We start from the raw sequence: 57,671 nt of genomic DNA on the forward strand, positions 1-57,671 counted from the left end.
CTGGACAGCGCCTACCGCGCCATCCACTGGCCCACCCTGATCCTCATCGTCGGCATGCTGCCCTTCGCCCACGCCCTGCAGCAGACCGGCGGCATCGGCCTCGCCGTGCAGGGCCTGGTGGCGTTGCTGGGCGATGCCACGCCGCGCCTGGTCATCGCCGCGCTGTTCGTGCTCACCGCGGTGATCGGCCTGTTCATCTCCAACACCGCCACCGCCGTGCTCATGGCCCCGGTGGCCATCGCCACCGCCCAGCAGCTTGGCGTCTCGCCGCAGCCCTTCGCCATGACCGTGGCCCTGGCCGCCTCGGCCGCCTTCATGACGCCCATCTCCTCACCGGTGAACACCCTGGTGCTCGGCCCCGGCCAGTACCGCTTCGGCGACTTCGTCAAGGTCGGCGTGCCCTTCACCCTGCTGGTAATGATCGTCACCGTGCTGCTGGTGCCCTGGCTCCTGCCCTTCTGACCGGCCGCCCGACGGCGGCTGGACAAACCCGGCGGGTTGTGAATAATGCGCGCCTACCCTTCGTTCCCGGACCTCGCCATGCCCAGCAAACCGCCCAGCAAGACCGCACCGGCCAAGCCGTCCGAGGGGAGCAAGGCGCCGCTGCACCCGCGCAACCGCCACCAGGGCCGCTACGACTTCCCCGCGCTGATCGCAGGCAACCCGGAGCTGGCCGCGTTCGTCATCCTCAACCCCTACGGCAAGCAGAGCATCGACTTCGCCAACCCCGAGGCGGTCAAGGTCTTCAACCGCGCGCTGCTGCAGCAGTTCTACGGCATCCGCCAGTGGGACATCCCCGCCGGCTACCTGTGCCCGCCCATCCCCGGTCGCGCCGACTACCTGCACCATCTGGCCGACCTGCTGGGCGCCGCCCATGACGGCGTGATCCCCAAGGGCTCCGGCCTGCGCGGGCTGGACATCGGCGTCGGGGCCAACTGCATCTACCCGCTGATCGGCCACCATGACTACGGCTGGCGCTTCGTCGGCGCCGACATCGACGGGCAGTCCCTGGACTCCGCCGCCGCCATCCTCACCGCCAACCCGCAATACCGCGACGCCATCGAGCTGCGCCGCCAGGAGCACCCGCAGCACATCTTCCAGGGCCTGCTGCAGGCCGACGAACGCTTCGACTTCACCCTGTGCAACCCGCCCTTCCACGCCTCCCTGGACGAAGCCCGCAGCGGCAGCCGGCGCAAGTGGAAGAACCTCGGCAAGCAGGACCCGAGCCGCACATTGCCGGTGCTCAACTTCGGCGGCCAGTCCAACGAGCTGCATTGCGAAGGCGGCGAAGCGGCCTTCATCGCTCGCATGGCCGACGAAAGCGCCGCCTTCGGCCAGCAGGTGTTCTGGTTCAGCACCCTGGTGTCCAAGGCCGGCAACGTCGCTCCCCTGCAGGACCGCCTCAAGGCCCTCGGCGCCACCGACGTCCGCGTGGTGCACATGGCCCAGGGCCAGAAGCAAAGCCGCTTCGTCGCCTGGACCTACCTGGAAAAAAACCAGCGCCGCGCCTGGCGCAAGGAACGCTGGCTCGCCTGATCCGCTCCTTCCCTGTGGGAGCGAATTCATTCGCGATGCTCTTGTAGGCGTTACCGGCCACACCGACGGTGGACCGATGAAGCGTGGTCCACCCTACGCACAGCTACGCCTCACAAGGCACCTCTCCCGCTGCCTCCGGCTCATGGGTGCGCACCCTGCCCAGCAGCGCGAACACCAGCACCGCCGTCAGTCCGGTCACCGCCGCCAGCACCTGCAGCAGGGTACGGAACGCCGCGTCATAGCCCGGCAGCAGCGCCGCCCGGTCCACCCTCAGCATCGTCGCGGCCTGGGCCAGGTCGCCCAGGGCCGCATGGCTGGCGGCGGCGACCAGTAGCGGCGGCGCCACCGCTGAAACCGGCAACGCCGCCAGCACCAGCGCCGACAGCAGCGCACCGACCAGGGCGATGGCCACGCCGTCGCCGGACACCCGCACGGTGTTGAAGATGCCGGTGGCCATGCCCGCCCGCTCCTTCTCCACCACGCTCACCGCCAGCCCGTCCATCAAGCCCCAGGGCAAGCCGATGCCCACGCCCACCAGCAGCATCGGCAGCACCAGTGCCTGCGGCCCGGCCACCAGCGCCTCGCTCATCCACAACAGCCCCAGCGCGTTCAGCACCAGGCCCAGGGCCGACAGCACACCGGCGGTGAACCAGCGCGACAGCCAGGCCGCCAACATCGGCACCACCAGCAACGGCGCCGACAAGGCGATCATCAGTTGCCCGGTCTGCACGGCGCTGAGGCCATCCACACCGATGAAACGCCCCGGCAGCAGCACGATCAGCACCACGAAGGCGAAGGCGGGCGACGCCCCCAGCAACTGAACACCGGCGAACTGCGCACGACGGAACAGGCCCAGCTCCAGCATCGGCCGTGGGCTGCGCCGTTCGATCAGCACGAAGGCCACCAGCAACGCCAGGCTGCCCCACAGCGAGCCCTGCACCAGCGGGTGCGACCAGCCGTGCTCCGGCGCCAGCAGCGTGCCGCAGGTGAACAGGGTGAGCATCGCGGTAAAGCTGAACGCCCCCGGCCAATCCAGCCCCTGGGCATTGGGGTCGCGGCTCTCGCGGGCGCAAACGGCCACCAGCAGCGCGCCGGCGATGCCGAACAGCGCCGGCAGCAAGAACACCATGCGCCAGCCCAGGCCGTCGCTCAGCAGGCCGGCCAGCAACGGGCCGAACGCCAGCCCCAGGCCGAAGGTGGTGCCCAACAGGCTGAACACCCGGGTGCGGATCGGGCCATGGAACTCCTGGGCCAGCGCCGCCATGGCCCCGGCGAAGGCGGCGGAACCACCCAAACCCTGGAGCACGCGCAACAGGTCGAACCACAGCACCGTGGGGGAGAAGGGAATCACCAGGGTCACCGCCGCGAACAGCGCCAGGCCCACCAGCCACACGCGCTTGCGCCCGTGGATGTCGGCCAGGCTGCCAGCGGCCATCATCGCGCTGCCGTAGGCGAGGATGTAGCCATTGGTGATCCAGCTCAGCTCCACCGCCGAGCCACCCAGGGCCTGGCTGATGGCCGGCAGCACCACCGCCGGGCCGGTGAAACACAGCGGGATCAGCACCGCCGTCAGGCAGGCGGCCAGCAGCAGCCAGCGGCGAGCGCCGTCGGAGAGGGATGAATCAGTCATTTCGAAAGCTCCGCAAGGAAAGTCGGAGCAGGTTATGGCGGCGGTAATTGCGGAAAAACAGGCTAATATTCCGCACTTAACGGAAGCCTGAGTCCTCAATCGGAAGCACCATGGAAAGCCTCAACCGCCTCGCCCTCTTCGTCCAGGTCACCGAAAGCCAGAGCTTCGTCGCCGCCGGCCGCGTCCTGGGCATCTCCGCCTCGGCGGTGGGCAAGGGCATCGCCCGCCTGGAGCAGCACCTCGGCGTGCGCCTGTTCCACCGCAACACCCGCAGCATCAACCTCACGGTGGAAGGCACGCTGTTCCTCGAACGCTGCCGGCGCATCCTCGGCGAGCTGGAGGCGGCCGAGCACGAGCTGTCGCAGAACACCCAGGAGCCCAGCGGCCGCCTGCGGGTCAGCCTGCCCCTGGTGCTCGGCCTGTTCCCCGTGGTGCTGCCGGCCTTCATGCGCAGCTACCCTGGCATCGAGCTGGACCTGGACTTCAGCGACCGCCTGGTGGACGTGATCGAGGAGGGCTTCGACGTGGTGGTGCGCAGCGGTATCCCCGAGGACTCGCGCCTGCGCGCCCGCCAGCTCGGCGCCTTCCACCTGCAGCTGGTGGGCTCGCCCGACTACCTGGCCGCCCGGGGCATGCCACGGGTGCCGGCCGACCTGGAGCAGCACGCCTGCCTGCACTACAAGTTCCCCAGCACCGGCAAGCTGCAGAAATGGCCCCTGCGCCTGGACGCGGGGGAAAGCGAACCGCAGTTGCCCACCACCCTGGTGTGCAACCACGCCGATACCCTGATCCGCGTCGCCAGCGAAGGCATGGGCATCACCTGCCTGCCCGACTTCGCCGTGCGCGACGCCCTCGCCAGCGGCCAGTTGCAGGCCGTGCTCGAAGACCGCAACCAGCATTCCGCCCACTTCCGCGCCCTCTGGCCCTGCTACAAGCAGATGCCCGCCAAGCTGCGGGTGTTCGTCGACTTCCTCGCCGAGCACCTGTTCCTCGACCAGAGCCAGGTGTGAACGCAGGCCTCTGCTACCTGTAGGGGCGACTTCAGTCGCCAAGGAGCGCGCAGCGGTCCCATCACAGCATGGGTTTCGCTGCGCTCTACCCATCCTACGAACTACAAACACCTCAGCGCCGAAGTCCGAGTTATGGGACGGCGAAGCGCGCCTCCAGGCGGCTGTAGCCCATGCCCACGCCCTTGTGCACCTTGAGCTGCACCGGGATGCGCTCCTTGAGCGCTTCGACGTGGCTGATCACGCCGATCATCTTGCCGCTGGCATTGAGCGCATCCAGGGCGTCGAGGGCCACTTCCAGGGTTTCGCCGTCGAGGGTGCCGAAGCCCTCGTCGAGGAACAGCGAGTCGATGCTGGTCTTGTGGCTGACCAGGTCGGAAAGCGCCAGGGCCAGCGCCAGGCTGACCAGGAAGCTCTCGCCGCCGGACAGGGTGCGACAGTCCCGGGCGACATCGGCCTGCCAGGTGTCCACCACTTCCAGCTCCAGCTCGCCCAGGGCACGACGGCGCAGCTGGTAGCGGCCGTGCAGCCGCTCCAGCTGCTGGTTGGCCAGGTGGATCAGGTGATCCAGGGTCAGCCCCTGGGCGAAGCGGCGGTACTTGGCGCCGTCGGCCGAGCCGATCAGGCCGTTGAGGCGCTGCCAGAGATCACAGGCGCCTTCCTGGGCGGCGATTTCGGCGAACAGCGCCTGCTGGTTCTGCCGGCGCTGCTCGTCGCCGCTCAGTTGCCCGCGCAGCTCGCCCTGGCGCTGGGCCAGTTCGCGTCGTTGCAGTTGCAGCGCCTGCAGCTGCTCGTCCAGCTCTACCAGGGCCAGCTCGGTCTGTGGCGTCGCCTGCAATTCCGCCAGGCTCTGCCGGGCCGAGGCTTCCAGGGCCTGGGCTTCGGTCCAGGCCTTCTCCAGGTGGGCCTTGAGGGCCAGCAACTGGTTGCGCGCGTCCTCGTCCAGCAGCGCGGCGAGGTACTGCGCCTCGTCGGCGAAGGGGCTCTGCGCCAGCGCCTGTTCCCAGGCGGCCCGTTGCCCGTCGAGCGTGGCGCGGGCGGTGTCCAGCCGTTCGGCCAGGGTCTGCTCGCGCCCGATCAGCGCCTGGCTGCGTTCCTGGGCCAGCGCCAGGCACTGCTCGGCCTGCTCCAGGGCGGCGGTGGGGTTATCCACAGGGGCCAGGGCTTCAACATCGGGCTGCGCCAGCTCGCCCCAACGCTGCTGCCAGCGCGTGGCGGCACCTTCGGCGGTTTGCAGCTCGGCCAGCAGCAGCTGCTCGTCACGCTCCAGGCGCTGCTGCAGGGCCTGGGCATCACGCCAGGTGCGCCACTCGGCGTCGCGCGCGTCCAGCCAACGCTCGTTGTCTTCCGGCAGGGCGTAACCGAGCTCGCCCAAGGCCGCGCCCAGCTCCGACTCCTGGCGAACCTGCTGCGCCTGGAGCTGGCCCAATTGCTCGGTGTTCTCCGCTTCGCGGCGGCGCAAGGCGCCTTGTTCCTGCACCGCCAGCGCATGCTGCTGCATGGCGTCCTGCTGGTGCTTCTGGGCTTGCTCGCGCTGCCCACGGGCGGCGTCCACGGCCTGCTTGAGGCCGTCCAGCTCACCCAGGCTGCGTTGCAGGGCGGCGAGGTCCGTCTGCTGCTGCGCCTGGGCCGCCGCCACCGCCGGGCCATCGACCAGTGGCTGGCCCAGGGCGGTGCAGTGCTGCTGCCACTGCGCCTGCAGCTGTTGCAATTCATCCTGCAGGCGCTGCTCGTCCTGCTGGCGCTGGCGCAGGTGCGCGTCCAGCGCGGCCAGCTCGGTGTTCAGGGCCGCCCCCCGTTCGCGCACCTGGTCCTGCTCGGCGCGCTTGGCCTGCAACGCGGCCTGGGTCTCCGAGACATCCAGCGCGCCATAGGCCGCGATGGCCGGGTGTTCGTGGGAACCGCACAGCGGGCAGGCCTCGCCGGGCTGCAAGGCGGCGCGATGGGCCTCCAGCTTGAGGATGCGCTGCTCCTGCTCCAGCAGCTTTTCCTTGTCCTGGATCTGTTGCTTGAGGTCGGTGAACTGCAGGCGCAGGGCGTCTCGCGTCGCGATCTTCTGCGCCTGTGCCTGGCTGTCGGCCTCGATTCCGCCCTGCGCAGCGGCCAGCTGCCGCTCCAGGCGCGTGCGGTTTTCCGCCAGCTGCTGCAGGCGGGCGAGTTGGTGGCCCTGGTCGCTGAGGCGCTGCCAGCGCTCGCGCAGGGCGGTTTCGGAATCACCGGCCAGCAGTGTGGCCAAGGCAGCCTGGCGCAGGGCTTCGGCGGCACGGGCCTGCTCCAGGTGCTGATCGCTTTCCACCAATGCCGCCTGGAAGCCGGCGATGCGCTGCGCCAGCTGCTCGGCGTCCTGCCGTTCCTGCTGCTGGCGGGCCAGAGACTGGGCGATGGCCTGCGCCAGGTGTCGGCGCGCACCGAGCTGTTCCCGCCAGGCGCCCAGGCGCTCGCCCAGCAGGCCGTGTTGCGGGTTGGCCGCCAGCAGCGCCTCAATCTGGCCCCGTTGCTCGGCCAGCCCATCGCGGCGGGCGGCGAGTGCCGCCAGCCGCTGCTGGCTGTAGCCCCGCGCCTGCCACAGGCCATCGGCCACCTCGCGGGCGGCCTGGGCCTTCTGTTCACGCACCTGGGCCAGGGCCTCGGCCGCTTCGGTAGCGGCCTGCCCGGCGCGCTGCCAGTCACGGTGCGGCGGGCGCAGGCGCTCGGCCGGCTCACTCTCGGCCAGGCGCTGCAGCTGCGGCCCGGCCTGCTCCAGCGCCTGCCGGGCGTCCTGCCCCTGCAGCACGGCAGCGAGCTGGCGCGCCTCAGCGCCGGCCAGGGCCTCACGCCATTGGCGCTGGCGCTGCAGGCTCTCCTGCTGGCCGTGCAGGCTGCCTTCACGGCCATTGAGTTCGGCGAGTTCGTTTTGCAGTTGCTGGCGCTGCTCCGCGTTGAGCAGCTCCACGCCCTCGGCCCGTGCACGCAGTTGGCCCAGGCTGGCCTCGGCCTCCTTGGTGCGCTGGTAGACGCGCTCGGAAATCAGCCCGTACACCTCGGTGCCGGTCAGCTCCTCCAGCAGCTCAGCACGCTGGTTGGCGCTGGCTTCGAGGAAGGCGGCGAACCCGCCCTGGGCCAGCAGCATGGATTTGGTGAAGCGCTCGAAATCCAGCCCGGTGAGGCTTTCGGTCTGCTTGAGCTTGTCGTTGATCTTGTCGGTGAGAATCTCGCCGTCGGCGATGCGCGCCAGCTCCACCTTGGGCGCCTGCAGAACGCCATCGACCTTGTCGCGGGCGCGGCGCTGGCTCCAGAAGGCACGGTAGCCCACGCCCTTCACCTCGAATTCCACCTCGGCCAGGCAGTCGGCGGTGTGGCGGGTCATCAGCTCGTTGACCGTGGCCGAGACGCTGCTCATGCGCGGGGTGCGGTGGTAGAGGGCCAGGCAGATGGCGTCCAGCAGCGTGGTCTTGCCGGCACCGGTTGGGCCGGTGATGGCGAACAGGCCGTTGCCGGCGAAGGGCTCGCCGGTGAAGTCGATCTTCCACTCGCCCTTGAGGGAGTTGAGGTTCTTCAGGCGCAGGCTGAGGATTTTCATGCAGAAGCCGTCGGGGGATGGGAGCGGCATTCTGGCATTCTCCGCCCGCCCGTGCAGGTCCGGCGGCGATAGCGGCGATCTGCCCCGGCCTCAGCTGCGCTCGCTGCGGACCTCTTCCAGCACGCCACGGTGCAGGTCCCGCAGGCGTCGGGCCTGGTCCTCGTCCAGTTGCTCCAGCTCCAGGCGGCGCGCGAACACGTCCTCGGCACTCAGTTCATCCAGGGTCTCCCGGGCCTCCCCCACCAGGCCGGGCGCGAGGCCGGCGCGTTCGCGGCGCAGGCGCAGCACCTCCACGGGCAAGCCTTCGCACAGGGCGGCGACGCGGCCCTGCAGATCGCTCAGGTAGTCGTCGGTGCCTACCTGCACTTCCAGCCATACGGGGCGCTCGGGCGTGCCTCGGCGGGCCTGCTCGGCAATGGCGCCGCCCAGTTCGCCCAGGGAGCCACGCACGCTGGCCAGGGGCTGGAAACAGGGCACAGGCAAGGGCGTGACGCTGCGCAGGCCCTCCCCGTCCAGCTCCACCAGCAGCACTTCCTTGGCCTGGCCGGCTTCGTCGAAGGACAGCGGGATGGGCGAGCCGCTGTAGCGGATGTGCTCCAGGCCACCGACCTTCTGCGGCCTGTGGATATGCCCCAGGGCGATGTAGGCGGCAGGCGGGAAGGCGCTGGTGGGGAAGGCCTCCAGCGCGCCGACGTAGATTTCCCGCACCGACTCGCTGGCACTGGCACCGACCGTGGTCAGGTGACCGGTGGCGATTATCGGCAGCCCGCCGCCCAGTTCGTCCCGGCGCCGCTCGGCCAGTTCGAACAACTGCGCGTAATGGGCCTGGATGGCCTGCTGCAGGGACAGCTGCTTGTCCGCCGCGCTTTGCCCGGCCTGGCTCTGCAGCACGTCGCGGGCCCGCACGAAGGGGATGGCGCAAAGCACCGCGCCCGGCTCGCCATCAGGGCCGCGCAGCACCAGCACCTGGTCCTGCGGCTCGGCGGCGACGCCCGGCACCACACGGGTGCCCAGGGCCGCCAGCAGGCCCTGGCTCTCGCCGAGCATGGCGGGCGAATCATGGTTGCCGCCCAGCACCACCAGTTGCGCACCGGCGTCGCGCAGCTCGATGACGAAGCGGTTGTACTGCTCGCGGGCGTAGCTCGGCGGCGCGCCGGTGTCGAACACATCGCCCGCCACCAGCACCGCGTCCACCCGGTGTTCCTGCACCCGTTCCAGCAGCCAGGCGCAGAAGGCCTGGTGTTCGGCCTGGCGGGTCTTGCCCATGAAGTGCTGGCCGAGATGCCAGTCGGAGCTGTGCAGGATGCGCATGGGGGTCTGTCACTTGTCGCGGGGAACGGGAAGGCGGCCACCTTGTCATTTACCGGCACCGGGAGGCAACCGCCGCTGCGTCAGTGGCTATCCTTCCCCTCAACTCCAAGCCCCAAGGACTCCCATGCCAAGGTTCCTGAAAGACCTGAAGATCATGCTGCTGGCCAACCTCTGGACCGTGCCCGTGGTCGCCGCGCTGGTGGGCGCGGTGTTCTATTTCGTCGCCCCGCCGCCGCCCATGCACGCCACCCTGGCCACCGGCGGTGCCAATGGCGGTTATGCCCTGTTCGGCGAAAAGCTCAAGGAGGAACTGGCGCGCCAGGGCTTCACCCTGGAGCTGGTGCCCAGCGCCGGCTCCCTGGACAACCTCGGCAAACTGCAACGCGGCGAGGTGCAGATGGCCCTGGTGCAGAGCGGCCAGGAGCTGACCCTGGAGCCGCGCGAACGCAAGCGCCTGCATGGGCTCGGGGTGATGTACCAGGAGCCGCTGTGGCTGTTCAAACGCAAGGACGTGGACATCGACAGCATGGGCGACCTGCTGCAGCTGCGGGTGGCCATCGGCACGCCCAACAGCGGCACCCGTGCCATCGCCTCGGCGCTGCTGCAGGCCAACCAGATCGGCCCGGAGCAGTACCCGCAGAACTGGCAGGAGTTCAGCGGCACCCGGGGGGCCGATGCGCTGATCGCCGGCGAGCTAGATGCCGCCTTCTTCGTCGGCCCGGCGGAGAACGCCGTGGTGCAGCGCCTGGCCACGCGCAGCGAGCTGGACCTGGTCAGCCTGCGCCGCAGCGCCGCCTACCGCGCGCGCCTGCCCTACCTGACAAAACTTGAAGTGGGCGAAGGCCTGCTCAACCTCGCCAGCAACAGCCCCTCGCGGGACATCCTCACCCTGGGCCCGGTGGCGACCCTGGTGGCCAACGACGAATTCCACCCCTCGCTGACCCCGCTGATCCTCGAAGCCGCCCGCGAGGTGATGAAGAACGGCAGCCTGCTCGACCCCGCCGGGCGTTACCCCGCCGCCCAGCCGATGACCCTGTCGACGCTGGACGAGGCCGCCTACTACTACAAGAACGGCCTGCCGATCCTGCAGCGCTACCTGCCCTTCCGCATCGCCTCCCTGGCCGACCGCTACATCATCCTGCTGATCCCGCTGCTGGTGGTGATGTTCCCGCTGTTCAAGGCGGTGGGCCCGGTGTACCGCTGGCGCATCCGTGCGCGCATCTACCGCTGGTACAAGTACCTGCGCGAGATCGACCGCAAGCTGGACGCCGGCACCCTGCGCGCGGAGCTGGACAGCGAGATCGGCAAGCTGGAGCAACTGGAGGACCAGCTGGCCAAGGTGGACGTGCCGCTCTCCTACTCCAACGAGCTGTATGAGCTGCACGTGCACCTGCGCTACGTGATCGAGCGGCTCCAGGCGCTGAAGGCCAGGAGCCGCGAAAGCGAGGCCTGAACGGGCCTCAGAAGCGCAGTTGCAGGTAGCGCAGCGGCGCCAGCCAGCGCGGCGTCGTCGGGCCGAAGGCCAGGGCCTTGGCCAGGTGCCGGCGCAGGCGCCAATAGGAGCCGTGCTCGCTGCCCTTGGCCACGGCGCGGGCGGTGCGGAAGTGCGCCACCGCGACCTGGCTGTCGCCGGCGTGAGCCGCGGCGGCGACGCCTTCCAGCAGGTGCTGCATGCAACGGAAGAAGGGCCGCGGCTCCGCCCCCTGCAAGCGCTCCAGCCAGGCATCCAGGGCATCCATGTCGCCGGCCATGGCGGCATCGAAGCCCAGCCAGACCATCGCATCGTGGTTCTGCGGGTCGCGCTCCAGGGACAGCCGCGACACTGCCGCCGCACGCGCGTCCAGCTTGCGTGCACGCATGCCCAGCGCCAGGTTGTCCAGGCCCCAGGCCGGCGCCTCCGGGTGCTGCTCCCAGTCGGCGAGCCAGTCGAACATCATTTCGTAGCGATCCTGGTTGACCATCGCGTAGCTGGCCATGCCCCAGATCACGCCATCGCTGCGGATCGTCTCGCGACAGGCTTCGAGGGCATCCACCAGCAGCCGGTTGGCGTTCTTGCGGTTGGCCAGCAGTTCCAGCATGGCGTGCTTGCCGGCGTGCTGCGGGTCGTTTTCCAGCAGGCGCAGGAAGCCCTTCCACAGCGAGCCGGGCATCCAGCGGGCATCCTCGCGGCGCAGCCATTGCAGCGCGGCGCCATGGTGCAGGGAGCCATCGGCGACACCGGCGTCGAGGGTTTCCTGCAGGTCCTTGTCCTGCTCGGGCCGCTCGAGGATCTTCAGCACCTCGCCCCAGGCGTCGATGCAACCATGGTCGCGGCACAGGGGTTCCAGCACCCGGCGCTTGAGCGCCTGATCGCCGCGGGGCACGGCGAAACGCAGGGCGCGGATCAGCACCGCGGGCTGGCTCGATGCCTCCAGCAACCGCTCCAGCACCGCGCGCGTGGCCTCCCCCGTACCGTGCTTGAGCAGCAGGTCGAACTCGTGGAGGCCGGCAAAGGTGTAGCAGGCGTCCAGCTGGTAGGCGCGGCTGAAGGACGGCAGCGCCTCTTCGCCCTTGCCGTCGAGCCACAGCGCGTGGCCGAGGAAACCGTGGGCGATGGCCTGGCGGGGTTCCAGGCGCACCATCTCCCGGGCCGACTCCACGTAGGCGGCGTATTCGCCGGCGTCGTCCTGCCAATCGGCCAGGGTGCGCCACCCTTCGAAGAAAGCCGGTTGGCGCTCCAGCAGCTGGCGCATCTCGGCCATGGCGCTGGGCAGGTCCTGCTCCTGGCGGGTGGCGCGGGGCCCGAACAGCGCCAGTTCGGGGGGCGTTCCGCCACCCCAGCAGGGGGCCGCCAGCAGCTGGCGCAATTCGTCGTAGCGCTGGGCTTCCAGCAGCCCCTCGGCCAGCTGGGTGTTGGCGCTGCGGTGGCGCGGGTTCAGCTCCAGGGCACGGCGCAGGGCCGGCTCCTTCGCCTCGAAGCCTTCCTCCTGTTCGGCCAGGGCCAGCCAGGCATCCGGGTCGCCGGCGCGCAGGCGCGTCAGCTCGCGGGCCAGTTCCAGGGGGCGCCCGGGCGTTTCCAGGGCAGCGCTGTAGCGGCGTAGCTGATTCCAGACCCAGCCGTTGCCGGGCTCCTCGCGCAGCACCTTCTCCGCCTCGAGGGCGCCTTCGGCGGGGTTGTCGCGCTCGCCCAGCACATAGCCCAGGTAGGCACGCAGTTCGGTGTTGTCGGGGGTGCGGGCGAGCACGCTGCGCAGCAGGCTTTCGGCCTCCTCCAGGTCTGTGCCCTCGTCCAGCAGGCTTTCGACGTAGAGGCGCACGCTGCGCGTCCACAGCGGGTTGATGCGGAAGCTCCCGCGCAGGGTCTCGCGGCACTCGGCGTACTGCTTCTGGCTGCTCTGCAGCTGGGCCCGCTCCAGGGCCAGGCGCGGCATCAGCGGGAAGCGTTCGATGGCCGACTGCAGCAGGGTCTCGGCCTGCTCCACCTGCCCCATCTCGGCCTGCTGGGCGGCGACCACCACCCACAGCTGCCAGAGGTCGGGGCGCTGTTGCAGGGCTTCGCTCAACTGCTCCAGCAACACCTGCTGTTCCAGCAGCCTGCGCGCTTGGTCCGGGTAGGCGAGCCAGCCGTCGCCAAAGGTCACCTGGGCCACCAGTTGGCGATGGATGAAGTCGAGGCTGTCCAGGGCTTCGGCCTGGTCGGTGCAGGTTTCCAGCAGCATGTTGCCGGCGTAATCGTTATCGGCGGACCGCTCCAGCGCCTCGCGGAAGGCCTCACGGGCGGCCTCGCGCTGGCCAGCCTGGAGCTGCACGAAGCCCCGGGTGGAATAGCTGCTGGAGCTGCGCGGGTCGGTGCGCCGGGCCAGCTCGCAGAATTCCAGGGCCTCGTCATGGCGGCCCAGGCGCGCCAGGGTCACCGCCAGTTCGCGGATCGCCCAGGCGTATTCCGGGTGGCTAGCCAGCAAGCGCCGCAGGGCCGCTTCGGCATCCTCCAGGGAGTGACGCTGGGCGCGCTCCACCGCCAACTCGGCGATGCCGCAGTGATGGGGGAAGCGCTCGGCCAGTGCGGTGACGTACGCGTCCACCGCCTCTTCGCCGGCGCTCTGGCGCAGCAGTTGCACCTGCATGCGGTGCAGGCTCATGTTCAGCGGGTCCAGCTCCACCGCTTCGCGGCACCAGGCCAGGGCGCGCTGCGGGTCGCCATCGCTGCGCTGGCTGTGCAGCACGGCGGCCCGCAGCCAGGTGCCGCGACGGCTCACCGGTTCGGCGCGGCGCAGCATCGCCTCGTTCAGTTCCAGCTCGCCATGGCGGCCGTAGAAGTCGGCAAGGTTGAGCAGCAGGGCCGGGTCCTGGGGGCGGCGTTCCACGGCCTGCTCGAGAATCTGCCGGCATTGCAGCGGGTCGGAGAGTTCCTCGATGAACTCGCAGAGGGTCAGGGTCGGGCCGGCGGCCAGGGCGCCGAGACGCACCTGGCGCTGGCGCAGGAACTCCAGGCCCGCCTCGGTGCGGCCCAGGCAGCGCAGGGCGCGGAAGTACTGGCTGCTGTAGCCCTCGTTGGTGTCGTGCAGGCAGGCGGCGATGCGGTACAGCTCGCAGGCCTGCTCGCGGCTGCCTTCGTTCCAGCGCAGGCTGGCCAGCTCGTTCCAGGCCTGGGCATGCCCCGGGGCCTGGCGCAGGGCACGGCCCAGCAGCTGCCGCGCGGTTTCCAGCTGGCTGCCGTCCTCCACCAGCAGGCCGGTGTAGCGCACCAGGATGCCGGCATCGCTCCAGCGCCCCTGGCAATGGCCGGCGAGCCAGTCCAATTGCTGCTCGCGGGCATGCAACTGGGCCAGGGAGGTGGACTTGGAGAGGATCAGGTTGGCGTCATCGGGGAAGCGTTCGAGCAGCGCTTCGGTGGCCTCCAGCACCTGGGCCTCGCGGCCGTCGTACCAGCCCAGGGCGCGCTGGCCCTGGAGGGTCAGGCGGTGTTCGGGCGCGTGCTCGCGCAGGGCCTCGAAGGCGGCCAGGGCGGCTTCGCGGTCGTGCACTTCCAGGGCGCTGACCAGGCGGTAGTAGAGGTCCCAGGTCGCATGCTCCGGCAGCTCCAGGCCGTCCAGGCGATGGGCTTCCTCGGGCGGCAGCAGGAGCAGGCCACGGGGCCCGGACGCGCGCTGGGTCTCGTACAGGCCCTCGGCGATGCTCTCGCCGAACTGCGCCTGGCCGGGGTCGCGGATGAGCACGGTGCCACGGGGCTCGTCATAGCCCACCACCGCCTGCAGGTGGCCGCTGCCGGTGTACTGCAGCGACAGGGTGAAGGGCAGGCCACGGTCGATCAGCGCGCGGCTGGTGGCCCAGTCCACGGTGAACTCGCGCACCAGCCAGCCATTGCGCTCGGCCCAGGCACGCTCGGCCTGGTAGGAGGTGCCGTCGTAGCAGATCTCCTCGGCCACCTCCAGGTGCGCCACCGGGCGACCCCAGTAGGTGGACAGCGCGGTCAGGGTGGCGGGGACGCAGGTCATGTGGTGCTGGCGGATGAAGGTCACCGGCAGCAGGACGCGTCCGCCCTTCGGTTCCGCCAGGCGCTCGGCGACCATCGTGTAGAAGGGGCTCTGCGCCTCCAGGGCGAGAGCCCGGCCCCTCTCGTGGTCACCGCGCAGGCAGGCGATGTCGCAGCGACGGCCGGCGTACCAGCCGCGCATGCCTTTCTCAAGCAGCAGCGCCAGCGCCAGGGAGCGCTCGATCAGGCGCTCGGCCTCATCCAGTTCGCCCCGTTCGATCAGCAGGTCGATCAATTGCGCGCAGAGCCCGGCGCTCTCCATCCGCTGGGTACCGTCCAGCAGGCGCGCACGGGCGGCGTCTTCGCGCCCCAGCTGCAGTTCGAGCTGGGCGGCCTGCAGGGTCGCGGAGCGGAAGCCGGGCAGCATCGCCAGCGCGCGCTCGCAGAGGTCCAGCGCTTCGGCGTAGCGGTCTTCCTGCTCCAGGCTGTAGGAGCGTTCCACCAGCAACCAGGGGTCGGTGGTGCCCAGTTGCATGGCCGCATCGTGCAGTTCGGCGCTGCGGCCGAAGTCCCGCAGCAACGCCCGCTGGTACCCCTGGAACGACAGCCACTCGGCGCGCAGCCCGGGCTCTTCGGGCAGCCAGTCGGCGAAGCGCTGGAGGAATTCCCAGGCACGGTACTGGCCACGGCGGGCGAGCAGGAAGCGCGCATAGCGCAGGCGCGACTCGGCGGCCTCCGGGTAGCGGCGGTAGCCGAGCCAGGCCAGGGCATCCCCCAGGCGCGGGGCCCCCAGTTGCCCGGCGAGGCGCGAGGCCAGCGCCATGGCGGCCGCTCCGCGCCAGTGGCGGTAGTCGCCGAACTCGGCGGCCCGGGCATGGGCCTGGAGGAACAGGCCGCGGTCGGCCAGGGCTTCGAGGGAAAGGATCAACTCGGCATCGAGCGCTTGGGAGGGCGTATCGAGGATCAGGCCGGACATCGGAACCATCCTTGGTCATTGCAGCGGAAATGGCGTCACTTTAGGGAGACACTGACTCGGCAACAAGCGATCGGGTCACAAGGCCCCTCATCCCGGCCGAGGCTGAGGTAAACTCTGCGGCCTATCGGGCGAGCCACCGGCGCGCCCTTATCCACAGCTTCACAGGTACGCCCATGCCGATCCGCCACTGCATCGTCCACCTCATCGACAAGAAGCCCGATGGCAGCGCCGCCGTGCTCCATGCACGCGACAGCGAGCTGGGCGAATCCAAGGCCATCGAAAACCTGCTGGCCGACCTCAACGAAAGCTACAACGCCAAGCAGGGCAAGGCCTGGGGCCTGTTCCACGAGGAATCCGGCGCCTACCCGTTCAGCGGCTGGCTGAAGGAATACATGGAAGGCGGCCGCGACTTCACTGCCTTCAGCCGCGAGGCCGTGGCGCACCTGCAGAAGCTGATGGAGGAGTCCAACCTCTCCACCGGCGGCCACGTGCTCTTCGCCCATTACCAGCAAGGCATGACCGACTACCTGGCCATCGCCCTGCTGCACCACAGCGAAGGCGTCACCGTCACCGACGCGCTGGACCTGGCGCCGGCCCGCCACCTGGACCTGGGCCAGCTGCACCTGGCGGCGCGCATCAACATCTCCGAGTGGCGCAACAACGCCCAATCGAAGCAGTACATCTCCTTCATCAAGGGCAAGAACGGCAAGAAGGTCTCGGATTACTTCCGTGACTTCATCGGCTGCCAGGAAGGCGTCGACGCGCCGAGCGAGACCCGCACCCTGCTCAAGGCCTTCAGCGACTTCGTCGAGCACGAGGACTTTGCTGAGGAACAGGCCCGCGAGAAGACCAAGACCCTGGTGGACTACGCCAGCACCCAGGCCAAGCTGGGCGAGCCGATCACCCTGCAGGAGCTGTCCGGGCTGATCGACGAAGACCGCCCCCGCGCCTTCTACGAACACATCCGCAACAAGGATTACGGCCTGTCGCCGGAAATCCCGCCGGACAAGCGCACCCTCAGCCAGTTCCAGCGCTTCACCGGCCGCGCCGAGGGCCTGTCCATCAGCTTCGAGGCCCACCTGCTGGGCTCGAAGATCGAATACGACGAAGGCCGCGACATGCTGATCATCCGCCAGGTCCCGACCCAGCTGAAGGACCAGCTCAAGCGCCGCAAGGACTGAGCGAAGGTGTAAACGAAAAAGCCCGGCATCGAGCCGGGCTTTTTTGTGCGCCTGCGGATCAGCGCGCTTCGATGCGGAAGCCCACACGGGGGAAGTGCACGTGCACCACGCCGGCGCGCTCGTCCTCGCGACGCAGGATCAGCTCCTCGCGGCCGGCGAACACCAGTTCGCCTTCCACCGGGTCGACGCCATAGTCGGTGGCGGCGATGGCCACCTTCTGCCCGGCGGTGAAGCCGTTGATGTCGAAGAAGGGCTCATCCGGCAGCGCTGCGGGCTCGGCGGCGCGGGCGATCTCGATGGCGTCGGCGGCGCTCAGCTCGCTGGAGGCACCATGGCCGAAACCGAGCACGCGGCCCAGCCAGGCGGCGACCGCCGGGTAATCGTCCACCAGCGGCGCGGTGATCGGAGTGGCCTTGAGGAACCACAGGCAATGGGCCAGGGAGAAGTCGGCCATGCTCGGCTCGCCGAAGAGGAAATCACCCTCCTCGCGGCCCAGCTGCTGCTCCAGGCGCGCCATGAAGGTCGGCCAGTTGTGTTTGGCCACCTCGGCCGGCAGGCGCGCGGCGGTGCCGCCGCTGAACAGCCCGGCGCGGTCGGCGATGAAGGCCTTGATCGCCTCCGGCGGCAGCTTGCCGAAGCGCACGGCGATGGATTCGGGCTGGAACACCAGGCTCACCGCGTGCTGGAAGATCACCGAATCCACCCAGTGGCAGAAGCTCGCCACGTTGAATTCCTGGCCCGCCGGGATCAGCGCCGGCACGGCCTTCTCCGCCTCCAGGCGGCGGGCGATCAGCGCGGTGTCGCAGTAGATGTCGGCGCCGATCTGCAGCACCGGGGTCTTGCGGTAGCCGCCGGTCAGGGGCATCAGGTCCGGCTTGGGCATCAGCGGCGGGATGTGCACCGAACGCCAGGACAGCTGCTTGAAGCCCAGCAGCAGGCGCGCCTTCTCGGCGAAGGGGGATGTGGGGTAGTGGTGCAGGATCAACTCGTGCATGGCGGGCTCCGTATCGTTCTTGTTCAGGCTGGGCAGCTTAGCCGCCCTGGGGTTCAGGGCCTATCCGCTGGCGCTGATGGCGTGCCATCAGCCGCAGCTATTTAGTAGCGCCGGGCCAGCGTCTGGGCCGGGCTGGAATGGAAGCAGCGCGCCCAGGCTCGGCCACCGTCAACCGGCATCCGAAAGCTCGCGCAACGCGGCAGTGGCGAGAAAGCCGGACCGTGAGGCGTAGCGGGCGTCCTTACTCACACGCTCATCGATCCGCTGCAGAAGATTCTCCGGCAGGGTGGCATTGAAGCGAACGGCCTTGCCTAGGTAGGGCGTCACGTCGAACTCGACCACCGCCCACACGCCTCCGGCAAAGTCGGGGTTACCAATGTGGACGTCAATCTGCTGCGCTTGAGGCAGTGCCTCGCCATCCGCCACCAGGCCTTCGAAGTGAAGGGCAAGCGCCTCCTTCACGTTCTCCAGGGCTTCCGCCACGGTAGCGCCCGCAGAGAAACAACCCGGCACGTCCGGCACGGTTACGCCGTAGTCAGAGTCAGGGTCCTTATGCAGAACGAGGGGGAATTTCATGGTGTTTACACTCCGTGTGTTGCGAAGCGATGGCCTCAGAGAAGGCCGGCTTGTTTCAGGATGCTGCGTACCGTCCCTATGGGTAGATCGCTCTTGGGGTGTGGGACCGTGACCCGTCCCGGCTTATTCGGGTGTTTGAACTGATGGTGACTGCCTTTCACCTCCACCTCGTACCACCCATCCTCCTTGATCTTCTCTATCACCTCACGACTGCGCATCGTGGCCTCCCTACGCGCATAGTGTGTACCGTACACACCAAATATAGGGCGCGCAATGAAAACACACAGGATACGCACGAATCCGTGGCTGTGATTTCGTCCCCCGTAGCCGAAACCGCCACGGGCCAGCGGCGGCGCTGGCCTGCCCCGGGCTCAGGGCCTATCCGCTGGCGCTGATGGTGCAGCGATGTACGCCTTGGCCAGCGCTTCCTTGGCGGCCTTGCGCAGGTTCTTGATGGCGCGCTCGCGGCGCAGGGCGTCGCCCTTGCCCGGGCATTCCTCGATATAGACCAGCGCCTGGGCCGGGCTGGAATGGAAGAAGCGCGCGCCCTTGCCGTTCTGGTGCTGGGCGAAGCGGCGTTGCGGGTCGTCGCTGATGCCGCAGTAGAGCGCGCCGTTGGCGGCCCGCACCAGGTAGACGAACCAGGGCCGTGGTGGCGGAACCTCGCTCATGCCCAGGCCACCTCGCGCATGCGCTGGCAATAATCCACCAGGTGCGGGTACTCGCGGGCGAGGCGGTTGAGCGGGGTTTCCAGGGTGCACTGCACCAGATTGGCCAGCAGCCCGTAGGCGGAGGCATCGGCGCTGCAGGGGCGCTCGCCGCCGAAAAAGGCATTCGTGCCGAGCAGGTCGGTGAGGCCTTGCAGATCCTCGCGGGCGAACACCAGCAGGTCTTCGCGATCGTGACGGCCAAGGCCCTGGGCCAGCAGGTCACGGCGGACCTTGCGTCGCACCAGCGCCGGGATCAGGCGCTGGGCCACGGGCCCGAGGTTGCCGAAGAAGGCCTGGCGGGTCTGCTGCCAGCCCTCCTCCTCCAGCCAGCGGAAGTACACCAGCAGCCAATAGAGGTGCTCGTCGCAAACGCGGGTGACGGCCAGGGCGCGTCCACGGCCGGCGTCGTCGAGGTGGTCGTCCAGGGAGAGTTGCAGGCGCTCGGTGAGCACCCGCTGGATGATCGCGGTATCGGCGATCAGCTCGCCGTCGAAGTCGATGTAGGGCAGCTTGCCCTTGGGGCCGCGCCGGGGGTCCATCAGGGTTTGCGCCTGGTACTGCACGCGCGCCAGGCGCAGGAAGGTCTCCAGCTTGAGGCAGAAGGGGCTGGCGTTGGGCACATCGAACCCGGCGGGAAACTGGAACAGCCTGATCATGATGGATACCGGCAAGAGAGTCGCCGGCGAGCTTAGGCAAAATTGCGCGGCGCAGCCACCCGCCGATGATCGGGCCGCGCCCCGTCCACTTCAGCGCTGGGCGCGGAACGCCGCCAGGCCCCGGGCCGCCTGCTGGCGGATGGCGTTCTGCACCGGCGGCAGCCAGCCCAACAGCAGGCCCTTGGCGCCCAGCGCCTGGCGGGCCCAGCGCCACAGGTCGAAGCTGTCGCGATGCTCGACGATCAGGCCGTTGTCGAAGCGGAAGCGCGCCTCGATGCGGTTGACCACGGTGCGCCCGGTCTGGCTGAACAGGTAGGTGGCGACCCAGCGCGCACGGCCTTCGTGCTCATCGGCCTCGACGCCGTCGAAGGTCAGGGAAAAGGCCTGGGCGCGGCTCGCCAGCATGCGCCACATGTCCGCCGCCTCGGTACCGCGCAGGTCGGTGAACACCGGGTCGGCGAAGCGCACGTCGGCGGCGTAGCAGCCGGCCATGGTCTCGGCGTCCAGGACCTGGAAGGCGCGATAGAAGCGTTCGATGAGGGCAGCGTTGGGATGGCTCATGGCGATGCTCGTGGCGATTGGGATGAGGAGAGTATCGACGGCTTTCCGCCCGGCGGCGATTGGCTGCATCGCCATCTTTGTGGCAATAATCGCCACCTTCCTGTTCGAGACACCGCCGATGATCCGTATCGCCCTGCTGGTCTGCCCGCAAACGGTCTGCTCCAGCCTGGCCATGGCCGACGACGCCTTCCGCCTGGCCAACACCCTGGCGGGCGAGGCGCTGTTCGAGGTGCTGCGGGTCAGCCGCGACGGCCAGCCAGTGGACCTGGGCATGGCCAGCATCCGCGTCGACGGCGACCTGGCCCTGGCCGCCGAGGCACAACTGGTGATGCTGCCGGCCACCGGCAGCGCGGTGGAGCGCAGCATCAAGGGAAATCCCGACCTCTTGCACTGGCTGGCACGGCGCCCGGCCACCCAGCAGGTGGCCAGCCTGTGCAGCAGTGCCTTCCTCCTCGGCGCCGCCGGCCTGCTCGACGGCCGCCGCGCCACCACCCACTGGGCGCTGGCCGGTGCCTTCCGCCAGCGCTTCCCCCAGGTGCGCCTGCAGCCCGATGAGCTGCTCACCGAGGACGGCAACCTGTTCTGCTCCGGTGGCGCCCAGGCCGGGCTCGACCTGTGCCTGCACCTGATCGCCTGGCACGGCGGCGACTGGCTGGCACAGCGGGTGGCCGGTGCCCTAGTGTTCGACCGCGAGCGCGGCCGCCAGTCACGCTTCACCCCGCTGCTGCCGGACGTGCCGGGAGACGCCCAGCTCGGCCCGCTGCTGGCCTGGATGCAGCGCCACCACGCCGAGCCCATCGACCTCAAAAGCCTGGCCGAACGCGCCCACTGTTCGACCCGCACCCTGCTGCGCCGCTTCCGCACCGCCACCGGCCTGACCCCGAACGACTACGTGCAACGCCTGCGCATCGCCGCCGCCCAATCCGCCCTGCGCAACCCCTCCCGCTCCCTGGAGCAAGTGGCGCAGCAGGTGGGCTACAGCGATCGTGCCACCTTCGCCAAGCTGTTCAAGCAGCTCTGCGGGGAAACACCAGGGGCCTTCCGCCGGCGCCTGCGGGAACAGGCGTGATCCGCGTTATGCCCCTGTAGCCCGTGCTTCAGCGCGGGAACGGAGTGGCCGGCATTCCCGGACTGAAGTCCGGGCTACGGGCTGCAGCCTCCATCACGTGGGTTTCGCCAAGCTCTACCCACCCTACGAAAGCCGCCACCACCTGCGTGCTGGGTTAGTGGTGCTACCGGAAATCCATCAATACCCAGGCCTGGGCTTTGCCCCAGAAATCCCCCCGTCAGAAATGAAAAGGGGCCCGAAGGCCCCTTTCCGTATCGCGCTGGCAATCAGTGCAGGATCTGCCCGAGGAACAGTTTGGTGCGCTCGTTCTGCGGGTTGTCGAAGAAGGCGTTGGGTTCGTTCTGTTCGACGATCTCGCCCTTGTCCATGAAGATCACCCGGTCCGCCACGGTGCGGGCGAAGCCCATCTCGTGGGTCACGCAGAGCATGGTCATGCCGTCCTGGGCCAGGCCGACCATGGTGTCGAGCACTTCCTTCACCATCTCGGGGTCGAGGGCGGAGGTGGGTTCGTCGAACAGCATGATCTTCGGCTTCATGCACAGGGCACGGGCGATGGCCACGCGCTGCTGCTGGCCACCGGAGAGCTGGCCGGGGAACTTGTTGGCCTGCTCGGGGATGCGCACGCGCTCCAGGTAGTGCATGGCGATTTCCTCGGCCTTGCGCTTGGGCAGCTTGCGCACCCACATGGGTGCCAGGGTGCAGTTCTGCAGCACGGTGAGGTGCGGGAACAGGTTGAAGTGCTGGAACACCATGCCCACCTCGCGGCGGATCGCCTCGATCTGCTTGAGGTCGTTGGTCAGCTCGGTGCCGTCGACGATGATCCGCCCCTGCTGGTGTTCTTCCAGGCGGTTGATGCAGCGGATGGTGGTCGACTTGCCGGAACCGGACGGGCCGCAAAGCACGATGCGCTCGCCCTGCCGAACGTTCAGGTTGATGTCCTTGAGCACGTGGAACTGCCCGTACCACTTGTTCACGCCCTGCAGCTGGATGATCGGCGCAGCGGCGTCTTTCTGGATGGCTTCACTCATTCGAATCTCTCTCCTAACGCTTGTGCCCGGTGTTCAGCTTCTGTTCGAGGCGCATGGAATAGCGCGACATGCTGAAGCAGAAGATCCAGTAGACCAGGGCGGCGAATACGTAGCCTTCGGTGGACATGCCCAGCCATTTCGGGTCGGTGGTCGCCTGCTTGATGCTGTTGAGCAGGTCGAACAGGCCGATGATGATCACCAGGCTGGTGTCCTTGAACAGGGCGATGAAGGTGTTGACGATGCCAGGGATGACCATCTTCAGGGCCTGGGGCAGGATCACCAGCGCGGTGCTGCGCCAGTAGCCCAGGCCGAGGCCGGCAGCGGCTTCGTACTGGCCCTTGGGGATGGCCTGCAGGCCGCCACGGACCACTTCGGCGATATAGGCCGCCTCGAAGAAGATCACCATCACCAGCGCCCGCAGCAGCTTGTCGAGGTTCATGCCTTCGGGCAGGAACAGCGGCAGCATCACCGAGGACATGAACAGCACGGTGATCAGCGGTACGCCACGCCAGAACTCGATGAAGGTCACGCAGATGACCTTGATCGCCGGCAGCTTCGAACGCCGTCCCAGCGCCAGCAGGATGCCCAGGGGCAGCGCGCCGACGATGCCGACATAGGCGATCACCAGGGTCAGCATCAGGCCGCCCCAGCGGCTGGTCGACACCTCCTGCAGACCCAGGCCGCCATGCAGCAGCCAGAAGGCCACCAGCGGGTAGATCACCAGGAAGCCGATGCCGTAGAAGGCCTTGTGCGGGGTGCGTTTGATGAACAGCGGCGCCACGCCGATGATCGCCAGCCACACGGTGACATCCACCCGCCAACGCAGCTCGCTGGGGTAGAAGCCATACATGAACTGACCGAAGCGTTGCTGGATGAACACCCAGCAGGCGCCTTCGCCGGTGCAGTCGGCGCGGGTGCTGCCGCTCCAGGTGGCGTGGATGAAGGCCCAGTTGAGGATGGGCGGGATGATCAGCCACAGCAGGTACAGCGACAGTGCGGTGAGCACCACGTGCAACGGGCTGGCGAACAGGTTGTGACGCAGCCAGGCGACCGGGCCCACCACTGTGCTGGGTGGCGGCTGGTCGGGCTTGAAGGTATGCGATGTCATGTCAGTGCCCTCACCGCTCGATCAGCGCGATGCGCTTGTTGTACCAGTTCATCAGCAGGGAAATGCTGATGCTGATGGCCAGGTAGACGCTCATGGTGATGGCCATGACCTCGATGGCCTGGCCGGTCTGGTTGAGCGTGGTACCGGCGAACAGCGAGACCATGTCCGGATAGCCGATGCCGGCCGCCAGGGACGAGTTCTTCGCCAGGTTCAGGTACTGGCTGGTGAGCGGCGGAATGATCACCCGCAGGGCCTGGGGCACGATGACCAGGCGCAGCGTCTGCCCGGGGCGGATGCCCAAGGAGTGCGCCGCTTCGGTCTGGCCGTGGCTGACCGACTGGATGCCGGCCCGCACCGTCTCGCCGATGAAGGCGGCGGTGTAGATCGACAGCGCCAGCATCAGCGCGATCAGTTCGGGGATCACCACCCAGCCACTGCGGAAGTTGAAGCCGGTCAGTTGCGGCACTTCCCAGTGGAAGGGGCTGCCCATCACCAGGGCGGCGAGGCTGGGCAGCACCACCAGCAGGGCGAGGGTGCTCAGCAGTACCGGGAAGCGCTGACCGGTGGCATGGCGCCGCGCCCGGGCCCAACGCCACACCAGCACACTGGCGACCAGCGCCACCACGACGGCGATCAGGAAGGGCCAGAAGCCGTCGGCCATGGTGGGCGACGGCATGTACAGGCCACGGTTGTTGATGAAGAAGGTGTCACCGAAGCTCATGCTCTGCCGCGGGCCCGGCATGGGCAGCATCACGGCGAAGTACCAGAAGAAGATCTGCAGCAGCGGCGGGATGTTGCGGAAGGTCTCGATGTAGACGGTCGCCAGCTTGCGAATCAGCCAGTTGGGCGAAAGCCGCGCGACACCGAGAATGAAGCCGAGAACGGTCGCCAGGATGATGCCGACCACGGTCACCAGCAGGGTGTTGAGCAGGCCGATGAAGAAGACGCGACCGTAGGTGTCGCTCTCCTTGTAGTCGATCAGGTGCTGGGAGATGCCGAAGCCGGCGCTCTGGTCGAGGAAGCCGAAGCCGGAGATGATCCCGCGCTTTTCCAGGTTGACCTGGGTGTTGTGGAAGAGGAACCAGCCGAACGCCACGACGGCGACTACGGCGATGATCTGGAATAGCCACGCGCGCGTCTGCGGGTCGGTCAGGACCGATCCACGGACACGCGGGGCTTGGGAAGTTTTCTGCATGACAGCCCTCGTCGGTTGGAACTGGACGCTACCGCCCGCATCCGCGGGCGGCAGCGTGGTGGGTCAGCGCACCGGCGGTGCGTACTGCAGACCACCCTTGTTCCACAGGGCGTTGAGACCGCGCTCGATCTTCAGCTCGCTGCCGGCACCGACGTTGCGATCGAAGATTTCGGCGTAGTTGCCGACTTGCTTGATGATCTGCACTGCCCAGTCTTTCGGCAGCTTCAGATCCTTGCCGAAGTCGCCTTCAGCGCCCAGCAGGCGGGCCACGTCCGGGTTCTTGGTGGACTTGGCGGTTTCCACGACATTCTTCGAGTCGATGCCGAGCTCTTCAGCGTTCAGCTGGGCGAACAGGCTCCAGCGCACGATGTCGAACCACTCCTCGTCACCCTGGCGAACGGCTGGGCCGAGGGGTTCCTTGGAGATGACTTCCGGCAGCACCACGTACTCGTCCGGCGCGGCCAGCTTGATGCGCTGGGCGTACAGCTGCGACTGGTCGGAGGTCAGCACGTCGCAACGGCCGGATTCCAGCGACTTGGCGCTCTCGTCGGAGGTGTCATAGGTGATGGGGGTGTACTTCAGGCCGTTGGCGCGGAAGTAGTCGGCCAGGTTCAGCTCGGTGGTGGTACCGGCCTGGATGCAGACGGTGGCGCCATCGAGTTCCTTGGCGCTGGAAACGCCGAGCTTCTTGTTCACCAGGAAGCCCTGGCCGTCGTAGTAGGTCACGCCGGTGAAGTTCAGGCCCATCGCCGCATCGCGGGAGCTGGTCCAAGTGGTGTTGCGGGAGAGGATGTCCACTTCGCCGGACTGCAGCGCGGTGAAGCGCTCCTTGGCGGTGAGCGGGCTGAACTTGACCTTGCTCGCATCACCGAACACAGCCGCTGCTACAGCGCGGCAGATGTCGACGTCGATACCTTTGTATTCGCCCTTGGAGTCGGCGTAGGAAAAGCCCGGGAGGCCGTCACTGATGCCGCACTGCACGTAGCCTTTCTTCTTGACCGCATCCAGGGTGGCGCCCGCCTGAGCGAAGCCGCTGACACCGAGAACAGCTGCCGCAGTCAGCACAGCCAGGGTGGATTTCACCATCTTCATCAAAACCTCCAGTTGCTTTTTTTTGTGTTGGAGTCTCGGTCCTACCGCCGTACCCTCGTGAGGCAGGTTCAACCGCGCGAGGCGTCGGTCAACCGGGGAATCGGACCTAAGGAAGAAGTCTAGTTGGCGCCGCTCCGCGCGCCAGCTGCCCTCTTCCTCGCCCATTGGTCGAATGGGCTGGAGACGGATTTTCGACCACCTTCACGAAGAAAACGTGCCAGCGATCGTTTGCAAGGTGTCGATCTGCATCGACGCCCAACCCGTTGAGCGACCTGCGAAGTGTTACCGCCGCGCAAGCCGTCTGTAAGTCTGCTGCTGGTTAGCAAAGGCCGTACCAGCACAGTGCCTGTACGCCGCTTCCGACAGGTCAATAGGGAAAGTTTTGTTGGTGCGACATATTTTTCACTGATAGACCACATCATCGCCTCGCGCCAGCACCACTTTGGTGCATGCGCCCCGAATTGGAGCCACACATGAGTAATCCGTTGATTCTGGAGCCCACACAGTCGGCCGATGCGTGCGTCATCTGGTTGCACGGATTGGGGGCGGACCGCTACGACTTCCTGCCGGTGGCCGAAGCGCTGCAGGAGGTGCTCGACAGCGCCCGCTTCATCCTGCCCCAGGCCCCCACGCGCGCCGTCACCATCAATGGCGGCTACGCCATGCCTTCCTGGTACGACATCCTCGCCATGAGCCCGGCCCGGGCCATCGACCAGGCCCAGCTGGAACAGTCGGCGCAGAGCGTGATCGCCCTGATCGAAGCCCAGCGCGATGCCGGCATCGACCCGGCACGCATCATCCTCGCCGGCTTCTCCCAGGGCGGCGCGGTGGTGCTGCACACCGGCCTGCTGCGCTGGGAAGGTCCGCTGGGTGGGGTGCTGGCGCTGTCCACCTATGCCCCTACCTTCGGCGACACCCTGGCGCTGCCGGATACAAAACTACAACTGCCGGTTTTCTGCCTGCATGGCACCTTCGACGACGTGGTGCCGCTGGCCATGGGCCGCGCCGCACACGACAAGCTCGCCGCCGCCGGCGTTCCGGTGCAGTGGCAGGACTACCCGATGGGCCACGAGGTGCTGCCGGAGGAAATCCGCGACATAGGCGCCTGGCTGAGCGCTCGGCTGACCCGTTGATCCGCCAACCCACAACAAGAATTGGCCATGACCCAGACTCCCGTACCGCCCATTACCTCCCTGCGCGATATCGAGCTGATCGAACAGGTCTCGCTGCAGCAACGCGGCATGCCGGACAGCACCTACGCGCTGATCCGCCAGAGCGCCCAGCGCACGCCGGACGCCATCGCCATGACCTTCCTCATGCAGGGCAGCGCCGACGAGACGCCCTGGCAGCTGAGCTACGCCGAGCTGCTGGCCCAGGTCACCCGCACCGCCAACGCCTTCCACCGCCTGGGCCTCCGCCCGGGCAAGGCGGTGTCCTTCCTGCTGCCCAACCTGCCGCACACCCACTTCACCCTGTGGGGCGGCGAAGCGGCGGGCATCGTCAACGCCATCAACCCGCTGCTCGACCCCGAGCACATCGCCGAACTGGTGCGCGCCTCGGATTCCGAAGTGTTGGTGACCCTGGCGCCCTTCCCCGGCACCGACCTGTGGGACAAGGTGGCTTCCCTGCGCGATGAGCTGCCGGGCCTCAAGGCCATCGTCACGGTCGACCTCGCCAACTACCTGCCCGAGCCCCAGCGCAGCGGCCTCAAGGCTCAGCGCGGCGCCCTGCCGGAAGGCGTGCTGGACTTCGACGAGCTGATCGCCGACTGCCCCGCCGACCACCTGGAAAGCGGCCGGGTGATCGCCCCCGACGACATCGCCTCCTACTTCCACACCGGCGGCACCACCGGTACGCCCAAGCTCGCGCCACACACGCACCGCAACGAAGTAGCGATGGCGATGATCCTCGCCTACACCATCAACCTCGGCCCCCGCGACGTGACCCTCTGCGGCCTGCCGCTGTTCCACGTCAACGGCGTGATGGTCACCGGCCTCGCCCCGTTCTTCGCTGGCGCCCAGGTGCTGCTGGCAACGCCCCAGGGCTACCGCAACACCGCGCTGATCCAGAACTTCTGGAAGATCATCGAACGCTACAAGGTGAGCTTCTTCAGCGGCGTGCCCACTATCTATGCCGGCCTGCTGCAGGTGCCCAGCGAAGGGCACGACCTCTCCAGCTTGCGCTACGCCCTGTGCGGTGCGGCGCCGATGCCGGTGGAACTGATCCGCCAGTTCGAAGCAAAGACCGGCCTCACCCTGATCGAAGGCTACGGCCTTACCGAAGGCACCTGCGGCAGCTGCGGCAACCCCAGCGCGGGTGAGCGCCGTCCGGGCTCCATCGGTCTGCGCATGCCCTACTGCAACGTGGCGATCAAGGTGCTGGACGAGCAAGGCGGCTTCCTTCGCGATGCACAGCCCAACGAGATCGGCAATGTCTGCCTGCGCGGCATCACCGTGTTCAAGGGTTACCTGCAGGCCAGCAAGAACGCCGGCATCTGGGTGGACGGCGACTGGTTCAACACCGGCGACCTGGGCCGCATCGACGCCGACGGCTATATATGGCTCACCGGGCGCAGCAAGGACCTGATCATCCGTGGCGGCCACAACATCGACCCGCAGATGATCGAGGAAGCCCTGCACGGCCACCCCGCCGTGGCCATGGCCGCCGCGGTCGGCAAGCCCGACGAGAAGGCCGGCGAACTGCCGGTGGCCTACGTCCAGCTCAAGCCCGGCATGCAGGCCAGCGAGGCCGAACTGCTGGCCCACGCCGGCGCCCATGTGCCGGAACGCGCGGCAGTGCCCAAGGACGTGTGGATCATCGACGCGCTACCGGTCACCGCGGTGGGCAAGACCTTCAAGCCGACCCTGCGCCACGACGCCATCCGTCGGGTCTTCGAAGATGTCCTGGCGCCCCTGGCACCGGGGCTGAGCGTCGAAGTGCGCGCCGACGACCGCCACGGTCAACTGGCCCATATCCGGGTGCCGGACCTGCACGAGAACCGCCGTGCCGACCTGGAGCAGCGCCTGGCCGGTTTCGCCGTGCGCTACGAGCTGCATCCGCACCTCTGAGGCACGCAGCTCCCGGCACCGCGCCGGGAGCTGAACCGCCCCGCAAGGCCCATCCCAGGGCCTCCGTCGCCGTCTCGAACGAGACCACCTCCGCAGAAATGCACATTGTCCGACAACATCGGCCGGGAATGTGACGCGCTATGGTTTTCCAAACCACTGGTCGGCCTACCTTGCGGCAAGCATTGAAAGCCGTTGGGGGCGGGCATAAGGTCGATAACGGTTTTCAACGCAAAGACATGGAGTGTTTTGCGATGCCACCTCCCCAAGTTTTCCTAGTTGCTATCCAGGTCAGATGTAGCCCATGAAGAATGCGCACTGGCAGGCCGATCTGCAGCTGCTCAAACGCCAGCGACTGTTCCAGAACGTCGCCGCCAACAGCCTGCAGCAGGTCCTGCAGGAGTTCGCCGCCTGCGACCTGGAAAAAGGCGAGATCCTGCTCTCGCCCTTCAACCGCAACCAGTACCTTTACCTGCTGCTCGATGGCCAGTTGCAGGTGTACCTGGGCTCCCTCGACAACCAGCCGATGTCCACCCTGGAAGCGGGCGACTGCGCGGGTGAAATCAGCTTCATCGACAACGACCACCCCTCCGCCTATGTGGTCGCCACCCAGCCGAGCACCGTACTGCGCCTGCACCGCGAAGCGCTGTCGAAGCTGTTCCAGCAGTCACCACAGATGATGCAGAACCTCCTGGAGCTGCTCTGCGACCGGGTGCGCACGGGCAACCGGATCATTCTCGACACCGAGCAGAACGCCAACGTCGACACCCTCACCGGGCTCTACAACCGGCGCTGGCTGGAGCATATCTACGAGCGCGAAAACACCCGCTGCGCCTTCAACGGCCAGCCCATGTGCCTGCTGATGCTCGATGTCGACCACTTCAAGGCCTACAACGACCGCCACGGTCACCTGGCCGGCGACTACGCCCTCTGCCTGGTGGCCCACACCCTGCGCAACCAGTTGCGGCCGAAGGACAGCATGGCCCGCTTCGGGGGTGAGGAGTTCGTCATCCTGCTGCCGGAAATCGCGGTGGAGGAAGCGCGCAACATCGGCGAGCGCCTGCGCCAGAGCCTGGAGCAGGTGCCTTCCTTCTATTCACCGGTGGGGATACTGCCGGGGGTCACGGTGTCCATCGGCCTGACCCAGATGCAACCCAAGGACGACCTGCAGGACCTCATCGCCCGCGCCGACGCTGCCCTCTATAAGGCCAAGATGCAGGGACGTAACTGCCTTAACGGCTGAGCCCTGCTGCAGTGAGCCGGCGGCCTTGCTAGAGTTCCCGGCCACTACAACAACGAAGCCCGGATGCTCCCTCAATGCGCAAACTCCTGATCCTGCTGGTACTGGTCGTGATCGGCCTGGCGGTGTTCTTCAGCCTGCCCAGCGTCCTCGACCGGAAGATGAACAGCGTCGAATCCCCAGCTCCCTACGTCGCCAGCGAAGCGGCCAACAAGCTGCACGAAAAACTCTTCATCGCCGACCTCCACGACGACGCCCTGCTCTGGCAACGCGACCTGCTGGAGCGCCATGACTTCGGCCACAGCGACCTGCCGCGCCTGCTGGAAGGCAAGGTCGCCCTGCAGGTGTTCTCCACCGTCACCAAGACCCCGCGCGGCATCAACTACGACAGGAACGACGACGACAGCGACAACATCACCGTGCTCGCCATGGCCCAGCGCTGGCCGCCGCGTACCTGGACCAGCCTGCTGGAGCGCGCGCTGTACCAGGGCGAAAAGCTCGCCGCCGCCGCCAAGGGCAGCGACGGCAAGCTGGTGCAGGTGCGCACCCGCGCCGACTTCGAAACCTTCATCGCCGCCTGGAAGAAAGACCCCAATCGCGTCGCCGCCATCCTCGCCACCGAAGGCCTGCACCCGCTGGAAGGCAAGATCGAGAACGTCGACCGCCTGTATGACGCCGGCTTCCGCATCACCGGCCTGACCCACTTCTTCGATAACGAAGTCGGCGGTTCCGCCCACGGCATGGAAAAGGGCGGCCTCACCCGCTTCGGCCGCCGCGTGGTGGCCCACCTGGAAGAGAAGAAGATGATCATCGACCTGGCCCACGCCTCCCGCGCGCTGATCGATGACGTGCTTGAGATGGCCGAGCGCCCGGTGCTGGTCTCCCATGGCGGCGTCGAAGGCACCTGCCCCGGCCCGCGCAATCTCAGCGACGACCACGTCAAGCGCATCGCCGCCACCGGCGGGGTGATCGGCATCGGCTACTGGGATACCGCCGTGTGCGACACCTCGGTCAAGGCCATCGTCAAAGCCATCCGCTACACCAGCAACCTGGTGGGCGTCGAGCATGTGGCCCTCGGCTCCGACTTCGACGGCACCATCCACGCCCCCTTCGACACCACCGGCCTGGCCCAGCTGACCCAGGGCCTTCAGGAAGCCGGCTACAGCGAAGGCGACATCGCCAAGATCATGGGCGGCAACGTCCAGCGCCTGCTCCTGGCCAGCCTGCCCAGCGAATAACCCCCGCCCCACGCCGCCCCGACACCGGGGCGGCGCCCCTCCTACCCTGCGCAACGCCCGGAACAGAGCGGCCGCCCACGGCAAAACGCCAGGGCACTTCGCCGCGATCACATCTTGCTTTACACTGGCGCCCGTTCATTCCTTAACCAATCGACGAGATGACCGTGCTCAAAGCACTCAAAAAAATCTTTGGCAAGGGCGAAGAGCCCACTTCCGGCGTCGCCCCGACTGCCCCGGCCACCCAGGCCCCGACTCGCTCCGCTAGCGAGAGACCCCCCGCCCAGCCCAAGAAGGCGCCGCGCGCCCCGGCTGAGAAACCCGCCGCCGCTGCTGCCGCCACTGCCACCGAGCAGGCCCCCCGCGCCGAGAAGAAACCCCGCAGCGACAAACCCAGGTCCGACAAGCCCCGCCGTGAGCGTGCGCCCAAGCCGGTAGACACCTGGAAGCTGGAAGACTTCGTCGTCGAACCCATGGAAGGCAAGACCCGCTTCCATGACTTCAAGCTGTCGCCGACCCTGATGCACGCCATCCATGACCTGGGCTTCCCCTACTGCACGCCGATCCAGGCGGGCGTACTGGGCTTCACCCTCAAGGGCCAGGACGCCATCGGCCGCGCCCAGACCGGCACCGGCAAGACCGCCGCCTTCCTGATCTCGATCATCACCCAGCTGCAGCAGACCCCGCCGCCGAAAGAGCGCTACATGGGCGAGCCCCGTGCGCTGATCATCGCGCCGACCCGCGAGCTGGTGGTGCAGATCGCCAAGGACGCCCAGGCCCTGACCAAGTACACCGGTCTGAACGTCATGAGCTTCGTCGGCGGCATGGACTTCGACAAGCAGCTCAAGCAGCTGGAATCGCGCTTCTGCGACATCCTCGTGGCCACCCCCGGCCGCCTGCTGGACTTCAACCAACGTGGTGACGTGCACCTGGACATGGTCGAAGTGATGGTGCTGGACGAAGCCGACCGCATGCTCGACATGGGCTTCATCCCCCAGGTCCGCCAGATCATCCGCCAGACCCCGCACAAGGGCGAACGCCAGACCCTGCTGTTCTCCGCCACCTTCACCGACGACGTGATGAACCTGGCCAAGCAGTGGACCGTCGACCCGGCCATCGTCGAGATCGAGCCGGAGAACGTCGCCAGCGACACCGTCGAGCAGCACGTCTACGCCGTTGCCGGCAGCGACAAGTACAAGCTGCTCTACAACCTCGTCGCCCAGAACAACTGGGAGCGGGTGATGGTCTTCGCCAACCGCAAGGACGAAGTGCGCCGCATCGAAGAGCGCCTGACCAAGGACGGCATCAGCGCCGCCCAGATGTCCGGCGACGTGCCCCAGCACAAGCGCATCAAGACCCTGGAAGGCTTCCGCGAAGGCAAGATCCGCGTACTGGTCGCCACTGACGTCGCCGGCCGCGGCATCCACGTCGACGCCATCAGCCACGTAATCAACTTCACCCTGCCGGAAGACCCGGACGACTACGTGCACCGCATCGGCCGTACCGGCCGTGCCGGCACCAGCGGCACCTCCATCAGCTTCGCCGGCGAGGACGATGCCTTCGCCCTGCCGCCGATCGAAGAACTGCTGGGCCGCAAGATCAACTGCGAAACCCCGCCCGCCGAGCTGCTCAAGTCGGTGCCGCGCAAGCACTGATCGCGGCTGCCGCGCACAGAAAAGGCGAAGCCCCCGGGCTTCGCCTTTTTCATTTCCGCTCCCTTGGAGCAGTAGTAGGGTGGGCTTCAGCCCACCGTTTCTCCTTTCCCCCAAGCCACTCTCCCCCACAGAAAGAATGTTCACCCAAGCGTCATTTCCTTGCGCCCTGTCGCCCGCCTATTGCCGATCAAGACAATAAATTCCAATATGGACAAATTGTTTATATCGGAGCCCCGCCATGTCCAGCGTCCCCCCTCTGGTCGTCACGTCCGCTGAAGCCGAACGCCTGCTGCCCCGCATCGATGTGCAGGCGGCGCTGCGGCGCATGTTCCTCGACCTCGCCACGGGCGAGGCGGTGCAGCCCGCGCAGCAACTGGTGGAATTCCCCGGCGGCGGCGACTTCATCAACTACCTCGGCGTACTCGCCCGCGAGCAGGTCTACGGGGTCAAGACCTCGCCCTACCTGCCACGCCCGGACGGCGCCGTGGTCACCGCCTGGACCCTGCTGATGTCCATGCAGAGCGGCCAGCCGCTGATGCTCTGCGATGCCGCCACCCTGACCACCGAGCGCACCGCCGCCACCACCGCCGTAGCGGTCGATGCCCTGGCCCCGGAAGCGGCCACGCAGCTGGCGGTGATCGGTAGCGGTGCCGTGGCCCGCGCCCATATCCGCCACTGCCTGGCGCTGCGCCCCTGGCAACAGGTGCGCGTGTATTCGCCACGCCTGCAGCCCGACAGCGAGCGGGCCGACGCCCTGCGCGCCCTCGACCCGCGCGTGGAGGTCTGCGCCAGCCAGGACGCCGCCCTGGCCGACGCCGAGGTGATCCTGCTCTGCACCTCCGCCGCCACCCCGGTGCTGGACCCACGCCAACTCGGCCGCGCCACCCTGGTCACCTCCATCAGCACCAACGCCCCGCGTGCCCATGAAGTGCCGCCGGCAGCCCTGGCGGAGATGGATATCTACTGCGACTACCGCGCCACCACCCCCGGCAGCGCCGGCGAGATGCGCATCGCCGCCGAACAGCATGGCTGGAGCCCGGAAGCCGTGCGCGGCGACCTGCCCGAGCTGCTCGCCGACCGCGCGCAGCGCCCCGACTACCGCCGCCCGGTATTCTTCCGCTCCATCGGCCTCGGCCTCGAAGACGTCGCCCTGGCCAACGCGCTCTATCACCTCAAGTGCGAGGCGTCGGCATGAACCAGCTGGACTTCATCATCATCGGCGCGGGCATCGCCGGCGCCTCCACCGGCTACTGGCTGTCGCGCCAGGGCAAGGTCGCGGTGCTGGAGCGCGAAGAGCACGCCGGCTACCACTCCACCGGCCGCTCCGCCGCGCTCTACACCGTCGCCTACGGCACGCCCCAGGTGCGCGCGCTGACCGGTGCCAGCCGGGCCTTCTTCGACAACCCGCCGGAAGGCTTCAGCGAGCACCCGATCCTCACGCCCCGTGGCGAGATGGTGGTGGACTTCAGCGATGACCCGGACGAGTTGCGCCGCCAGTTCGACAGCGCCCGCGAGAGCGTCGCCGAGGTGCAACTGCTGGACGCCGACCAGGCCTGCGCCCTGGTACCGGTTCTGCGCCGCGAGAAGGTCTTCGGCGCCATGCTCGACCCCAGCGCCGCCGACATCGACACCGACGCCCTGCACCAGGGCTACCTGCGCGGCATCCGCCGCAATGGCGGCACGGTGCACACCGGCCATGACGTGCAAGCCATCGCCCGCGAGGGCGACCTGTGGCGCGTCACCACCGGTCAGGGCGAGTTCAGCGCGCCGGTGCTGGTGAACGCCGCCGGTGCCTGGTGCGACGGCCTCGCCGCCCTCGCCGGCGTGCGCCCCCTGGGCCTGCAACCGAAACGCCGCGCAGCCTTCATCTTCGCCGCGCCGGAAGGCGTCGACAGCCATGCCTGGCCGGCGCTGGTGAGCCTGGACGAGTCCTTCTACTTCAAGCCCGACGCCGGCATGCTGCTGGGCTCACCCGCCAATGCCGACCCGGTGGACGCCCACGACGTGCAGCCCGAAGAGCTGGACATCGCCATGGGCATCCACCAGATCGAGGAGCACACCCACATGAGCATCCGCCGCCCCGCCCGCACCTGGGCCGGGCTGCGCTCGTTCTTCGCCGACGGCGACCTGGTGGCCGGCTACGACGACCAGGCGCCGGGCTTCTTCTGGGTCGCCGGCCAGGGCGGCTACGGCATCCAGACCTCCGCCGCCATGGGCGAGGCCAGCGCCAGCCTGATCCTGCGCCAGCCGTTGCCGGAGCACCTGGGCCGCTTCGGCCTGACTGCTGCGCTGCTCTCCCCGGTCCGCCTCAGGTGACGCCCGGCGCGCTTTGCGCCACACTCGCCGGGCCGCGCCAAAGGGGCGCGGCCAAGCCTTTGCGGAGCCTTCCATGACGCCTCGTCCCGATCCGGCATTCGACAACTTCCGGGCCATAGCCGACGGCATCGCCACCCTGTTCTTCCCCCATGCCGAAGTGGTGGTGCACGACCTGCGCACGCAAAAGGTCGCCTACATCGCCAACAACATCTCCAAGCGCTGCATCGGCGATGACGCGGCACTGGAGGACATGCTCGAGGATGGCGGCGAGGCGCGGAACATCGGCCCCTACGAGAAGCTCAACTGGGACGGACAGAAGATCCGCTCCGTCAGCACCGTGCTGCAGGACGCCAAGGGCAAGCCGCTGGCGGTGCTGTGCATCAACCTGAATATCTCGCTGTTCGAAAGCGCCAAGGCGGCCCTGGACCTGTTCCTCGCCCCGGGCAAGCTGATCCCCCAGCCCGACGCGCTGTTCCGCGACGACTGGCAGGAGCGCATCAACACCTTCCTGCACAACTGGATGCGCCAGCGCCAGCTCGGCCTCAACCTGCTCAGCCGCGAGCACAAGCGCGAACTGGTCCTGGCCCTGCACGCCGAAGGCGCCTTCAAGGGCAAGAGCGCCGCCAACTACGTCGCCAACGTCCTCAACATGGGCCGCGCCACCGTCTACAAGCACCTGCGCGAACTCAAGGAAGAACCCGAAAACGAGGTGTAAGGGCCAATTCATTCGCCCACACCCACACACCGGGGCCCCGTAGGATGGCGTAGAGCGCAGCGAAACCCATGCTGCCAATCGCCAACCCCACCTCCGCATGGTGGAGGTAAAAAGCGACCTCCACCCTACGCACCGACCCACCCCGTAGCCCCCCGTAGGAGCACATTCATTCGCGATCGGGCCCACCGGCAAACGTTGGGCCTCGCTGCGCTCGGCGCCAACCTACGGACGCTTCTCACGCCGGAACCCGGGCGGCGCATCGCACCGCCCCTCTCCCCTTCAATCCCCGTAGATATCGAAGTCGAAGTACTTCGCCTGGATCTTCTGGTAGGTGCCGTTGCTGCGCAGGGCGGTGATGGCCGCGTCCAGCTTGTCACGCAGCTCGGCATCGCCCTTGCGCACGGCGATCCCGGCGCCCTCGCCGAAGTACTGCGGGTCCTTCAGCACCGGGCCGACGAACTCGTAGTCCTTGCCGTTCTCGGTCTTGAGGAAGCCTTCGTTGAGCGGGAAGGCGTCCGCCAGCACCGCGTCCAGGCGCCCGGAGAGCAGGTCCAGGTAGATCTCGTTCTGGGTGCTGTAGCGCACCACCTTCACGCCCTTGGGCTCCAGCACCTCGGTGGCGAAGCGGTCGGTGGTGGTGGAGCGCTGGGTGCCGACGGTCTTGCCCACCAGTTGGGAGAAGTCCTCGCTCACCGCACTGCCCTTCTTCATCGCCAGGCGGGCGGGGCTGTAATAGTACTTGTGGGTGAAATCCACCGACTTGCGGCGCTCGTCGGTGATGGTCATGGACGACAGGATCGCATCCACCTTCTTCACCTTCAGCGAGGGGATCAGGCCGTCGAACTCCTGCTCGATCCACTGGCACTTGACCTTCATCTCCTCGCACAGCGCATTGCCGATGTCGTAGTCGAAGCCTTCGATCTGCCCCGCCGGGGTCTTGTAGGCGAAGGGCGGATAGGCCGCCTCGATGCCCAGGCGCAAGGGCTTGTCGGCGGCGAACAGGCTGGATGCCACGAGGCTCAGGGCGATACCGCCCAGCAGTGCGATTTTCTTCATGGTGCGACTCCCGCGATGCATGTCAGGGCCCGCCAGGGCGGCAGGCCGGTTCTTGTGAGCGTTGATGGAGGGCAGAGAAACGCAGCCGGGCGATTCCGGCGGGCGCATGGAGCGTGTTCGGCGAAGGTTGGCGTGCATGGACGCAGCCCTGTCTTGTACTTATTTGTCCACTCTGGACTTATTCGTACAAATCGTCAATTGCCGTCCGCCTCATTTCCAGGGCCGCAAAAAGCCGGCCGGCCCGGTGGAATGACCCAGGTCAGCCCCACGCGCCGAAGCGCCGGCTAGTCTGCAAGCAGAGACCTGGAAGGAATGGAGAACGGCATGGACAACGTGCACATCATGATCGCCCTGCTGGTCGCGGGCTTCCTCCTGCTCGGCATCGGCTTCAGCAACCGCGAACGGGAATGGGGCATCTGGCTGACGGGCCTGGGCACGGCCTCGATGTTCGCGCCCATCCTGCTGAAGATGTACATCGAACTCTGAGCCGCCGGCTCAGCTGCGCTTGTCGCCTTCCCAGCGCTGTGCCGCCGCCTGGTCGCTGCAGCGGCCTTCGACCCAGCGCGGGCCTTCGGCGGTATCTTCCTTTTTCCAGAAGGGCGCGCGGGTCTTGAGGTAGTCCATGATGAAGTTGCAGGCGTCGAACGCCGCCTGGCGGTGGGCGCTGGCGGTGCCGACGAAGACAATCGGCTCGCCCGGTTCCAGGCGGCCGATGCGGTGGAGGATGTCGACCTTGAGCAGCGGCCAGCGTTGCCGGGCTTCCTCGGCGATCTTCTCCAGGGCCTTCTCGGTCATCCCCGGGTAGTGTTCGAGGAACATCCCGGAAACATCCTGGCCCTCGTTGAAATCGCGCACATAGCCGACGAAGCCGACCACCGCGCCAACGCCGACGTTGGCCGCATGCAGGGCGTTCAGTTCGGTGCCGGGGTCGAAGGCCGTGGCCTGTACGCGAATGCCCATGTCAGCCTCCGGTCACGGTGGGGAAAAAGGCCACTTCGTCGCCGTCGGTCAGCGCCTCGTCGAGGCTGCACAGTTCCTGGTTGCGGGCGCACATCAGGTTCTGTTCGTCGAGCACGTCCCATACGCCGCCACGGGCCAGCAGGCGGCGACGCAGGTCATCCAGCTTCGCGAACGCCGGGTCCCAGGCAAGCTGCTCGCCTTCGAGGCCGAGCGCTTCACGGTAACGGGCGAAATACTGCACGCGAATCATCTTCACTCCCCGGCCTGGTAATGGCCGCTCTTGCCGCCGAGCTTTTCCAGCAGGCGTACGCTTTCGATGGTCATGCCGCGGTCCACCGCCTTGCACATGTCGTAGAGGGTCAGGGCGGCGACGCTGGCGGCGGTCAGCGCCTCCATTTCCACCCCGGTCTGCCCGGCCAGCTTGCAGCGGGCGACGATGTGCACCGTGTCGTCGCCTTCGGCGGCGAGCTCGACCTTGACGCTGGTGAGCATCAGCGGGTGGCACAGGGGAATCAGGTCGGAAGTCTTCTTCGCCGCCTGGATGCCGGCGATGCGCGCCACGGCGAACACGTCGCCCTTGGGGTGGCCGCCGGCCTGGATCATGGCCAGGGTTTCCGGGCGCATGCGCACCCGCGCTTCGGCCGTTGCCTCACGGGAAGTCACCGCTTTTTCGGTGACGTCGACCATATTGGCGCGGCCTTGGGAATCGAGATGGGTCAACACTGCTTAGCTCCTCTGGCGGTCACCATGAAGTGGTCCGCAGGGAGCAGATTGTATACAAATACGCGGATTATCGAAGGGCTTTCGCCGGGCGGATCGCTCCGCCCGGCGGCCGTTCGTCACATGTGGGCTTCGGCGTACTCCGCCAGCACCGAACGCGGTACGCCCTGCAGGGTGATGTGCACACCATGGGGGAAGTCCTTGAAGCGCTCGGTGAGGTAGGTCAGGCCGGAGCTGGGTGCGGACAGGTAGGGGGTGTCGATCTGCGCCAGGTTGCCCAGGCAGATCACCTTCGAGCCGGTGCCGGCACGGGTGATGATGGTCTTCATCTGGTGCGGCGTGAGGTTCTGGCACTCGTCGATCAGGATCAGGCTCTGCTGGAAGCTGCGCCCGCGTATGTAGTTGAGGGATTTGAACTGCAGCGGCACCTTGCTGAGGATGTAGTCGACGCTGCCGTGGGTGCTCTCGTCGTCCATGTGCAGGGCTTCGAGGTTGTCGGTGATGGCGCCCAGCCAGGGCTCCATCTTCTCGGCCTCGGTGCCGGGCAGGAAGCCGATCTCCTGGTCCAGCCCCTGCACGCTGCGGGTGGCGATGATGCGCCGGTAGCGCTTGCTGACCATGGTCTGCTCGATGGCCGCCGCCAGCGCCAGGATGGTCTTGCCGGAGCCCGCCGCACCCGAGAGGTTGACCAGGTGGATGTCCGGGTCGAGCAAGGCGAACAGCGCCAGGGCCTGGTAGATGTCACGCGGGCGCAGGCCCCAGGCTTCCTGGTGCAGCAAGGGTTCCTGGTGCAGGTCGAGGATCAGCAGCTCATCGGCCTTGATGCCCTTGATCCAGCCGACGAAGCCCTGTTCGTCGACGATGAACTCGTTGACGTGGACGGCCGGCAGGTTGTCGGTGAGTTGCACGCGGTGCCAGGCGCGGCCGTGGTCCTGGCGGGTTTCCACCTTGCTGACGCGGTCCCAGAAGGAACCGGCCATGGTGTGGTAGCCACGGGACAGCAGCGAAACGTCGTCGACCAACTGGTCGGTGTGGTAGTCCTCCGAGTCGATGCCACAGGCGCGCGCCTTCAGGCGCATGTTGATGTCCTTGGTCACCAGCACCACGGACATGCCCGGGCGCCGGGTCTTCAGCTCCACCAACTGGTTGATGATCTTGTTGTCGTTGAGGTCTTCCGGCAGCCAGGTGATGGGGGCTGCGCTCTTGCTCATGAGTATCGAGAGAAAGCCGCAGGGGCCGCTCTTTTCCCGCTGGATAGGTACGCCGTGCTCAACCTGCTCGGGCGTGGCACCGCCCAGGATCTTGTCGATCAGCCGAATCGCCTGGCGGCATTCGGCGGCTACGCCTTGCTTGCCCGTCTTCAGCTTGTCGAGTTCCTCCAGCACGGTCATGGGGATGGCCACGTGGTGTTCTTCGAAGTTGAGGATGGCGTTGGGATCGTGGATCAGAACGTTCGTATCGAGGGCGTAGAGGGTTGGAGCGGTGGGGCGGGCGCGTCCGTGATCATCCATACTCGGTCACCTTCTTGTCGGTCCGGGCGACGGAATGCCATGACGGCTCTCCGCCGAGGAAGGACTACCGTCCCCTTCTGGCCGGGTCATGCCGGTCGCCAGGGGAGCCCGAGAAGCGCAGGTGAGGGCCTTGTGGCCGCCACCTGTCTTCAGGATTCGGCGGTCTGATTCGTTAATAACCCAATACGGATGACAGAAAAAAGAACTTTTTTCCCCCCGGACAATTTTTTTTCCATGCGACGAATAACCCTTGGCGTCATCCCTTGCCATCGCTAAAGTCGAAAGTCCTCCTGCTTCACTTCCTGCATTCCGACCGCCCGGTCAGCCCTTCCTAGCGATAGCTCCGACAGTCTTCCCAGGTCAGCCCTGCCGCGCTCGTCTGTGCATGCAACCAGGGCACCGCCGTCTGCGCCTTGGAGTGGATGTCGTGGAACAGAATCACCCCGCGCCGCCACAGCAGCATCAGGCTGAGCACGCGCTGGCCGGCCGCATCGCCGCTGACCCGAGCGTTCCAGTCCTGGGAGTCGATGTTCCACAGCGCCACCTGCAACCCCTGCCCGGCGAAGAAGGCGGCGCTGTCGGCCTTGCGCTGGCCATAGGGCGGGCGGAACAGCGGCATGGCGTTGTCCGGCAGCGTCTTGCCCAGCAGCGCCTGCACGCGGGTGACCGAGTCCTGCCACTGCTCCCAAGTGGCGTGGGATTTGTGCTCCCAGCCATGGGAGGCCACGCACTGGCCGGCATACAGCTCGCCCAGGGCCTTGGCGGAGGTCTTCTGCAAGCGCGCCTGCAGGCTCTGGCCGAGGACAAAGAAGGTGCCGTTGACGCCATTGGCCCGCAGCCAGGGGGTCAGCCGATCACTGTGGCCACCCACCGGCGTGGGGCCGTCGTCGAAGGTCAGGAGGAAGTGACGGTCCGCCAGTTCCTCACCGTTGCGCTCCTGGGCGGAGAACATTCCGATCTCGCTGCTGACCCGGGGGAACAGCGCCGCCAGGCGCATTTCTTCGTCCAGGTAGACCTGGTGGAAGCGCCGGCTCGCCTCGACCCAGGCGAAGAAGGGCGAATCCGGTGCCACATCGAAGCGCTTCGCCTGCTCGCGCAGTGCCGCCTCATCGTTCGCTGGCGGGCAGAAGGGGCTGCTGGCGGTGCAGCCCCGGCTGGCCAGACGGTAGTTATCCACAAGGCGCGCCCAGAAGTGCTTGCGCGTGGTCTCGATGCCATCGAGGTTGGCTGCCTTCAGGTCCAGGCGCTGCTGCCAGGCGCCGGCATCCAGCGTCTCGCTCTGCAGCAGGGTCTGGGCGAACACCAGGATCTCCGCCCGCGAGGCGTCATCGAAACGCGCCGGGCTGTCCAGCGCGGCGGGCCAGGTGCTGCGGTCCAGCAAGGCGACCGCACGGGGGCCGGCGGCCTGTGCCATGCCGGCGCCAAGGGCCAGGACGAGCCCCAGGGAAATGGCTCTGAACATAAATGCGTACTCCAATGAAAAACGCGCCCCGAAGGGCGCGCTGGTTACCGATAGTGGATCAGTGGCGGTCCTGAACCCGTTGGATCGCCTTGTCGTACACCGGGTTGGCCTTCTGCTCCTTGGCCAGGTGGTAGTGGCGCAGGGCGTCGTCGAACTGCTCGGCCTCTTCATAGATGCGCGCGATGTTGTAGTAGGAGCTCGCGCGCACAGTGGCGGCATTGGCGCCGCTGGCCAGGGCGATGGCCTTGCGGTTGGCCCAGATCGCCTCGGCGGTGCGGCCGGCCTTCTGGTAAGCCAGGCCGAGGTTGCTGTACGCCTGGCCGAAGTTGGCATTGAGCTCGATGGCCTGGCGGTAGAGGTCGATGGCCTGGTCCAGCTTGCCGTCGTGGTACGCCGCCTCGCCCTGCTTGTTCAGTGCCTTGGCATCGCCCTGGGCGGCCTGGGTCACGGCCTGGGCAGCCACGTCCTGGCCATTGCCCAGCAGCGGCTCGATGTCGCCGAGTACATAGTTGGCATCCTGGGCCTTGCTGCCTTCGAGGGTGTTGATGTCCTGGAAGTCGCCGTTGCCGGAAAGGCGGAACACCTTCCACAGGTTGCCGCGCTGGTCCTTCGGCACGTAGTAGGTACGCACCAGGGACTGGCCGACATAGACGAAGACCTTGGCCTGGCTGAGGGACAGCGCCTTGGAGGACGGGTTGTTGATATTGGTGAAGTCATGCACCGCGTACACGTAGGTCTCGCCGAAGCGCTTCTTGTGCAGGGTGATGGTTTCCGGGCCGAAGCTGTCGGTGTCGTCCACGTCGAGGTCGGCATCGGTGCCTTCCTTGGCGTCGAAATAGATGTGGTTGCCGGGGAAGGCGATGTGCGAGTCCAGGTCCGCCGGAGTCTCGCCCCAGCTCAGCACCACGCGCATGCCGTCCAGGTCCTGCATCACCGGGCTTACCGCGTAGGTCATGCCCTTGCACGGGCACTTGGCGACCAGGTTGGAGTAGCCGTCCTTCTTGATGATCAGCAGCGCGTCGGCGTCATCGGCGAAGGCGCTGTCCAGGGTCACCTGGCCCTGGGCGTTGGTCTTGCCGGCGGCGGTCTGCGCGCCGTTCTTCTGCACCAGCACCTCGGCACCCGCGATCTTCTGGTCCTTGACCACAGCGCTGAGCACTTCGATGGGCAGCTGTTCGGCCTGGGCCAGGGCGGCGCTGGAAGCCAACAGCAGGGATAGGGCGATACGCGAGAGGGTCTTCACTACGACCTCCTTGTCAAAGTGGATGAGAGGGGGCCGGCGGATGCGCCGGGCGTCGCACTATAGCGCAACGCCCCAGGCGCCGAATGTGATGTGTGGCAACCGGGCGAGGGAATCGCTCCAGCAGCGGGGGGCTGAAGCCCTATATAGAAGGCGTTCACGGGGCAGGCCCCCTGCCCGCCCAGGCAACACCTGACAGCGTCAATCGTCCCCATAGGTGGAGCCCAACGGTGCAAATCCCTAGAATCGCCGCATTCCTGAAGGAGACGACTCATGCTGCTGGTGATTTCCCCCGCCAAGACCCTGGACTATGAAACCCCGCCGGTGACTCCGCGCCACACCCAGCCCCAGCACCTGGACCACGCCCAGGAGCTGATCCAGCAACTGCGCACCCTGGCGCCGAACGAGATCGCCGAGCTGATGCACCTGTCCGACAAGCTCGCCGGCCTCAATGCCGCGCGCTACGGCAGCTGGCACCCGGAGTTCACCCCGGCGAACGCCAAGCAGGCCCTGCTCGCCTTCAAGGGCGACGTCTACACCGGCCTCGATGCCGAGAGCTTTGCCGAGGCCGACTTCGACTTCGCCCAGCGCCACCTGCGCATGCTCTCCGGCCTCTACGGCCTGCTGCGCCCGCTGGACCTGATGCAGCCCTATCGCCTGGAGATGGGCACCAAGCTGGCCAACACCCGCGGCAAGGACCTCTACGCCTTCTGGGGCGAGCGCATCAGCGGCTGGCTCAACGAAGCCCTGGCCGAACAGGGCGACGACATCCTGCTCAACCTCGCCTCCAACGAATACTTCAGCTCGGTGAAGCGCAAGGCCCTCAACGCCCGCATCATCGACACCGAATTCAAGGACCTGAAGAACGGCCAGTACAAGATCATCAGCTTCTACGCCAAGAAGGCCCGTGGCCTCATGGCCCGCTACGTGATCAAGGAGCGCCTGACCGACCCCAAGGGCCTCAAGGACTTCGACTACCAGGGCTACCGCTACAACGCCGAAGCCTCCTCGGCAGACAAGCTGGTGTTCCTCCGCGACACCCCGCAGGACTGATTCTCCCGCCCCGTTTCCCGCCACAACCTGCCATTGGTTGGGCGACGCCTCCAGGAGTCGTCCAACCGGCCAATCTTTCTTCTCCCCCGCCACTTCAGCGCACCGGCTCGGTGCCATCACTTTAAATCCCCCTGGAACTAACGTACCGCCTGCCTAACAACTGGCCAGGGAACTTCCGCGCTGTTGCGTAAACAACGCGCAGGCTCTAGCACGGGCCATAGCGAACTACCGCTGCGCTTGCCCAAGTTAAAAACAGGGAACTTTTCCAGCGCGGTGAAATACGCAAAATTTGCCATCAAAGTGCAATTACAAATGGCCGTAGCCGATGAATTGCAACAAATCAAATTGATGACGAACGGTAGGAACTATCCGAAAACCCGAACACTCATAACCCCGTCACTTAATTCTTCACGCAATATTTCAGCGTGATTCCAAACTGCCCCCATGTATCGGAATGCTCCGAGGGGGAAGTTGTGCGCCAGAAACCAGACAGGCGAACTAAGAGGAGAAGTTAGACACAGGATCGACTGACAAGAACCAGGGACAAGAGCCAGTAAGGTAATCAGTCCAGGAACCCTTGGAGCCAGCTTGTTCACAGGCTCCGCTTCAGGTACCCGCAGTTTCGGTGCCAGGTGTTTGTCATGCCTGCACGCAGCTGAAAGTTACGAATTGAATGTAACGGCTGCAAAACGGAAGTGGCGATTATGCCACCAATTAACAGCGTGCTAAATGGATGAGGTGAATGCGATGCGTATCAGCATCTTTGGTTTGGGCTACGTCGGTGCAGTATGTGCCGGTTGCCTGTCGGCTCGTGGTCATGAAGTTGTCGGTGTAGACGTCTCCACCACCAAGATCGACCTGATCAACAACGGTAAATCCCCCATCGTCGAGCCCGGGCTCGAAGAACTCCTGCAGCAAGGTCTGAAGACCGGTCGCCTGCGCGGCACTACCGATGTCGCCGCCGCTGTGCGTGACACCGAAGTCTCCTTCATCTGCGTCGGCACCCCGAGCAAGAAGAACGGCGACCTGGAACTGGACTACATCGAAGGCGTGTGCCGCGAGATCGGCTTCGCCCTGCGTGACAAGTCCGAGCGCCACACCGTGGTCGTGCGCAGCACCGTGCTGCCGGGCACCGTGATGAACGTGGTGATCCCGATCATCGAGGATTGCTCCGGCAAGAAAGCCGGTGACGACTTCGGCGTCGCGGTGAACCCCGAGTTCCTCCGCGAAAGCACCGCGATCAAGGACTACGACTTCCCGCCCATGACCGTCATCGGCGAACTGGACAAGGCCTCCGGCGACCTGCTCGAAACCCTGTACCGCGAACTCGACGCACCGATCATCCGCAAGGAAGTCCAGGTCGCCGAGATGATCAAGTACACCTGCAACGTCTGGCACGCCGCCAAGGTCACCTTCGCCAACGAGATCGGCAACATCGCCAAGGCGGTGGGCGTCGATGGTCGCGAAGTGATGGACGTGATCTGCCAGGACCACAAGCTCAATCTCTCCAAGTACTACATGCGCCCCGGCTTCGCCTTCGGCGGCTCCTGCCTGCCCAAGGACGTGCGCGCCCTCAACTACCGCGCCAGCTCGCTGGACGTCGAGGCCCCGCTGATCGGCTCGCTGATGCGCAGCAACGCCTACCAGGTGCAGAAGGCCTTCGACATCATCGCCGCCCAGGACAAACGCAAGGTCGCCCTGCTCGGCCTGTCGTTCAAGGCGGGTACCGACGACCTGCGTGAAAGCCCCCTGGTGGAACTGGCCGAGATGCTCATCGGCAAGGGCTTCGACCTGCGCATCTACGACCGCAACGTCGAGTACGCCCGCGTACACGGCGCCAACAAGGACTACATCGAATCGAAGATTCCCCATGTGTCCTCCCTGCTCGACAGCGACTTCGACGGCGTGGTCGGCGATGCCGACATCATCGTCCTCGGCAACCGCGACGAGCTCTTCGCCCCGCTGGCGCAACGGGCGCCCGAAGGCAAGCGCGTGATCGACCTCGTGGGCTTCATGCCCAAGGCGACCAACGCACAGGCCGAAGGCATCTGCTGGTAATCCCGGACACCAGCTTCTAAGCGCAACGCAAGTGATGAACCTCGGGTCGGCGAACAACAAGAAGCCGCGCCCACGCCCGAGGTTTGTCCGGCGCCAACGACGGAATGGATAAACGTATGGACAAGCTCAAGCTAAGCCTCAACGAGGCGGCGGGTTGGCTTTTCTACCTGACGGGCCTGGGGCTGCTCGCACTGGCCCTGCCCAAGTCGGTCTTCGACCCCGACTCCAAGCATTTCCTGCTGCTGATCGGCCTGGTCGGCATCTGGCGCTACTCCATGGGCGGCCTGCACTTCATTCGCGGCATGCTGTTCCTGTATGTGGTCTACCCGCACTACCGGCGCAAGGTTCGCAAGCTGGGCAAGGCGGCCGACCCGTCCCATGTATTCCTGCTGGTGACCAGCTTCCGCATCGACGCGCTGACTACCGCCATGGTCTACCGCTCGGTGATCCAGGAAGCGATCAGCTGCGGCTACCCCACCACCGTGGTCTGCTCGATCGTCGAGCTGTCCGATGAGCTGCTGGTCAAGGGCCTGTGGGAAAAGATGAACCCACCCACCCACGTCGCCCTCGACTTCGTGCGCATCCCCGGCACCGGCAAGCGCGACGGCCTGGCCTATGGCTTCCGCGCCATCTCCCGCCAGCTGCCGGACGAGAACGCCGTGGTCGCCGTGGTCGATGGCGACACCGTGCTCGCCGAAGGCGTGGTTAAGAAGACCGTGCCCTGGTTCAAGCTCTTCCCCAATGTCGGCGGCCTCACCACCAACGAGTTCTGCGAGGTGCGGGGCAGCTACATCATGTCCGAGTGGCACAAGCTGCGCTTCGCCCAGCGCCATATCAACATGTGCTCCATGGCGCTCTCCAAGCGGGTGCTGACCATGACCGGGCGCATGTCGGTATTCCGCGCCAAGGTGGTGACCGACCCGGACTTCATCGCCGACGTGGAAAGCGACCACCTGGACCACTGGCGCCTGGGTCGCTTCCAGTTCCTCACCGGTGACGACAAGTCCAGCTGGTACAGCCTGATGCGCCTGGGCTACGACACCTTCTACGTGCCGGACGCGGCGATCAACACCGTCGAGCACCCGCCGGAGAAGAGCTTCATCAAGGCCAGCCGCAAGCTGATGTTCCGCTGGTACGGCAACAACCTGCGGCAGAACTCCCGGGCCCTGCGCCTGGGGCCACGCCGCCTGGGCTGGTTCACCACCCTGGTGCTCAGCGACCAGCGCGTATCGATGTGGACCTGCCTGCTGGGCCTCGCCGTCGCCATCATCGCCAGCATCAAGTACAGCATCGCCTACCTGCTCGTGTACCTGCTGTGGATCGGTCTCACCCGTTTCATCCTCACCCTGCTGCTGAGCGTTTCAGGGCACCACATAGGGCCGGCCTACCCGCTGATCCTCTATTACAACCAGATCGTCGGCGCCCTGGTGAAGATCTACGTCTTCTTCCGCCTGGACCAGCAGTCCTGGACGCGCCAGAACACCAAGCTCAACCGTGATCTCGCCAGCTTTACGCGCTGGTTCAACACCTGGTCCTCACGCGCCATGACCTTCACCGCAACCAGCGTATTCGTCGCCACGCTGATGGCGTTCGTGTGACAGAACTTGAATAGGAAATCCAAGCCATGAATACAGCCGTCAACGTCAATGTGGTGCACGAATCCGAAGCCCAGCGCCAGCACGCCCGGGTCAAGATACCGGCCAAGATCCGCTACCTGGCCAACAACGAACGGGTCGAGCACCGCCTGGTCGACCTCTCCGCCGGGGGCTTCTCCTTCCAGACCAGCCCCAAGCACCGCGCCCAGGTCGGCGACTACCACCAGGGCCGCATGCTGTTCCAGCTGGACAGCCTGACCCTGGGCCTGGACGTCGAATTCCAGGTGCGTGCCGTGGACCCGGACAGCGGCCGTGCCGGCTGCCAGTTCCACAGCCTCAAGCCCCGTGACATCGCCACCCTGCGCTACCTGATCAGCGCCCACCTGTCCGGTGAAGTGATCAGCGCCGGCGACATGCTCAACACCCTGCAGCGCGAGAACTTCACCAAGCCGCGCAAGAACGGTGGCAACGGCGGCGGCATGGGCGTGTTCGGCCGCCTCAAAGCCGTCACTTTCAGCGCCGGCCTGTTCGTCGTCGGCCTCGCCGCCTTCGGCTTCATCTTCAAGTCCCTGTACGGCCTGTACTTCGTCACCCACGCCGAATCCGGCATGGTCGCGGTGCCCAGCATGCAGGTCACCATGCCCCGTGAAGGCACCGTGCAGAGCCTGATCGGCGGCGAAGGCACCAACGTCGACAAGGGCGCCCCCATCGCCTCCTTCTCCGCCACCATGCTGGAGATGCTCAAGGGCCATCTGACCGACGACCAGCTCACCCCGGCCAACGTCGAAGAGCTGTTCGGCAAGCAGATGAAAGGCACCCTGACCAGCCCCTGCAACTGCAAGGTGGCGCGCCAGCTGGTCGCCGACGGCCAGTTCGCCGGCAAGGGCGACGTGATCTTCGAGCTGGTGCCCCAGGACTTCGAAGCCACCGTCAGCGCCCGCTTCCCCTACCGCAACTTCGCCCAGGCCAAGCCCGGCGCCAGCGTCACCTTCCAGGTGGCCGGCGAAGACAGCCCGCGCCACGGCAAGATCATCAGCACCAGCCTGATCGACAGCGGCCTGTCCTCCGACATCCGCGTGGTCATCCAGCCCGACCAGACCCTGGACAGCAAGCTCGCCGGCCAGCCGGTCGAGGTCAGCATCGACCGCGGCCCCTCGTTCGACTGGATGGTCGACCGCGCCCTGGCCGCCGGCTTCTAAGGAGGGAGACCACGTGGCGACATTCCCCTCGCGTTACCTGATGCTCGGCGCCGCGGTCGCGCTGGCCGGCTGTGCCGGCCTGCCCGACCAACGCCTGGCCAACGAAGCGCTCAAGCGTGGCGACACCGCCACCGCCGAGCGCAACTACCGCCAGCTGGCGGACCTGGGCTACGTCAGTGCCCAGGTCGGCCTGGCCGACCTGCAGGTCAACAGCGGTGACCCGGAGCAGATGCGCCAGGCCGAGCAGATCTACCGCCAGGCCATGGACGAATCGCCCCGCGCCAAGGCCCGCCTCGGCAAGCTCCTGGCGCGCAAGCCCGACGCCACGCCCGCCGAACGCCAGGAAGCGGCCAAGCTGCTGGACGAGGCCTTCAAGGCCGGCGAGCCCAGCAGCCTGCTGCCCCTGGTCATGCTCTACCTCACCTTCCCGCAGGACTTCCCCGGCGTGAACGTGCAGCAGCGCATCGCCCAGTGGCGCGCCGACGGCCAGCCCCAGGCCGAGCTGGCGCAGATCCTCTTCTATCGAAGCCAGGGCACCTACGACCAGCACCTGGGCGAGATCGAGGACATCTGCAAGCGCACCCTGGCCCAGGCCGACGTCTGCTACGTCGAGCTGGCCACCGTGTACCAGAAGCAGAACAAGGCCGAGGAGCAGAAAGCCCTGGTCGCCCAACTGATGAACGGCTACCACGCCGGCGTCATCCCCGCCCAGCGCGTCGACTCGGTGGCCCAGGTGCTGGCCGACGCCGAGCTCGGCGGCAAGCCCGATGAAGGCAAGGCCCAGGAGATGCTCGAAGAGATCGCACCGGCCTACCCCGCCGCCTGGGTCAGCCTGGCCAAGCTGCTCTACGAATACCCGGGCCTGGGCGACATCGACAAAATGATGGAGTACCTCGACCACGGCCGCGAAGCCGCGCAACCGCGCGCCGAGCTGCTGCTGGGCCGCCTCTACTACGAAGGCAAGCTGCTGCCGCAGGACCCGCACAAGGCCGAGGAGCACCTGATGAAGGCCTCCGCCACCGAACCCAGCGCCAACTACCTGCTGGGGCAGATCTACATCCGTGGCTACCTGGGCGACATCTACCCCGACAAGGCGCTGGACTACCTGCTCAATGCCGCGCGCAGCGGCCAGATCAACGCCGACTTCGCCCTCGGCCAGATGTTCGCCCAGGGCAAGGGCATCACCCCGAACCTGGTCAACGCCTACGTCTTCAGCCAGCTGGCGCTCCCCAAGAACACACCCCAGGCCACCGAGCTGGCCCAGGCGGTGGAACAACAACTGCAGCCTGCAGAGCGTGCGCGGGCCGAGCAGCTGCTGCGTGAAGAACGCCAGCTGAGAGGCACCGCACTGCAAGACGCCGCACAGATGCAAGCCATGCAGACCCCTTGAAGGAATCGATATGAAATTCAATCTCTGGACGAATGCCAGCCTGGGCCTGGGCATCACGCTGATCACCGCGAGCAGCGCCTTCGCCGTGCAGATGAGCGACAAGAACTTCGGCCTCGACATCAAGGTCACCGCGCAATCGGAAGACGACCGCGACCTCGGCACCCAGAAGGGCGGCGACGTCAACGGCATCGGCCTCGACCTGCGCCCCTGGGTCTACGGCCAGCGTGGTGAGTGGAGCGCCTTCGCCATGGGCCAGGCAGTGACCGCCACCGACATCGTCGAGACCGACACCCTCGAATCCAGCGACATCGACAGCGAGTCCAGCCAGAACAACGACGGCCGCGAACCGGACAAGAGCTACCTCGCCCTGCGCGAGTTCTGGGTCGACTACGCCGGCCTCACCGCCTACCCGGGCGAGCACCTGCGCTTCGGTCGCCAGCGCGTGCGCAGCGACGAAGGCACCTGGTGGGACACCAACATCGAAGCCCTGCGCTGGACCTTCGACACCACCCTGCTCACCGCCAACGTCGGCGTCGCCGAGCGCTTCAGCGAATACCGCACCGACATCGACGAACTGGCCCCCGAAGACAAGGACCGCCAGCACATCTTCGGTGACGTCGCCACCCAATGGATGCCCAACCACTGGGTCGGCCTCAAGCTCCACCACAGCCGCGACAACGGCAGCCTGCCCGACAACGGCGAAGTGGTGGACCCGCTGGACAAGCGCTACACCGGCGACCTGACCTGGCTCGGCATCAACGCCGACAACGGCTTCTTCGACCGCCGCTCGCCCGAGACCCTCAACTACTGGGCCCAGGCCACCTGGCTGACCGGCGACATCGACGAGCTGAACCAGACCGTGGTCGGCAACGACCGCCTCGCCAACGGCTCGCGCAACGTCGATGTCGACGCCTGGGCGCTGGACCTCGGCCTGCGCTGGAATATCGACGACCAGTGGAAAGTCGGTGGCGCCTACGCCCGTGGCAGCGGCGGCGGTGACGACGACAGCTCCGAGCAGTTCCGCCAGACCGGCATGGAAAGCAACCGCTCCAACTTCACCGGCACCAACTCGCGCATGCACCGCTTCGGCGAAGCCTTCCGCGGCGAGCTGAGCAACCTCCAGGTGGGCACCGCCTTCGCCTCCTGGCAGCTGCGCGAAGACTACGACGCCAGCGTCGTCTACCACCGCTTCTGGCGTATCGACGACAACCAGGACGTCGGCCAGGCCGGAATCATCGCCCCGCTGGAGGACGGCGAGAAAGACGTCGGCCAGGAGCTCGACTTCGTCGTCACCAAATACTTCAAGCAGGGCCTGCTGCCGGCCTCGATGGCCGAGCACATGGACGACGCCTCCGCGCTGGTGCGTTTCCGTGGTGGCGTGTTCAAGCCGGGCGATGCCTATGGCAGCGGCACCGACTCGCTGATGCACCGCGCCTTCGTCGACTTCATCTGGCGCTTCTGAGGCCGCCATGCGCGAAGGGAGAACAGCCATGAGAAACTGCATCGGAACCCCCCTGCCGCTCAGCGGTGTGGTGCTTGGCGCGCTGCTCATCGCAGCGCCCTGGGTCCAGGCCGCCGAGCCGACCAAGGAACTCAAGGAAACCAAGAACTACACCGTCACCAGCGCGCCGGTGGACCAGCTGCACCTGGAAGCGCCCACGCTGCCCGACCTCTCCGGCTACACCGCCCAGGCGGTGGACGCCAAGATCGACCGCTCGAAACAGGGCAAGGTCGTGGTGCGGCGCATGCTGCAGCAGGACGCCCTGAAGGACTTCATCGGCGGCAACGAACGCATGCGTGAATGGGTCACCCGCCAGCGCGGCATGCCCCAGGCGATCTTCATCGAGGGCGGCCACGTCACCCCCGCCGACATCGCCAAGGCCCTGCCCGACACCCAGTTCAGCGAGACCGAGCCGGGCGTCTACCTGGCCCGCCTGCCCGTGGTGGTGGCCCAGGACGCCAACCTGGAGATCGACAAGAGCACCAAGGACTTCCGCCTCTCACAGGAGCGCGGCGCGTTCCTGGTCAACGACGGCAAGCTGTTCATCACCGGCACCCGGCTCACCGCCTGGCGCGAGCAGGACAAGGGCCCGGCCACCTTCCGCACGCCCAACGAGTTCCGTCCCTTCCTGGTCTCCTGGGGCGGCAGCGAGCTGTACATCGTCGGCAGCACCGTCACCAGCCTCGGCTACAACAACTCCAAGTCCTACGGCGTCTCCATCACCCAGTACACCCCGGGCATGCACGAGCGCCTCAAGCGCCCCGAGCCCACCGGCTGGCTGGTGGATTCGGAGTTCGTCGACCACTGGTACGGCTTCTACTGCTACGAAGCCCGCGACGTGGTGATCAAGGGCAACACCTACCGCGACAACATCGTCTACGGCATCGACCCCCACGACCGTTCCCACGGCCTGATCATCGCCGAGAACACCGTCTACGGGACCAAGAAGAAGCACGGGATCATCATCTCCCGCGAGGTGGACGACAGCTGGATCATCAACAACAAGACCTACGACAACAAACTCTCGGGCATCGTCATCGACCGTAACTCGGTGAACAACCTGGTGGCCTACAACGAGGTCTACCAGAACCATGCCGACGGCATCACCCTGTACGAGAGCTCCAACAACCTGTTGTGGGGCAACAAGATCGTCAACAACCAGCGCCACGGCATCCGCCTGCGCAACAGCGTGAACATCCGCCTGTACGAAAACCTCGCCATCGCCAACGGGCTGACCGGCGTGTACGGGCACATCAAGGACCTGTCCGATACCGACCGCGACATCGAACTCGACCCCTTCGACACCAAGGTCTCGATGATCGTGGTCGGCGGCAAGCTCGCCGGTAACGGCTCCAGCCCGCTGTCCATCGACTCGCCGCTCTCCGTGGAGCTCTACCGCGTGGAGATGCTCGCCCCGAGCAAGTCCACCGGCATCAGCTTCGCCGGCGTGCTGGGCGAGAAACAGGAAGAAATCCTCGACCTCATGGTGCGCCGCAAGAAAGCGGTGCTCATCGACCCCGTCGAAAGCCAGGCCGAACTCCAGGATTGAGGCAACAGATCATGCACAAGAACAGCACCCGTTGGTTCGCTCCCTCCGCCCTGGCCGCCGCCCTGCTGGCCAGCGCCCACACCGCCCAGGCGGCCGAACCGCAGTACAGCGTGCAGCGCACCGGTCCGCTGTGCGCCACGGCGCAGAACCCGAACACCTACAACACCAAGTACCTGAGCTTCTTCACCGCCCTGGTGCAGGCCAAGGACGACTGGTTGTTCCGCTCGCGCAACGACCTGCGCACCGACTTCGGCACCACCCCCTACGGCTACAGCGAGTTCAAGCGCCTGCGCGACGCGCTCAAGGCCAAGGGCATCGAGCTGATGGTGGTCTACCAGCCCACCCGCGGGCTGATCAACCGCGAGAAGCTGACCGATGAAGAGAAGGCCCGCTTCGACTTCGAGCTGGCGAAGAAGAACTACCTCAAGACGGTGGCGGACTTCCGCAAGACCGGTATCTGGGTCACCGACCTCTCGCCGCTGTTCGACGAGCAGGGCGTGGACACCGACTACTACTTCAAGGCCGACCACCACTGGACCCCGGCCGGCGCCGACCGCACCGCCAAGCTGGTGGCCGAGACGCTGAAGGAGATGCCCGGCTTCGCCGACATCCCCAAGAAGGAGTTCTCCAGCAAGGTCGTCGGCCTGCTGCCCAAGGCCGGCACCCTGCACAAGACCGCCGGCCAGCTGTGCGGCACCACCTACGCCACCCAGTACGTCGACCGCTACGAGACCGAAGCCTCGGGCGAGGCCGGCGGCGACAGCCTGTTCGGCGACGAGTCGAACCCGCAGATCGTCCTCGTGGGCACCAGTAACAGCGGCCCGGCCTACAACTTTGGCGGCTTCCTGCAGCAGCACAGCGGCGCCGAGGTGCTCAACATGGCGGTCAGCGGCGGCGGCTTCGACAGCGCCCTGCTGCAGTACATGAGCAGCAAGGAATTCCACGAGAACCCGCCGAAGATCATCGTCTGGGAATTCGCCACCCACTACGACATGGCGCAGAAGAGCTTCTACCGCCAGGCCCTGCCGCTGGTGAACAACGGCTGCGAAGGCCAGAAGGCGGTGATGCACAACAAGGTGAAGATGAAGCCCGGCGCCAACGAGGTCTTCGTCAACGGCCAGAACGGCGCGGTCAAGGACATCCGCGGTGGCGACTACCAGGTCGACCTGACCTTCAGCGACCCGTCCGTGCACGAATCCAAGGCCACCATCTGGTACCTCAACGGCCGCCGCGAAAACTTCAAGATCGAACAGAGCGACCGCGTCGACACCGGCGGTCGCTATGCCTTCGAACTGCGCAACGACCCCGACTGGCGGGACCTCAACGTCCTCGCCCTGGAAATCCACAGCCCCGAACAGATGCCGGAAAACCTCAGCGTCGACGTGACCCTGTGCAAGCGTCCCGGCAACGGTGGCGACACCCTCACGGCCAAGGCCGAGTGAGGAAGGAGGCCCCATGAAACATCCACTCAGCCTGCTCGCGCCCTGCCTGCTCGGCGGCTTCCTGCTCGCCGGCCAGGCGAGCGCGGCCGACCTGGTGCCACCGCGCGGCTACTACGCCCCGGTGGATATCGACGACAAGAAGCCCGAGGCCTGCAAGGCACCGCCGCAGCCCTACACCGCCAAGCTCGACTTCCGCAGCAAGTACGAGGGCTCCGACAAGGCCCGCGCGACGCTCAACCCGGATGCCGAGAAGGCCTTCCGCGAGAAGACCGCCGACATCACCGAGATGGAGCGCGGCGTCAACAAGATGGTCATGGCGTACATGCGTGAAGGGCAGCGTCCGCAGCTCGAGTGCGCCCTGCAATGGATGACCAGCTGGGCCCAGGCCAACGCCCTGCTCAGCACCGAGTACAACCACACCGGCAAGTCCATCCGCAAATGGGCGCTGGGCAGCCTGTCCTCCGCCTACCTGCGGCTGAAGTTCTCCGACAGCCACCCGCTGAACGCCTACCAGACCCAGACCCAGGTCATCGAATCCTGGTTTTCGCGCCTCGCCGACCAGACGGTGCACGACTGGAGCGGCCTGCCGCTGAAGAAGATCAACAACCACTCCTACTGGGCCGCCTGGTCGGTGATGGCCACCGCCGTCGCCACCAACCGCCGCGACCTGTTCGACTGGTCGGTGGACCAGTTCCGCGTGGCCGCCAGCCAGGTCGACAACGACGGCTTCCTGCCCAACGAACTCAAGCGCCAGCAACGCGCCCTCGCCTACCACAACTACAGCCTGCCGCCGCTGGCGATGATCGCCGCCTTCGCCCAGGCCAATGGCGTGGACCTGCGCGAAGAGAACAACGGCGCCCTGCGCCGCCTCGGCGAGAAGGTCATCGCCGGTGTCGACGACCAGGAACCCTTCGACGACAAGACCGGCAAGGACCAGGACATGGACGAACTGGAGAAACATGCCAAGTTCGCCTGGCTCGAACCCTGGTGCGCCCTCTATGGCTGCAAGCCCGACACGGTCGAGTGGAAAGACTCCATGGGCCCCTACAAGACCTTCCGCCTCGGCGGCGACGTGACCCAGGTCTTCCACCCAAAGAAGGAGGGCAGCAGCGGTAGCTGATGCAGCGCCCTCCCCTACCCGGGGAGGCGCCTGACGGAATCAACCGACCGCGCAGCAGACGCGGCGGCGCAAGGATTTGAACGCCACACCCTGGGGAGGGAATGGCGGGTCGCACACCGGGCTGGAATGCCCGGCGGCGGCCCAGAAAGTTACGTACAAGTGGAGAGACTCGGATGGTCTTTTCTTCAAACGTGTTCCTGTTCCTGTTCCTGCCGATCTTCCTCGGCTTGTACTACCTGGTCGGAACGCGCTATCGCAACCTCCTGCTGCTCATCGCCAGCTACGTGTTCTATGCCTGGTGGCGGATCGACTTCCTCGCGCTGTTCGCGGGGGTCACGGTGTTCAACTACTGGATCGGCCTACGTGTAGGCGCAGCCGGCGTGCGCACGAAAGCGGCGCAGAAATGGCTGCTCCTCGGCGTGGTGGTGGACCTCTGCGTCCTCGGCTACTTCAAGTACGCCAACTTCGGTGTCGACAGCCTCAACGCCATCATCACCTCGTTCGGCATGGAGCCCTTCGTCCTCACCCACATCCTGTTGCCGATCGGTATCTCGTTCTACATCTTCGAGTCCATCAGCTACATCATCGATGTGTACCGCGGCGACACCCCGGCGACCCACAACCTGATCGACTTCGCGGCCTTCGTGGCGATCTTCCCGCACCTGATCGCCGGCCCCGTGCTGCGCTTCCGCGACCTGGTCGACCAGTTCAACCACCGCACCCACACCGTCGACAAGTTCGCCGAGGGCTGCACCCGGTTCATGCAGGGCTTCATCAAGAAGGTCTTCATCGCCGACAGCATCGCGCCCATCGCCGACCATTGCTTCGCCCTCTCCGACCCGACCACGGGGGATGCCTGGCTCGGTGCGCTGGCCTATACCGCGCAGCTGTACTTCGACTTCTCCGGCTACAGCGACATGGCCATCGGCCTCGGCCTGATGATGGGCTTCCGCTTCATGGAGAACTTCAACCAGCCCTACATCAGCCAGTCCATCACCGAGTTCTGGCGGCGCTGGCACATCAGCCTCTCCACCTGGCTGCGCGACTACCTCTACATCAGCCTGGGCGGTAACCGCGGCACCACCTTCCAGACCTACCGCAACCTGTTCCTCACCATGTTGCTGGGTGGCCTGTGGCACGGCGCCAACTTCACCTACATCATCTGGGGCGCCTGGCACGGCATGTGGCTGGCGATCGAGCGCGCCCTGGGCGTCGACGCCGCGCCGCGTGTGCTCAACCCGCTGCGCTGGGCCTTCACCTTCCTTCTGGTGGTGGTCGGCTGGGTGATCTTCCGCGCCGAAAACCTCGACGTCGCCTGGCGCATGTACGCCGCCATGTTCAGCTTCGGTGACCTGGGGCTCTCCGAGCTCAACGCCGCCCAGCTGACCAGCCTGCAGATCGCCACCCTGGTGCTGGCCTACGTGGTGCTGGCCATCTTCGGCATCCGCCAGTTCTACACCAAGCCCCTGGCCGGTGCGCCCAAGGCCCGCGCCGAGGAACAGGTCGACGCCAACGGCCCGGCCACCGCCCAGCCGCGTACCCAGCAGGGCGGCGCCAACGACCCGGCGGCCATCGCCTACTCGCCGAGCGGCGGCCTGGTCTGGCAACAGGCCTGGATGACCCAGCTGCCGGTACTGGCGACCCGCATCGCGCTGCTGGTGCTGTTCGCCGCCTCGATCCTGAAGCTCTCTGCACAGAGCTTCTCCCCCTTCCTCTACTTCCAGTTCTGAGGAGCGCAACCATGAGCAGAACTGCCAACACCCTCTACATCGTGGTCTTCGCCGGCATGCTGCTGGCCCTGAGCCTGTGGTCCATGCGCGGCATCGTCGGCTTCAGCGTCGCCAAGGAAACCACCGTGCTCAACGGCAAGCTGGCCCACGCCTTCGAGAAGCACTACGACGATGAATTCCCGATCAAGCAGATCGGCACCAACCTCTGGGCGCTGGTG

48 protein-coding genes (2 of these 48 only partly in view) are annotated in these 57,671 nt (G+C 66.6%); 27 read left to right on the top strand and 21 right to left on the bottom strand.

The features are described 5' to 3' along the window. On the top strand, window positions 1-462 hold the end of the coding sequence (locus tag RTW82_RS09385; RefSeq protein ID WP_184487490.1) for an SLC13 family permease. Its footprint begins 1,368 nt before the window's first position; only the last 462 of its 1,830 coding nucleotides appear in the window; its start codon lies beyond the left edge, outside the window; its stop codon occupies window positions 460-462. A gap of 78 nt (window positions 463-540) precedes the next feature. Then, window positions 541-1,536 carry a 23S rRNA (adenine(1618)-N(6))-methyltransferase RlmF gene (gene rlmF / locus RTW82_RS09390; protein WP_316924906.1) on the top strand — a complete coding sequence of 332 codons (996 nt, stop codon included), beginning with the start codon at window positions 541-543 and terminating at the stop codon, window positions 1,534-1,536. Between the two features lie 103 nt (window positions 1,537-1,639). Here rlmF and RTW82_RS09395 read toward each other — a convergent pair whose 3' ends face one another. Continuing rightward, window positions 1,640-3,166, bottom strand: a complete 1,527-nt coding sequence (locus RTW82_RS09395; RefSeq protein ID WP_316924907.1) for an MFS transporter — start codon at window positions 3,164-3,166, stop codon at window positions 1,640-1,642. Window positions 3,167-3,276: 110 nt separating this feature from the next. On the opposite strand from RTW82_RS09395, the gene RTW82_RS09400 reads away from it, so the two are divergent. Further along, a complete protein-coding gene (locus RTW82_RS09400) occupies window positions 3,277-4,176 on the top strand; it encodes a LysR family transcriptional regulator (protein ID WP_316924908.1) in 900 nt (299 codons plus the stop codon). Window positions 4,177-4,306: 130 nt separating this feature from the next. On the opposite strand, the gene RTW82_RS09405 is transcribed toward RTW82_RS09400, so the two are convergent. After that, a complete protein-coding gene (locus RTW82_RS09405) occupies window positions 4,307-7,732 on the bottom strand; it encodes an AAA family ATPase (protein WP_316924949.1) in 3,426 nt (1,141 codons plus the stop codon). 90 nt (window positions 7,733-7,822) lie between these two features. Next, window positions 7,823-9,043, bottom strand: coding sequence for an exonuclease subunit SbcD (gene sbcD, locus RTW82_RS09410; RefSeq protein ID WP_316924909.1), 1,221 nt, complete (start codon window positions 9,041-9,043; stop codon window positions 7,823-7,825). A gap of 124 nt (window positions 9,044-9,167) precedes the next feature. Between sbcD and RTW82_RS09415 the strand changes: the two genes are divergently transcribed. Beyond that, complete coding sequence (locus RTW82_RS09415; RefSeq protein ID WP_316924910.1) at window positions 9,168-10,496, top strand: TAXI family TRAP transporter solute-binding subunit; 1,329 nt, start codon at window positions 9,168-9,170, stop codon at window positions 10,494-10,496. Window positions 10,497-10,503: 7 nt separating this feature from the next. Here RTW82_RS09415 and RTW82_RS09420 read toward each other — a convergent pair whose 3' ends face one another. Next, the gene (locus RTW82_RS09420) at window positions 10,504-15,471 is read right to left on the bottom strand and encodes a tetratricopeptide repeat protein (protein ID WP_316924911.1); all 4,968 of its coding nucleotides are present in this window, start codon (window positions 15,469-15,471) and stop codon (window positions 10,504-10,506) included. A gap of 173 nt (window positions 15,472-15,644) precedes the next feature. Between RTW82_RS09420 and yejK the strand changes: the two genes are divergently transcribed. Continuing rightward, window positions 15,645-16,652 carry a nucleoid-associated protein YejK gene (yejK, locus tag RTW82_RS09425; protein ID WP_021220874.1) on the top strand — a complete coding sequence of 336 codons (1,008 nt, stop codon included), beginning with the start codon at window positions 15,645-15,647 and terminating at the stop codon, window positions 16,650-16,652. A 58-nt stretch (window positions 16,653-16,710) separates the two neighbouring features. Here the strand turns inward: yejK and RTW82_RS09430 are convergent, their stop codons facing one another. From RTW82_RS09430 to RTW82_RS09455, 6 genes are all read right to left on the bottom strand, one after another. Next, entirely contained in the window at window positions 16,711-17,646 is a 936-nt protein-coding gene (locus RTW82_RS09430; RefSeq protein WP_316924912.1) for a glutathione S-transferase family protein, read from the bottom strand. 168 nt (window positions 17,647-17,814) lie between these two features. Then, window positions 17,815-18,222 (bottom strand): type II toxin-antitoxin system HicB family antitoxin, encoded by a 408-nt coding sequence (locus tag RTW82_RS09435; RefSeq protein ID WP_184487483.1) that lies wholly within the window; start codon window positions 18,220-18,222, stop codon window positions 17,815-17,817. 35 nt (window positions 18,223-18,257) lie between these two features. After that, window positions 18,258-18,440, bottom strand: a complete 183-nt coding sequence (locus RTW82_RS09440; protein WP_184487482.1) for a type II toxin-antitoxin system HicA family toxin — start codon at window positions 18,438-18,440, stop codon at window positions 18,258-18,260. A 153-nt stretch (window positions 18,441-18,593) separates the two neighbouring features. Next, window positions 18,594-18,893, bottom strand: coding sequence for a GIY-YIG nuclease family protein (locus RTW82_RS09445; RefSeq protein WP_316924913.1), 300 nt, complete (start codon window positions 18,891-18,893; stop codon window positions 18,594-18,596). Beyond that, entirely contained in the window at window positions 18,890-19,588 is a 699-nt protein-coding gene (locus RTW82_RS09450; protein ID WP_316924914.1) for a glutathione S-transferase family protein, read from the bottom strand. The genes RTW82_RS09445 and RTW82_RS09450 overlap by 4 nt, the downstream gene beginning before the upstream one ends. A gap of 90 nt (window positions 19,589-19,678) precedes the next feature. After that, window positions 19,679-20,149, bottom strand: a complete 471-nt coding sequence (locus RTW82_RS09455) for a nuclear transport factor 2 family protein (protein ID WP_316924915.1) — start codon at window positions 20,147-20,149, stop codon at window positions 19,679-19,681. Window positions 20,150-20,267: 118 nt separating this feature from the next. Here RTW82_RS09455 and RTW82_RS09460 point away from each other — a divergent pair, with 118 nt between their 5' ends. Further along, on the top strand, window positions 20,268-21,218 hold the full coding sequence (locus RTW82_RS09460) for a GlxA family transcriptional regulator (RefSeq protein WP_316924950.1): 951 nt from the start codon (window positions 20,268-20,270) through the stop codon (window positions 21,216-21,218). A 266-nt stretch (window positions 21,219-21,484) separates the two neighbouring features. On the opposite strand, the gene RTW82_RS09465 is transcribed toward RTW82_RS09460, so the two are convergent. The 4 genes from RTW82_RS09465 to RTW82_RS09480 all read right to left on the bottom strand — a co-directional run bounded on the left by RTW82_RS09465 (window position 21,485) and on the right by RTW82_RS09480 (window position 25,641). Next, entirely contained in the window at window positions 21,485-22,246 is a 762-nt protein-coding gene (locus tag RTW82_RS09465) for an amino acid ABC transporter ATP-binding protein (RefSeq protein WP_043240026.1), read from the bottom strand. A 13-nt stretch (window positions 22,247-22,259) separates the two neighbouring features. Further along, window positions 22,260-23,354 (bottom strand): amino acid ABC transporter permease, encoded by a 1,095-nt coding sequence (locus RTW82_RS09470; RefSeq protein ID WP_021220882.1) that lies wholly within the window; start codon window positions 23,352-23,354, stop codon window positions 22,260-22,262. Between the two features lie 10 nt (window positions 23,355-23,364). Further along, window positions 23,365-24,549: an amino acid ABC transporter permease gene (locus RTW82_RS09475; protein WP_316924916.1), complete on the bottom strand. Its 1,185-nt coding sequence runs from the start codon at window positions 24,547-24,549 to the stop codon at window positions 23,365-23,367. Window positions 24,550-24,612: 63 nt separating this feature from the next. Continuing rightward, entirely contained in the window at window positions 24,613-25,641 is a 1,029-nt protein-coding gene (locus tag RTW82_RS09480) for an amino acid ABC transporter substrate-binding protein (protein ID WP_021220884.1), read from the bottom strand. Between the two features lie 473 nt (window positions 25,642-26,114). Here RTW82_RS09480 and RTW82_RS09485 point away from each other — a divergent pair, with 473 nt between their 5' ends. The 8 genes from RTW82_RS09485 to RTW82_RS09520 all read left to right on the top strand — a co-directional run bounded on the left by RTW82_RS09485 (window position 26,115) and on the right by RTW82_RS09520 (window position 35,867). Continuing rightward, window positions 26,115-26,774, top strand: coding sequence for an alpha/beta hydrolase (locus tag RTW82_RS09485; RefSeq protein WP_316924917.1), 660 nt, complete (start codon window positions 26,115-26,117; stop codon window positions 26,772-26,774). Between the two features lie 27 nt (window positions 26,775-26,801). After that, a complete protein-coding gene (locus tag RTW82_RS09490) occupies window positions 26,802-28,709 on the top strand; it encodes an acyl-CoA synthetase (RefSeq protein WP_316924918.1) in 1,908 nt (635 codons plus the stop codon). Between the two features lie 301 nt (window positions 28,710-29,010). Next, window positions 29,011-29,949, top strand: coding sequence for a GGDEF domain-containing protein (locus tag RTW82_RS09495; protein WP_021220887.1), 939 nt, complete (start codon window positions 29,011-29,013; stop codon window positions 29,947-29,949). 74 nt (window positions 29,950-30,023) lie between these two features. Next, complete coding sequence (locus RTW82_RS09500) at window positions 30,024-31,184, top strand: dipeptidase (RefSeq protein WP_316924919.1); 1,161 nt, start codon at window positions 30,024-30,026, stop codon at window positions 31,182-31,184. Window positions 31,185-31,342: 158 nt separating this feature from the next. After that, window positions 31,343-32,836, top strand: a complete 1,494-nt coding sequence (gene rhlB, locus RTW82_RS09505; protein ID WP_410478778.1) for an ATP-dependent RNA helicase RhlB — start codon at window positions 31,343-31,345, stop codon at window positions 32,834-32,836. 238 nt (window positions 32,837-33,074) lie between these two features. Continuing rightward, window positions 33,075-34,031 (top strand): ornithine cyclodeaminase family protein, encoded by a 957-nt coding sequence (locus RTW82_RS09510; protein ID WP_316924921.1) that lies wholly within the window; start codon window positions 33,075-33,077, stop codon window positions 34,029-34,031. Further along, window positions 34,028-35,152 (top strand): FAD-binding oxidoreductase, encoded by a 1,125-nt coding sequence (locus RTW82_RS09515; protein ID WP_316924922.1) that lies wholly within the window; start codon window positions 34,028-34,030, stop codon window positions 35,150-35,152. The genes RTW82_RS09510 and RTW82_RS09515 overlap by 4 nt, the downstream gene beginning before the upstream one ends. 73 nt (window positions 35,153-35,225) lie before the next feature. Beyond that, entirely contained in the window at window positions 35,226-35,867 is a 642-nt protein-coding gene (locus tag RTW82_RS09520; protein WP_184487472.1) for a transcriptional regulator, read from the top strand. Between the two features lie 279 nt (window positions 35,868-36,146). Here RTW82_RS09520 and RTW82_RS09525 read toward each other — a convergent pair whose 3' ends face one another. Then, a complete protein-coding gene (locus RTW82_RS09525) occupies window positions 36,147-36,923 on the bottom strand; it encodes an ABC transporter substrate-binding protein (RefSeq protein WP_316924923.1) in 777 nt (258 codons plus the stop codon). 324 nt (window positions 36,924-37,247) lie between these two features. Here RTW82_RS09525 and RTW82_RS09530 point away from each other — a divergent pair, with 324 nt between their 5' ends. Further along, complete coding sequence (locus tag RTW82_RS09530) at window positions 37,248-37,409, top strand: hypothetical protein (protein WP_021220894.1); 162 nt, start codon at window positions 37,248-37,250, stop codon at window positions 37,407-37,409. 9 nt (window positions 37,410-37,418) lie between these two features. Here RTW82_RS09530 and moaE read toward each other — a convergent pair whose 3' ends face one another. From moaE to RTW82_RS09560, 6 genes are all read right to left on the bottom strand, one after another. Continuing rightward, window positions 37,419-37,883, bottom strand: a complete 465-nt coding sequence (gene moaE / locus RTW82_RS09535; protein ID WP_021220895.1) for a molybdopterin synthase catalytic subunit MoaE — start codon at window positions 37,881-37,883, stop codon at window positions 37,419-37,421. Between the two features lies 1 nt (window position 37,884). Continuing rightward, window positions 37,885-38,133 carry a MoaD/ThiS family protein gene (locus tag RTW82_RS09540; RefSeq protein WP_316924924.1) on the bottom strand — a complete coding sequence of 83 codons (249 nt, stop codon included), beginning with the start codon at window positions 38,131-38,133 and terminating at the stop codon, window positions 37,885-37,887. A 2-nt stretch (window positions 38,134-38,135) separates the two neighbouring features. Next, the gene (gene moaC, locus RTW82_RS09545) at window positions 38,136-38,606 is read right to left on the bottom strand and encodes a cyclic pyranopterin monophosphate synthase MoaC (RefSeq protein ID WP_021220897.1); all 471 of its coding nucleotides are present in this window, start codon (window positions 38,604-38,606) and stop codon (window positions 38,136-38,138) included. A 116-nt stretch (window positions 38,607-38,722) separates the two neighbouring features. After that, window positions 38,723-40,114, bottom strand: coding sequence for a PhoH family protein (locus RTW82_RS09550; protein ID WP_021220898.1), 1,392 nt, complete (start codon window positions 40,112-40,114; stop codon window positions 38,723-38,725). Between the two features lie 331 nt (window positions 40,115-40,445). Continuing rightward, window positions 40,446-41,576, bottom strand: a complete 1,131-nt coding sequence (locus RTW82_RS09555) for a polysaccharide deacetylase family protein (protein ID WP_316924925.1) — start codon at window positions 41,574-41,576, stop codon at window positions 40,446-40,448. Window positions 41,577-41,634: 58 nt separating this feature from the next. Next, a complete protein-coding gene (locus RTW82_RS09560; protein ID WP_043240283.1) occupies window positions 41,635-42,801 on the bottom strand; it encodes a tetratricopeptide repeat protein in 1,167 nt (388 codons plus the stop codon). Window positions 42,802-43,089: 288 nt separating this feature from the next. Here RTW82_RS09560 and yaaA point away from each other — a divergent pair, with 288 nt between their 5' ends. The 12 genes from yaaA to RTW82_RS09620 all read left to right on the top strand — a co-directional run. After that, entirely contained in the window at window positions 43,090-43,869 is a 780-nt protein-coding gene (gene yaaA / locus RTW82_RS09565) for a peroxide stress protein YaaA (RefSeq protein ID WP_316924926.1), read from the top strand. A 183-nt stretch (window positions 43,870-44,052) separates the two neighbouring features. Continuing rightward, window positions 44,053-44,298, top strand: a complete 246-nt coding sequence (locus tag RTW82_RS09570) for a hypothetical protein (protein ID WP_316924927.1) — start codon at window positions 44,053-44,055, stop codon at window positions 44,296-44,298. Between the two features lie 318 nt (window positions 44,299-44,616). Then, window positions 44,617-45,927, top strand: a complete 1,311-nt coding sequence (gene algD, locus RTW82_RS09575; RefSeq protein ID WP_316924928.1) for a GDP-mannose 6-dehydrogenase — start codon at window positions 44,617-44,619, stop codon at window positions 45,925-45,927. A gap of 116 nt (window positions 45,928-46,043) precedes the next feature. Further along, window positions 46,044-47,525 carry a mannuronan synthase gene (alg8, locus tag RTW82_RS09580; protein ID WP_316924929.1) on the top strand — a complete coding sequence of 494 codons (1,482 nt, stop codon included), beginning with the start codon at window positions 46,044-46,046 and terminating at the stop codon, window positions 47,523-47,525. Window positions 47,526-47,551: 26 nt separating this feature from the next. Then, window positions 47,552-48,721 (top strand): alginate biosynthesis protein Alg44, encoded by a 1,170-nt coding sequence (locus tag RTW82_RS09585; RefSeq protein WP_021220904.1) that lies wholly within the window; start codon window positions 47,552-47,554, stop codon window positions 48,719-48,721. 40 nt (window positions 48,722-48,761) lie between these two features. Next, entirely contained in the window at window positions 48,762-50,111 is a 1,350-nt protein-coding gene (gene algK, locus RTW82_RS09590; RefSeq protein ID WP_021220905.1) for an alginate biosynthesis TPR repeat lipoprotein AlgK, read from the top strand. Between the two features lie 10 nt (window positions 50,112-50,121). Continuing rightward, window positions 50,122-51,573: an alginate export family protein gene (locus tag RTW82_RS09595; protein WP_184487466.1), complete on the top strand. Its 1,452-nt coding sequence runs from the start codon at window positions 50,122-50,124 to the stop codon at window positions 51,571-51,573. A gap of 28 nt (window positions 51,574-51,601) precedes the next feature. Beyond that, window positions 51,602-53,161 carry a mannuronan 5-epimerase AlgG gene (algG, locus tag RTW82_RS09600; RefSeq protein ID WP_316924930.1) on the top strand — a complete coding sequence of 520 codons (1,560 nt, stop codon included), beginning with the start codon at window positions 51,602-51,604 and terminating at the stop codon, window positions 53,159-53,161. 11 nt (window positions 53,162-53,172) lie between these two features. Beyond that, window positions 53,173-54,603, top strand: coding sequence for an alginate O-acetyltransferase (locus RTW82_RS09605; protein WP_316924931.1), 1,431 nt, complete (start codon window positions 53,173-53,175; stop codon window positions 54,601-54,603). Window positions 54,604-54,616: 13 nt separating this feature from the next. Continuing rightward, a complete protein-coding gene (locus RTW82_RS09610; RefSeq protein ID WP_021220909.1) occupies window positions 54,617-55,723 on the top strand; it encodes a mannuronate-specific alginate lyase in 1,107 nt (368 codons plus the stop codon). Between the two features lie 173 nt (window positions 55,724-55,896). Then, window positions 55,897-57,453 carry an MBOAT family O-acyltransferase gene (locus tag RTW82_RS09615; protein WP_043239986.1) on the top strand — a complete coding sequence of 519 codons (1,557 nt, stop codon included), beginning with the start codon at window positions 55,897-55,899 and terminating at the stop codon, window positions 57,451-57,453. A gap of 11 nt (window positions 57,454-57,464) precedes the next feature. Beyond that, window positions 57,465-57,671 carry the beginning of an alginate O-acetyltransferase gene (locus RTW82_RS09620; protein WP_021220911.1) on the top strand. Its footprint extends 945 nt past the window's final position, so 207 of the gene's 1,152 nt are visible here — the first part of the coding sequence; its start codon is at window positions 57,465-57,467; its stop codon lies off the right edge, out of view.

This window comes from Pseudomonas sp. zfem005 (assembly GCF_032621735.1).
In the GTDB taxonomy this organism is placed as follows: domain Bacteria; phylum Pseudomonadota; class Gammaproteobacteria; order Pseudomonadales; family Pseudomonadaceae; genus Metapseudomonas; species Metapseudomonas solani.

Excerpts from the sequence above, each read along its gene's own strand:
- RTW82_RS09615 (WP_043239986.1), top strand. The coding sequence starts at position 55,897 with ATGGTCTTTTCTTCAAACGTGTTCCTGTTCCTGTTCCTGCCGATCTTC.
- RTW82_RS09395 (WP_316924907.1), bottom strand. The coding sequence starts at position 3,166 with ATGACTGATTCATCCCTCTCCGACGGCGCTCGCCGCTGGCTGCTGCTG.
- RTW82_RS09510 (WP_316924921.1), top strand. The coding sequence starts at position 33,075 with ATGTCCAGCGTCCCCCCTCTGGTCGTCACGTCCGCTGAAGCCGAACGC.
- RTW82_RS09550 (WP_021220898.1), bottom strand. The coding sequence starts at position 40,114 with ATGGATGATCACGGACGCGCCCGCCCCACCGCTCCAACCCTCTACGCC.
- RTW82_RS09405 (WP_316924949.1), bottom strand. The coding sequence starts at position 7,732 with ATGAAAATCCTCAGCCTGCGCCTGAAGAACCTCAACTCCCTCAAGGGC.
- RTW82_RS09435 (WP_184487483.1), bottom strand. The coding sequence starts at position 18,222 with ATGAAATTCCCCCTCGTTCTGCATAAGGACCCTGACTCTGACTACGGC.
- algD (WP_316924928.1), top strand. The coding sequence starts at position 44,617 with ATGCGTATCAGCATCTTTGGTTTGGGCTACGTCGGTGCAGTATGTGCC.
- RTW82_RS09465 (WP_043240026.1), bottom strand. The coding sequence starts at position 22,246 with ATGAGTGAAGCCATCCAGAAAGACGCCGCTGCGCCGATCATCCAGCTG.
- RTW82_RS09490 (WP_316924918.1), top strand. The coding sequence starts at position 26,802 with ATGACCCAGACTCCCGTACCGCCCATTACCTCCCTGCGCGATATCGAG.
- RTW82_RS09610 (WP_021220909.1), top strand. The coding sequence starts at position 54,617 with ATGAAACATCCACTCAGCCTGCTCGCGCCCTGCCTGCTCGGCGGCTTC.
- RTW82_RS09415 (WP_316924910.1), top strand. The coding sequence starts at position 9,168 with ATGCCAAGGTTCCTGAAAGACCTGAAGATCATGCTGCTGGCCAACCTC.
- algG (WP_316924930.1), top strand. The coding sequence starts at position 51,602 with ATGAGAAACTGCATCGGAACCCCCCTGCCGCTCAGCGGTGTGGTGCTT.
- RTW82_RS09540 (WP_316924924.1), bottom strand. The coding sequence starts at position 38,133 with ATGATTCGCGTGCAGTATTTCGCCCGTTACCGTGAAGCGCTCGGCCTC.
- RTW82_RS09485 (WP_316924917.1), top strand. The coding sequence starts at position 26,115 with ATGAGTAATCCGTTGATTCTGGAGCCCACACAGTCGGCCGATGCGTGC.
- RTW82_RS09500 (WP_316924919.1), top strand. The coding sequence starts at position 30,024 with ATGCGCAAACTCCTGATCCTGCTGGTACTGGTCGTGATCGGCCTGGCG.
- RTW82_RS09455 (WP_316924915.1), bottom strand. The coding sequence starts at position 20,149 with ATGAGCCATCCCAACGCTGCCCTCATCGAACGCTTCTATCGCGCCTTC.
- RTW82_RS09585 (WP_021220904.1), top strand. The coding sequence starts at position 47,552 with ATGAATACAGCCGTCAACGTCAATGTGGTGCACGAATCCGAAGCCCAG.
- rlmF (WP_316924906.1), top strand. The coding sequence starts at position 541 with ATGCCCAGCAAACCGCCCAGCAAGACCGCACCGGCCAAGCCGTCCGAG.
- RTW82_RS09470 (WP_021220882.1), bottom strand. The coding sequence starts at position 23,354 with ATGACATCGCATACCTTCAAGCCCGACCAGCCGCCACCCAGCACAGTG.
- RTW82_RS09475 (WP_316924916.1), bottom strand. The coding sequence starts at position 24,549 with ATGCAGAAAACTTCCCAAGCCCCGCGTGTCCGTGGATCGGTCCTGACC.
- RTW82_RS09595 (WP_184487466.1), top strand. The coding sequence starts at position 50,122 with ATGAAATTCAATCTCTGGACGAATGCCAGCCTGGGCCTGGGCATCACG.
- rhlB (WP_410478778.1), top strand. The coding sequence starts at position 31,343 with ATGACCGTGCTCAAAGCACTCAAAAAAATCTTTGGCAAGGGCGAAGAG.
- RTW82_RS09445 (WP_316924913.1), bottom strand. The coding sequence starts at position 18,893 with ATGAGCGAGGTTCCGCCACCACGGCCCTGGTTCGTCTACCTGGTGCGG.
- algK (WP_021220905.1), top strand. The coding sequence starts at position 48,762 with ATGCTCGGCGCCGCGGTCGCGCTGGCCGGCTGTGCCGGCCTGCCCGAC.
- sbcD (WP_316924909.1), bottom strand. The coding sequence starts at position 9,043 with ATGCGCATCCTGCACAGCTCCGACTGGCATCTCGGCCAGCACTTCATG.
- RTW82_RS09555 (WP_316924925.1), bottom strand. The coding sequence starts at position 41,576 with ATGTTCAGAGCCATTTCCCTGGGGCTCGTCCTGGCCCTTGGCGCCGGC.
- RTW82_RS09460 (WP_316924950.1), top strand. The coding sequence starts at position 20,268 with ATGATCCGTATCGCCCTGCTGGTCTGCCCGCAAACGGTCTGCTCCAGC.
- RTW82_RS09515 (WP_316924922.1), top strand. The coding sequence starts at position 34,028 with ATGAACCAGCTGGACTTCATCATCATCGGCGCGGGCATCGCCGGCGCC.
- RTW82_RS09430 (WP_316924912.1), bottom strand. The coding sequence starts at position 17,646 with ATGCACGAGTTGATCCTGCACCACTACCCCACATCCCCCTTCGCCGAG.
- RTW82_RS09440 (WP_184487482.1), bottom strand. The coding sequence starts at position 18,440 with ATGCGCAGTCGTGAGGTGATAGAGAAGATCAAGGAGGATGGGTGGTAC.
- RTW82_RS09525 (WP_316924923.1), bottom strand. The coding sequence starts at position 36,923 with ATGAAGAAAATCGCACTGCTGGGCGGTATCGCCCTGAGCCTCGTGGCA.
- yejK (WP_021220874.1), top strand. The coding sequence starts at position 15,645 with ATGCCGATCCGCCACTGCATCGTCCACCTCATCGACAAGAAGCCCGAT.
- RTW82_RS09420 (WP_316924911.1), bottom strand. The coding sequence starts at position 15,471 with ATGTCCGGCCTGATCCTCGATACGCCCTCCCAAGCGCTCGATGCCGAG.
- RTW82_RS09480 (WP_021220884.1), bottom strand. The coding sequence starts at position 25,641 with ATGAAGATGGTGAAATCCACCCTGGCTGTGCTGACTGCGGCAGCTGTT.
- RTW82_RS09530 (WP_021220894.1), top strand. The coding sequence starts at position 37,248 with ATGGACAACGTGCACATCATGATCGCCCTGCTGGTCGCGGGCTTCCTC.
- RTW82_RS09520 (WP_184487472.1), top strand. The coding sequence starts at position 35,226 with ATGACGCCTCGTCCCGATCCGGCATTCGACAACTTCCGGGCCATAGCC.
- RTW82_RS09605 (WP_316924931.1), top strand. The coding sequence starts at position 53,173 with ATGCACAAGAACAGCACCCGTTGGTTCGCTCCCTCCGCCCTGGCCGCC.
- moaE (WP_021220895.1), bottom strand. The coding sequence starts at position 37,883 with ATGGGCATTCGCGTACAGGCCACGGCCTTCGACCCCGGCACCGAACTG.
- yaaA (WP_316924926.1), top strand. The coding sequence starts at position 43,090 with ATGCTGCTGGTGATTTCCCCCGCCAAGACCCTGGACTATGAAACCCCG.
- RTW82_RS09495 (WP_021220887.1), top strand. The coding sequence starts at position 29,011 with ATGAAGAATGCGCACTGGCAGGCCGATCTGCAGCTGCTCAAACGCCAG.
- RTW82_RS09450 (WP_316924914.1), bottom strand. The coding sequence starts at position 19,588 with ATGATCAGGCTGTTCCAGTTTCCCGCCGGGTTCGATGTGCCCAACGCC.
- RTW82_RS09400 (WP_316924908.1), top strand. The coding sequence starts at position 3,277 with ATGGAAAGCCTCAACCGCCTCGCCCTCTTCGTCCAGGTCACCGAAAGC.
- alg8 (WP_316924929.1), top strand. The coding sequence starts at position 46,044 with ATGGACAAGCTCAAGCTAAGCCTCAACGAGGCGGCGGGTTGGCTTTTC.